Genomic DNA, 56,596 nt, shown 5'->3' on the forward strand with positions numbered 1-56,596 from the left:
GCTGCCTGCATTCCACGGTCAAGCCCTTGTTGCTGCTGAATCGCGCCGCGGCTTTACTGGTCGGGAAGGGTCAGCTCCACCACCGCGCCGCCTGACCCGGCGAGCCTCAGCGTTATTCGATCGCGCGCCGTAACATTCCTTTCCGACGATCTCAGCCGGTCGGGATCTGCGCCATCCTCATGGATGCTGGCGACGAAGCGCGCATCGCCGCGCAGGAACGTCAGTGGCACAGAGAGGGTGCGGCCCGTCTCGTTGGTCATCGCGCCGATATACCAGGTCGATCCCTTGCGCCGGGCCATCACGATATAGTCGCCGATGTCGCCCATCAGGACCCGGGTTTCGTCCCAGCTGGTCGGCATGCGTGCCAGTACGTCAGCCCCCTCGGTCAGGGTCCCGTCCTTGCGCACGTAGGAATCGGGGCTGTCCGCAACCATCGAGAGCGGTGAATCATAGACGACGTACATCGCAATTGCCTGCCCGCGAGTCGTCTGGACGAAGGGCCGCACCGAGCGGCGCTGGGCCGCAAACGCAGCGGGCGGCAGCGCATGAAAGCCGCCCGGAGTATAGTCCATCGGGCCAAGCAGCATCCGCGTGAAGGGCAGCGTGACATTATGCGTCGCGGTGACCCGCGTGCTCCATTTATTATATTCGGCGCCCATCACGCCTTCCTGGGTGAGGAAATTCGTATAGGTCCGCGCCAGCCCATCGGGTGGATAGGCGCCGTGCAGATCCACCATCAGATGATGCGCGGCCGCCTTCGACAGGAGGCGATGGTAGAATCCCACCATCTCCTGGTCGTTCCGATCCATGAAATCGACCTTGATGCCCTTGATGCCCCATGCCTCGTACAGCGCGAGCGCGGGTTCGAGCTGGCGCTCGAGCTGCTTCCAGTGCAGCCAGACCCAGACGCCGACCTTCCGGTCGGCGGCGTAGTGGACGATTTCCGGGATATCCATGGCCGGCACCGGCACGGTCACATCCGCCGGGCGCGGCATCTCCGAACTGCCCTTGTACCAACCCTCGTCGATCAGGATGTAGTCGAGCTTCATCTTCTGGGCGAAATCGACATAGGCCTTGTAGGTGGCTGTGTTCACGCCGGCATCGGGGATGTCGACCGCCCAGCCGTTCCACCAGTCCCAGGCCGACTTGCCCGGCTTGATCCAGCTCGTGTCAGCGACCGCCGACGGGGTTGCGAGCAGCGCGATCAGGCTCGAGGCAATCAGATCGCCGGGGTGGTCGCCGAGCATCACCACGCGCCACGGCGTGACCAGCGGCCCGCCGGCAAGATTGGCGCGCACCGCCGTCTTGAACGTACCGGCATCGGGCGGATTGTCGGCACGCGGCGTCAGGCTGACATTGACGCCCAGGCCCCCGTCGCCCCGGCCCGAAAGATAGGCGCCGGCATAGTCGCGCTTGTCGGCCTCCGCGATAGCGAAGGTCGTCTCGCCGGCCCCGGTCTTGCAGACGAGCGGCGCGTCGTAGAGGTGAAAGTTGCGGATCGCCGAGGCCCTGACCGGATCGAACTCGCCTTCATGGGAATTGTCGTATTTGCCCGAGTTCATCCCCCAGCACTGATAATCCCTGGGGAAATAGAAGCCGGTCGATTCCCAGAAGACGTCGAGCGACTCGAACCCCTTCTGCGCGGGCACGACAAAGCGAAACGCGATCCCGTCGTCATAGGCGCGCAGGACCAGGTCGAACCGGGCGCCGTCGGTCGCTCGGCTGAGGTGAAGCACCAGTTGATTGTAGCGATCGGCGACACGGCTCGCTTTCCCGGCGAGCGGCGCATAGCTGTCATCGACCGAGCTTTTTTCCGACGCCGTGACGAGGAGCGCGCCCGCGCCCAGAGCGCCGTGATCAGTGAAGAGGCCGATTGGAGAGGGGGCAAGGACGGGCTGCCCATCGCGGGTGAGCGTATAGCCGAGGCCGTCCGCCGTCTTCAGCTCGAGGCGCGTCCGCTGGTCCGGAGAGGCAAGTGCCGGCCCGGCCTGAGCGAATGCGGAGCCCGGTATGAGTCCCGCCGCAATGCTCGCGGCGAGGAGGATGGTTGCGCGTTTCATATCATATCCCCTCGTTTCAGCCGCCGGGCCGGATGGTCACCGGCCGACCCGAATAGATGATGTCGTGATGCGGGCCGTCGTCCAGCGGCGCCGCGCCCTTGCCGATGCGCCGCACGCTGAACCGTCGTGATGGCTGCATCCCGCGAAAACCGCCGTCCCGCCGGCCGATCGCCAGGTCGCCGCGCGCATCGTCCCAGTCGAAGCCTGTCCGTGCGGAGCCGCCCTTCTCGCAGGCATAGGTCAGGCCATCGTCCTCGTAGAGGCTGGCGCTGCCGTCGCGGCCCGGGAAAATCAGGAGGTCGAGGTCCTGCCCAAGCGCACCGGCGGTGGACTGCCGCACTGATCCGAGCGGAACGATGCTGCCGGCGCGGACATGCAACGGCATGCGCGCCAGCGGCGCGGGCACCTGATGCCACTCGCCGCCGTTACGACGTTCGCCGGTCCAGAAATCATGCCAGCCGCCCGTCGAGACCGGGAGGTAGGCGCGCCAGTCCGACACGCCCGGCGCGAGGACGGGCGCGACATGGAAGGCCGATCCGAACATGTAGCTGTGCGCCTGGTCGAGCGCGGTCGGGTCGTCGGGGAAATCGAACACGAGTGGCCGCAACAGCGGCATCCCGGCGCGGCTCGCCTCCGCCGCCAGCGAATAGAGATAGGGCAGCAGCCGATAGCGCAGTTCGAGCCAGGAACGCGCGATCGTCTCGACCTCGTCCCCGTAACGCCAGAACTCGGTGTCGGTCATATAGCCATGGACGCGCTGCAGCGGCAGGAAGGTGGCGTATTGGAACCAGCGCAGGAAGCGCTCGTGATAATCCCGGTCAGTATATTGGCCCGGCCCCGGGCGGAAGAATCCGCCGGCGTCCACCGTCCACCATGGATAGCCCGCCGCCGCCATGTTCAGTCCCGCGGGAATCTGGCGTTTCAGCGTCTCCCAGTCATTGCCGATATCGCCTGACCAGGTGGCCGCGCCGTAACGCTGCTGGCCGGGAAAGGCTGACCGGGTGAGGATCATCACGCGTCGGTCGGGGAATGCCCTGCGCTGGCCCTCATAGACGGCGCGCGACACGTGCAGCGGATATTCGATGCGGACCAGCTCGCCTGGGCCGGCGGCAGTCTGCCGCCCGACGAGATCGTCATTTTCCGGCTCGGTCGCGTCCTGCCACCAGGCGTCGATGCCCAGCGAGCCGAGCCGCCGGTTCTGGTTGTCGGCATAGAAAGTGGCGGCCTTGTCGTTGAAGAAGTCCACCCAGTCAGTGCCGGGAATGTAGAAATTGCGGGCGGCGACTTCCTTGCCGAGCTCGGTGTCGCGAGAGACCTTCGACCAGACCGAGAGCATCAGACGCATGTCAAGCGCGTGCAGATCCCTCACCAGCCCGGCTGGATCGGGATTGGTCTTCGTCGAAACGCATCGCGTTCCAGCCATATTTCCCCCAATATTGCCAGTCCTGGACCATCATATCGACAGGGAGGCGCCGCGCCCTGAATTCGCGGGCGGTGGCGAGAATCTCGTCCGACGAATGGAAGCGCTCTCGGCAATGAAGATAGCCAAGCGCCCAGACCGGCATCATCGGGGCCGGGCCGATCAGATCGCGATAGCCGGCCATGATCTCCGCTGCGGTGGGGCCGGCGATCACGACATAGTCGATCGCGTCGGCGACCGGCGAGCGCCAGACCGTGCGGTCCTCGAGCGGGCCGAAGGCAAGCGTCGGCGCATCGTCGGCATTGGCGATCACCCGCACCTGATGCTCGCCGGCCTTCAAGTCGGTCAGAAAACTCGTCGTCGGCGGCAGCCAGAGATTGGCATGATCCTCGAGGACGCGGCCGTCGATTTCGACATGGTGGCGCGAGGCCATCTTCTTCCCGACATCAAGCAGGAAAGCGTAGCGGCCATCCCGTTCGAGCGTGAACCTTGCCTCGAAGCTCGCCTCCTGCCGCGCGACGCGCGCATTGCCGGCGGAGGTGGTGACGTCGGCCGCCGCTCGTTCGCCGGTGGCCGCCTTGCGCAGTGCGATGATGGCGCCGGGCGGGTTGAGCTCGCTCATTCCGCTATTGTGCCACAGCAACCCATAGCCTCGGCTGGAGAGAAGAAAGGGCAGGCTGATCTGGGTGTTCACCTGTGTGAGGCGCCGGGGCAGGCCGCGCAGATCGAGATGGCCGTCCTGGAAGCAACCAGTGCCGAACAGGCGCTCTCCGGCAGGGGATTCAAAACCTTGGGATACCGCGAATACCCGTTCTGATCCCAGCGTCGCCGGCACGAGTGTCCGCGTTCCCGCCGCCTCGCGCAGCAGCAACCGGCCCGCAGCGTCGAAAAAGCTCAGGCACCCGCTTTGTGCAGACCATTCGCAGGTCAGCTTGGGCAGCGACAGTCGGGTCACGCCGTCGCGATCCTCCTGGCGGACCCCGGGGCGTCTCACGATCGGCTTCAGGATGGAACTTTCAGGCGGCCGTAACCGCGCGCGCTCAGTGAATCGGACACGGACCGCACGATCGCTCAGCGCGACGATTTCGATCACGCCGCCGGCCAGCGGAATGACCAGATCCGGCACGATCGCGGCTGCCCCGGCGCCCGAAGATGTCAGCGTCGCCGCGCATATCACCGCCGCGCCGGCCATCAGCGCTTGCCGGCGGCTGAACTGACCGGTTCTTCCGTCCGGATGCGTCATCAGCCTCGTCCTTGTCGGATGAATTGGTGGCCGCGGCGCGCCCGGGCTTTACAGCGCGTGGGCGGCCAGCGCATCAAAGGCGCTTGCGGCGTGGTGGAGATCGAATGGCGCGTTCCGGGCTCAAGGGCACTTATGCGGCGCCGGCGATCGAGAAAGCGTTCGAGATCATCGAGCTGCTCGCCGACCATCCGGAAGGGGCGCTGGTCAGTGAAATGGCGGTGCGCCTCGATCGTTCGGTCGGCGAGCTGTTCCGGATCGTCATCGTGCTTGAACAGCTTGGCTATCTTCGCAAATCGGTCAGGACGGATCGCTACACGGTCACCTATAAACTGCTCGACATGGCCTATCGCGCAACGCCTGCCCAGGATCTGGTCCGGGCGGCGCTGCCGGAAATGCAGGGGCTTGCGCTCGAAGCGGAGCAGTCTTGCCACCTTGTCGTGCCCAATGGCGCACAGGGCCTTGTGATTGCCTGCGAACAGCAACCGGGCGCCCGCGGCTTTTCGGTGCGGGTTGGCGCCCGGGTCGACATCATCAAGAGCTGTTCCGGCCAGGTACTGCTGGCATTTTCGGATCCGCAGCGCGCTGACCAGATCATCGCCGCGGCCGAGGCGGAGCAGGGGGCTCCGGTCGATCGCCCCTGGCTCGACGAGCGGCTGGCCGCCATTCATGCGCGCGGCCATGACAATCGCCAGAGCCCGATCACCCACGGCGTAACCGACATCAGCTTTCCGGTGTTCGGCTTCGATGGCCGGGTGGCCGCTGCGCTGACCATCCCCTTTCTGGAAATCATCGATGGCTCCCAGAAAATAGGCCCCGATGCGGCCCGCGAGATGCTGCGGGCAGCCGTCACGAGGATTTCGGATACGCTGGGCCATCAGGACGAATAGCCTCTGCGCGCCGCACCAGCCGCGCATAGCCGGCGATGACGACGAAGCAGGCAAGCGGCAGGAGCAGCGCGATCGGGACGCCTCCCATGCGCACGGCAATCAGTCCCATCAGCGGCGGGAAGACCGCCCCGCCGATGATCGCCATGATGATGCAGGACGATCCAAGCGGTCTGGTGGAGTCGAGGCCCTCGACGCCCAGGGCGAAGATCGTCGGGAACATGATCGACATGAAAAAGCTGGTCAGCATGAGCGCGCCAAGCGCCGGCCAGCCCGAGCCGGTCGCCGCGACGGCGCAGAGCAGGATATTGGCCGCCGCATAGGCGCCCAGCAGGCGTGCCGGCCGGATTCGCGACATGAGAGCCGTTCCCGTGAACCGACCGATCATGAACAGGACGAGGCTGGTGGACAGCAGGAAGGCGGCATGGCGTTCCGACACCTGGGGGGTCACGTCCTTCACGAAGTCGATGAAGAAGCTCCAGATCCCGACTTGAGCGCCGACATAGAAGAATTGCGCGATGACCGCGCCGATCAGCGGCCGATGGCGGATGAGCCCCGCGACCTGCGCGCGCAGCGGCGCATCCGTTTCCGAGCGCCCCTCGGGCATGCGTGCCAGCGCAGCCGCCGTCGCGACCGCGATCGCCGCGACCGCAAGCAGCATATAGGGCAGTTGCACGGTCCCCGCCTCGCTTGCGCGATAGGCTGCCAGATCGGCCGCGGTCATGCTCCGAAGAGTCGTCGCCGAATGCTCGACGCCGGAAAAGATCAGCAGTCCGCCGATGATCGGCGCCATGAAGCCGCCCAGCCCATTGAACGCCTGGGCAAGGTTCAGCCTCTGCACCGCGGTGGCCGGATCGCCAAAGGCGCCGGTATAGGCGTTCGCCGTCGTTTCCAGGCAGGCGGCACCCGCCGCGATCACGAAGAGCGCGAACAGGAACATGCCGAAATTCAGCATGAGCGAGGCGGGATAGAAAAGCAGCGCGCCGGTCGCGTACAATCCCAGCCCGACCAGGATGCCGGCCTTGTATCCCCAGCGACGCATCAGCAATCCGGCCGGGATGGCGACGACGAAATAGCCGATATAGAAGACGAACTGGATGAAGCCCGCCTGGGCCCGGTTGAGCCCGAGGGATTTCTGGAACTGGCGGATCAGGATGTCGTTGAAATTATTCGCCAGCGCCCAGAGGAAGAACAGGCTCACGACAAGCGCGAAGCCCCATCGATAGGGTGACGCGATGAAGCCCTGGCCAGCCTCACCGGCGCCTGCCGGCGCCGCCTGGTTCACTGTCGCCGCCACTGTTCCTGCTCCCACATAATCGTTTTTTTAGGCGAACATATCGGCCGATACCGCTCCTCCGGCCGCAATCGGATCCTCGGCCTGCAACGCCATCCAGAACGCGTCCGGAATCGGCCTGCGCGCGAGGTCGACGGTCTCCGAGACGCGTGCCGGCCTGCCCGTCCCGACGACAGTCAGGGTCACCGCGGGATGCGCCTTCACGAACTGGAGCGCGGCGGCCGGCAACGGGACGTCGAAGCGCTCACACACCCGCTCTATGGCAGCCACGCGCCGCATCACTTCATCCGGCGCGGCCTCGTAATCATAGCGCGGCACCCCCTTGGCGATGCCGGCCGCAAGCACGCCCGAATTGAAGACCCCGGCCGCGACCACGCCGATTCCCCGACGCCGGCAATCGTCGAAGAACGGGCCCGCGCTCCGGTCGAGCAGGGTATAGCGACCGGCGATCATGAACAGGTCGAAGTCCGCACGGGGCAGGGCCTCGGCGCATATCTCGACCTCGTTCACGCCAAGACCGATCGCCGCGACGATACCCTGGTCGCGCAGGTCGGCCATAGCCCGAAAGCCCCCATCGACCGCATGTCGGAAGTGCCGGTCATGATTGTCGCGGTGAGTCAGGCGGCCAAGGTCGTGCATGTACAGAATGTCGATACGGGCCAGGCCGAGGCGATGAAGGCTCGCCTCGACCGAGCGCATCACGCCGTCATAACTGTAATCGAAGACCGGATCGAACGGCATCGGGGAGCGGAACCCGAACTTCTCCGGCGCCGCTTCGCCCGGCACCAGCAGCCGGCCGACCTTGGTGGACAGGATAAAGTCGTTGCGATTGCGCGTCCGAAGAACATCGCCCAGCCGCCGCTCGCCGAGACCAAGGCCATAGAAAGGCGCCGTGTCGAAATAGCGCACGCCGTCAGCCCAGGCGGCATACACCGTTGCGTGGGCGCGCTCCTCGTCGATCGCGCGGTACAAATTGCCGAGCGATGAGCCGCCGAAGCCGAACGGCCCGCTCCGGGCGAGGCGATCGAGCAAGGCGGCGCGATCATGGGTCATCGCGCGGCCGGGAAAATGGCGATCGCCTTGAGCACATGATCCGCATCGGCGATCAGGCCGGGCAGGCGTTCGGGGATGTCTTCCGCGGCGAAGCTGTGTGTCAGCAGGGCGTCAGTCGGTATCTTGCCGGCCCGCATGGCCGCAATCACCCGTGCGAAGTCGGCGGGGAGCGCGTTGCGGCTGGCGAGCAACGTCGTCTCGCGCTTGTGGAATTCGGGATCGGCCAGCACGAGATTTCCCAGCGCCACGCCAACGAATATGAGGGTGCCGCCATGGCTGACAAAGGCGAGGCTCTGCCCCATCGCGGTGATCGATCCCGTGGCGTCGAAAACGGCGTCGAACATCTCGCCGTCGTTGTGCTCGGCCAGTAGCGGCGCCAAATCGGGTCCGGCTTCGATCGTGTCCTTGAAGCCGAGCCGTTTGCGCGCATAAGCGAGCCGGATTGGGCGCGTATCCACCAGGGTCACCTTCGCCCCTTCGAGCCGCGCGAACAGGGCCACGCCGATGCCGATCGGGCCCGCGCCGACAACAAGCACCCGATCGCGAGCCTTAAGCCCGGCCCGCGCCACGGCGTGAGCGCCGATCGCCAGGAATTCGAGCATCGCCGCCTGGTCGAGGCTGAGGCCGGTGGCATCCACCACCGCCCGTTCGGGAACGGCGAGCAACTCGCACATGCCGCCGTCGGCGTGGACGCCCAGCACCCGAATCTTGACGCAGGCATTGGCCTTGCCCTTGCGGCAGGCGATGCAGGTTCCGCAGGCGAGATAGGGATTGATCGCAACGATCTGGCCGCGACGAAGCGCCGATCTGGCCGGCGCCGCCTCAACCTCGCCGGCAAGCTCATGGCCCATGATCCGCGGGTAGATCAGATAGGGATGGCGGCCCTCGAAGATGTGGTAGTCAGTGCCGCACAGCCCCACCCTTCGTATCCGCACCAGGACTTCGCCCTCGCCCCTTTGGGGCGCAGGCCGTTCGACGATCATGAGGCTGTACGGTTCGGGGCAGATTACAGCCTTCATCGTTGCGTCCCGCTCCCAGGTCGGCTTTTTTGCCGTCTTCCCATATATGCAATTTAATTTTCGCCAATGCAATCTGACTCGGAGCCTGTGACGGGCAAGCCGCCGGAAGCGACCGAGATCGGCCGCGTCCAGCTTTTCATCTCTTCGAAGCGGCTCGGGCGATTGACCCGCACCTCCGCCAGTCACGGCACGTCGAAGGCTTCTCCCGCCTTGACGACATGGACGAGCGCGGCGGCGTCCTGGCCCGTCGGAAGCTTGCCGGCGGCGCTCAGCCTGCCCAGCGCGTCATCCCACCGGAGCAGCGTGCCATCGCCGCCCTTGCGATAGGCGTTGGTGACTCCGTCGTCGTCATAGAGCGTGAGGGTGGTGTCGCGGCCGGGATAGACGCGGATGCTCTTGAGCGGCTGCCGCGTGCCGGTGTTCGGGATCTGGGCGCCGATCGGCACGATCGAGCCGGCGCGGACGAACAGCGGAATCCGGTCGATCGGCGCAGCCGCCGTCACCGTCTGACCGCCGATATGCTTCTCGTTGGTCCAGAAATCATACCAGTCGGCGCCGGCGGGCAGATAGACCTCGCGGCTGGTCGCGCCCTGCTCGGTCACCGGCGCCACCAGGAATGCCGCACCGAGCATATATTCGTCGCCCATGGCGGCGACCTTCGGGTCGTTCGGGAAATCCATGAACAGGCCGCGCATGAACGGCGCGCCGGTCCGGTAGGTCTGGTGGCCGAGCGAATAAAGATAGGGGATCAGGGCGTAGCGAAGCCGCAGGAACTTCGCGAGCACGGGTTCGGCCGCCGCGCCATATTGCCAGATGGCGGTCGCCGGGCGATTGCCATGGATGCGCAGTGTCGGCGTGAAACTATTATAGGCGAACCAGCGCGCGAACAGCTCGGGATAATCGGTATAGTCGGCCCCCATCGCGGTCGCGCCGGCCGGATCGAGCAGGACCGGATGCTGCGCCTTCGGGCCGCTCGGCCACTGCCAGCCCCCAGTGTCGCTGCTCCAATAGGCGATGCCGCTCGCGGTCATGTCGAGTCCGGTCGGCACCTGCCGCTTGAGCGCCTCCCAGGTCGCGTTGACGTCCGACGACCAGAAGATTGCGCCGTTGCGCTGCGCGCCGAGATAGGCGGCGCGCGCCAGAATCAGGTTGCGCTTGTCCGGCCGATCCCGCGCCGAACCCTCGGCGACGCCGCCGGTGTGGAGCAGCGGGAACAGGTTATGATAGCGGTCGCCCGAGCCGAGCGCGTAGAAATAACCGTCGGGGACGAGATCCGGCTCGGTCTCGTCGAGCCAGAACCAGTCGAACCCCTGGCTCGCGATATTGTCGCGGATCCTGTCCCAGAACCATAAGCGAGCCTCGGGCACGGTCACGTCGAGCAGCGCGCCCGCGCGGTCCGAGCGGACGGCGAGGCCGTCGACGACATTGCCGTCCTTGTCATGGAGCAGCCAGCCCTTGGCCGCGAGCATTGAATAGTAACGCGATTCACGCTCGAAACGCGGCCAGACGCTGATGATCGAGTGAAGCCCGCGATCATGGAGCTCCTTGTTCATCCCCGCCGGATCGGGGAACTGGCCGCGGTCGATGTCGAGCTGGCCCATCCGGGTCCAGTAGAACCAGTCGAGCACCATCACGTCGAGCGGAAGCCCGCGGCTGCGATAGCCGTCGGCGACATCCATCAGCTCCTTGCGGCTTTCATAGCGCGCCTTGCTCTGGATCAGCCCGAACGCTGCCTTGGGCGGCAGCGGGGTCTCGCCGGTCAGCGTGCGATAGCCGGCATAGAGCTCGTCGGTGGTCGCGCCCGTGATGACGAAGAAGGAGACGCGCTCGCCGACGCTCGACTGGAACTGGGTGTGGTTGTTGAGGCCCGGCGACACGATGGTGGGGGAGGGGTTGTCCCAGACGATGCCATAGCCCTTGTTGGTGACGAGGAACGGCACGCAGACCTGCTCGCCCGCTGGCGCATCATAATAATGCCGGCAATCGATCGTGCGTCCGCGAAGGTCGAGAATGCCTTCCTGGTTCTGGCCCAGCCCGTAATAATGCGTGTCGGCGCTGTCGGAAAAAGTCGCGCCGACGCGGAATGTCTTCTCGCCATTGACCGTTTGCGGCGCCATTTCCCAACCGGTCATCGCGGTGATCGCGTGGCCGTCAGCGCCGGCGATGGTCAGCGCAACCGGCGGAAGCGAGGGCGCGAAATAGCGCTCCATCTGGCTCGGCGGCTTCGGCCAGGGCTGGGACGCGACGGTCACGGTGAGCCTGGGCGACGCATAGATGTCGCCGGACGCGTCAGCCCGATGAGTCCATCCGCTCGCATCGGCCTTGCCGTTGATCCCGAAGCCGGCGGGCGCACGGACGAGCGCGGGATCGAGCGCGATCGTCACATGCACGATGTTCGGGCCGTAGCTCTCGACCGAAACAAGCGCGCCATTGCGATCGATCGTTCCGAGCCCTTGCGCCGCCGCCGGGAAAGCGGGCCAGAGGGCGGCACCGGTGAGGAGGATGCGAAGCAGGCTCATATGGCTTCCTTGTGATGGCAGGCACGCCGTGAATTGGCGCGGGAGGCGAAGGGATTATGGTCGCCGGGGAGGGAGAGGAAAGCAGGTCGCGGCCATCCAGGGGTGACAGCGTTGTCAGGTTCCACTCCAGTCTGCCCCTATCATTGGTGCGTATGAGCGGTGATTGGCGCATATGAAATCGCGTTGCAAGGGTGATGGCAAGCTTCTCACCGCAACGCCTGCGCATTTCCCGAAAGCGATCGTGCGTTGCGCAAAACATGCGCGGCAGCAGGACGGATGCCGTTCCCCGCAGCCCAAGGGGAGGTGCCGGCCACGCCTATTTCCTGTCTGGAAATCCTTTGGGCGCTCGCATATAGGCCTCCGCTCTGTCGGTCAGCGCCTTATTGCCGATCGGCATGCGGGCGTGGTGAAATTGGTAGACGCGCGGGACTCAAAATCCCGTTCCTTAATCGGAGTGTCGGTTCGAGCCCGACCGCCCGCACCATCCTCTTGGCAGCACTCAACAAGATCGCCGAACGGCGATGGGAACCCCGTCGCGGGGCATGAGCCGAACCCGGCGAACTCCCGTCCTGGCGGAATGCGGCGCATCCGCGCAGCATGGTGGCCATCGGTGCCCTGGACAGGAGGCGGCCAACGTACCCGTCAACGCGCCGCGTCCCGGCTTATAGGCTGTTCATGAACTCAATCGATTCTGCGTTCCTTGCTTACAGGGCCCGAATAAGTCGGAGCCGGTCGTCACCCACTCTCAAGAAACCCAGATGCTCGTAAAAGCGAGCAGCCTGTTCGTCTTTGGCTTCGACGACCATGGCATAGGCCATGATCTCGGATTGCGTCGCACGCAGCAACGCGTCGGCGACGAGCGCGCCGCCCAGCCGTTTGCCTTGGTGCGTGCTCGCGACAGCCAGCCTTCCCAGCAGCACCGCCGGGACCACGGGGTAGCGCGGCAGGCGCTTCGCTTGTTCGGGCGGCAGCTTGTCGAGGACCAGCGAGGTAGCGGCGATTGTGTAGAAGCCCGCGGCTGCTTCCGTCTCGTCAATCGCCACGAAACAGGAAGCGACCCGGCGACGTACATCTTGGGTCGCACGTTCGCGGAAATACCGGTCAAGTGGTTCCGAGCCGCTGGCGAAGGCAGCCCGATCCTGCTTCCCGAGAAGCGTGATGCGATAGGTCATTCGCTCCCGAGGATCAGGTCGCGATGCGCAGCCATTGCCCGCTCGAGCGCGGGCGATGATGCAGGCGGGTTGGCCAGCACATTGGCCACCCGCTCCTGGTCGGCCAGCGACAGCCGAATAATCTGCGCTTCTTCGATGGTGCGTTCGGCCGCATGGCGCGCCGCATCGACTATGAAATCGCTGATGCTGCGCCCCTCGATCTCGGCGGCACGCTTGACGGCCGCCAGAACCTCCGGCGCGATTCTGGCTTCGATCCGGGCGGATCGGCTGGATGGCTGTGGCATAGTAACCTCACTTATTTTTCAAATTGTACGGTGAAACACCGGACATCGCAAGTGAGTTCACGCCAAACTGTCCCAGCTGCCACCACGCGGCGCCTGCCGGTTACTCGCTGAAGCTGGGGCTACCCAAGCTTGCGTCGCCTCTTCGCGAGTTCGCCGGCAGGATGTGGTGAGTCACTCTCAACATCCCGTTCCTTAATCGGTGTGCCGGTTCGAGCCCGACCGTCCGCACCATCCTTTTCGCGGCCTGCGCTCAGGCGCCGCCGCTCTGGTTATATTCCCCCTTGCGCCCCCGCGGGCCCGGCGGCACCTTGGCTGGATCGGGCTTGGGGGTCGGGCTATGTCGAATATCGCGGGCAAGGCTTACGGCATGAACGTGCTGACGCCGATGCGGCCGTCGCTCACCTGGCTGCAGGTCCTGATCTTCATGGCTGCCCGCGCGATGCCGTCGCGACTGTCCGGCCTGCTTGGGCTGAAGCTCATTCATTTCGCGCGGTGGGTGATCATCCGCCGCAACCAATGGCCTGATCCAACCCTGGGCGCGCCTCAGGGTCTGCCGGCACTCGAGAATGATTACATGCTGTTCCTGTCGAACTTCAACGGCACTTGGGATCAGTATATCGATGCCTTTGCCGATGGCATCCCCAGCGGGCTCGACATGTTCTGGTATGCCAGTACCAAATACCCGCACTCGATCCCGATCTCGAGCTTCAAGGCCTATATCGGCACCAACCAGATCCAGACCGCTTACTATTACAACGCGACGCCGGGCGCGGCGCAGCGCGACATCAAGGCGGCGCTGAGAGTGCGCGAGGCAGTGCTCGATCTCGCCGAGATTCACCGTGGCGGCAATGTCGAGGCGTTCGCGGTTGCGTGGCGTGCGGCCACGGCGAAGCTGGCCAACTCGCTCGCATCGCCCGGCTACGCGCCGATTGCGTCGATCGCGACGCGCAGCGCCGATGCGGCACGGCGCGAATTCATTGACGCGCTCGCCGCCAAGCGGGGGAGCTGACATGCCCAATTTCGATGGCGGCCATTATTTCCTGACCGTGCTCGCCCCGGTTCGCACCGATTTCATCCAGGACAAGATCCCCGGCCGCTCGCGCTCGCACCGCGCCCAGCTCGCGCAGAAGCTTGCGCTGACGCCGACCGGCAAGCAGACTGCGGCATCGCCCGATGATGCGTGGCCCTCGCCCTTTTCGCGCAACACGCTCAACCATCTCGCGCGCTTCGTCATCATTGACGGGCCGGCCTTCAACGGCCGCAATTCGGGGGACAGCCTGGTCGCCGCGATCAAGGGGATCGATCCGCTGGTGCCGCAGCCGGTCGACCGGTTCGCGCGGCCCTATCTGCTGTTCGCCGCCGATATCGATGCCAAGAATGGAGATGGCGATGCCGCGCTCCGCGCCTATACCGATGCGCTATGGGCGACGATGCAGGACGATCTCACCATCATCTTCGGACATTGCGTCGGCTTTGACGGCATCACCAGCGCCGATGCCTTTCACGGCTATATCCGCCGCTGCCAGGTCGAGACGACCATGCCGTTCAACGACTATTGGGCGCATGACGAATTGAAGGCCAAGCCGGGCACGCCGAAAAAGGCGAGCGCGTTCAACCTCGTGACCTTCGCGGTGAAGGCGATCGGGTGGGCGGCCTGCGCCTGGGCGGTTGCGCTGCTGCTCGATATCGTCCTGTCGGCGTTTCACCTGCACGGGCGGGTCCAGCATTGGGCAAGCTGGATCGCGCTGCGCTTCGGCATCGGCCTGCTCGCGCTGCTGGTCCTGGTCGCGATCGCGGCGTGGATTGCCTATCGCTATTTCATGAACAAGGGCCTGAAACCCTTCCCGACAGCGCCGGGCAGCGATTTGCCTTCGGTCCTGAAGAGCCTGTTCGTCCAGCAGCATTTCACCCGGCTCGCGATCGAGGCCCAGGGGCTCGATGCAGCGGCGCTCCATGCCCGCTTCGGCGCCTTTCTTCAGGCCGTCCAACCCGCCGACCTGCAGAAGCCGACCCAGCCGCCCGGCGAATTCCACGCTCCCGCGCTGGAGGCGCCGAAATGATCCAGCTCGATCTCGCCGATATCCAGGGCAACATCCACCGGCCCTATGGCCGCTTCGGTTTCCCGTTCACCCGGCATCTGTTCTTCAACATCATGCGCCCCGGTGCCGGCCGCGCCTTCATCCAGGGCGTGCGCCCGCGCGTGACGACCGCCCAGCCCTGGGACAAGGACGAGGGTACCGGCGTGGTGATCAAGCCGGCGATCACCCTCAACATCGCCTTTTCCTATCTCGGCATGCGCGCGCTCGATCTGCCGACCTCGACTCTCCGCCAGCTGCCTGACGAGTTCATTGACGGCATGCATTGCCGCTCGGAAATCCTCGGCGATGTCGGCGGCAGCGCGCCCGAACATTGGGATCCGATCTGGCGCGACGAGCATAAGGAGCGCCACCGCGAGGTCCATATCTGGGTGTCGCTCAGTGTCGGCGCCGACGCAGCGGGCAAGCCGCTGCCGATCCTCGATGAATGGACCGACTGGCTCGAAAAGCTGGCGACTGAGTCGAAGGGCGGGGTCTCGCTGCTCGACGGGCATGGCGATGACGGCAAGAGCCGCTGGCAGGACAGCTGCGCGCTGATGGCGCCGCTTGGTCCGGATGGCGCGATGGTATCGCTGCCCAAGGAGCATTTCGGCTTTACTGACGGCATCAGCGATCCCGTGTTCCGCGGCCAGTTCGAGCCGGCGGCGGAGGCGCTGGCGGCGATCGGCGGCGGCAAGATCGCGCGCGGCGTCTATGATGAGGCGACGAGCTGGTCGGCGCTCGAGACCGGCGAATTCATCCTCGGCCAGGTCGACGAAGGCCAGGAGTTCCCGGTGGCGACGCAGCCCGCCGGCTTTGTCCGCAACGGCACCTTCATGGTCTATCGCAAGCTCCGCCAGGACGTGCCGGCGTTTAAGGCCAATGTGAAGCGCCAGGCCGATCTGTGGAAACAGGTGACCGGCGAGACCGATGACGAAATAGCCAGCGAGACGGTGCGGGCCAAGATGGTCGGGCGCTGGAGCTCGGGCGTACCGCTGATCGCTGCGCCGACCTGGGCCGATCATCAGAAGATCATGCATGATTATGCCGATTGCCTCGAAATCGCGCTGCGAAAACCGCGCGACAGCAAGGAAGCGCAGCGGCTTGCCGAGTATAGCAAGCTGCTCACCGGGTTCCGCTACGGCGATGATCTCGACGGTGGCAAATGCCCGTTCGGCGCGCATATCCGCCGCGCCAATCCGCGCGACATGCTCGATCCGCAGCTCAGCCCGACGGTCGGCTCGACCACGCTCACCAACCGCCGCCGAATCCTGCGGCGCGGCCTGCCCTATCAGGAGGCGGGCGGCGAGGTCGGGGTCATCTTCATGGCGATCTGCACCAGCATCTTCCGCCAGTTCGAGTTCATCCAGCAGCAATGGATGAGCTATGGGCTGGATTTCGAGGCCGGCAACGATACCTGCCCGCTGATCGGCAGCCGCGCGCAATCGACCAAGCATGTCATTCCCGCCGGCCCGGCGAATGCCACGACCTTCATCGCTGCCGACCTGCCCGAATTCGTGACCACCCGGGGCGGCGAATATTTCTTCATCCCGAGCATGAACGCAATCCGCATGCTGGCGATGGGGACGGTCGATCCAACCTGATCGACCCGATCTGATCGAAAGGCCTGCATGAGCACCCAGCCAAAGAGCTTCGCCGATCGCGTCATGTCCGCCGTCGGCGGATGGCTGATGAGCCATATGGAGCTTGTGTTCCGGATCGCCCGGAACCTGGCGCCGATCCTGGTGGTCAGCTTCAAGGGCAGGAAGTTCGCGCTCGTCACCCGGTTCGACGATGTCGCCGAGGTGCTGACTCATCCCAATGTCTTCGACGTGATCTATGCGCCAAAGCTCAACCTGCTGATGGACGGCGGCAATATCTTCCTCGGCATGCGCGACACGCCGGATTCCACCCGCGACCGCAGCTCGATGCGCCTCGCGGCGCCGCGCGCCGAAGCACTGACGCGCATCCGCCCCGAGGTCGAGGCAATGGCCGAAGCCGCCATGGCGAAGGCAGCGCCGGCCGGAAAGGTCGATCTCGCGATGGAGCTGACCCAGGACCTGACGACGCGCTTCTTCAGCGGTTATTTCGGGACGCCGGCCGATGACGTGACGGCGTTTTCGGACCAGGCCCGGCTGCTGTTCCAGTTCATGTTCGCCGACATGGCGAACGATCCCGTGTTCGAGGAAAAGGTGCGCCCGGTCGCGGCTGCGATGCGCGCGCGGGTCGAGAAATGCATTGCCGATCGCAAGGGCGCGCGGGGCCAGCATGACGATGTGCTCGAACGCTGCCTCGAGCTCCAGGACATCGGCACGCCCGGCATGGATGACGACGGCATCCGCAACAACATGATCGGCTTCATCGTCGGCGGGCTGCCGCAGCCGCCGATGATCATTCCGCAATTGTTCGACGTGCTGCTCGACCGGCCGGCCGAGCTGGCCGGTGCGCAGGCGGCGGCGCGGGCCGACGATGATGATCTGGTCTCCCGCTACGTTTTCGAGGCGCTCCGCTATTATCCCCTGACCCCCGGCCTGTTCCGCGATTGCTCGGCTGATTACGAAATCGCCGGCGGCACGATGCGGGCGCGGATCATCCCGGCGGGCACGCGGGTGATGGCGGCGACGCGGTCAGCGATGTTCGACGGGCGGCGCGTCGCCAGCCCGACCAAATTCCGGCTCGACCGGCCTGACTACACCTATATGAATTTCGGCTGGGGCATGCACCAGTGCTTCGGGCTGTACATGAACCAGCAGATGATCCCGGCGATCTGCAAGGCAGTGCTCAAGCGACCCGGATTGCGCCGTGCGGCAGGGCCCGAGGGCAAATTGCGGCTTGAGGGAATCTTCGCGATGAACCTGACGGTTGAGTTCGACCCCTCCTGAACGTCATGCCGGACTTGTTCCGGCATCCACCCTTCCGCGAGACGTACAGGCGTTGCTCACGCGGCTCCGTGGACCTCGGAACAAGTCCGGGGTGACGGCAAGATAAGGTCAGGCCTCGACCATCTCCAGCGCTTCGCTCGCCTCCAGCCACGCGGCCTCCGCCGCCTCGAGCTTCTTCTCGATCTCGCCCCGCCGCTTCATCAGGTCGCTCATCCCGAGCGCGCGCAGCACCGGCTCGGCGCTCGACGGATCGAACATCGCCCGGTCGACCGCGCTGCGCTGCGCGTTGAGCGTCGCGACCAGCTCCTCGGCTTCCTGCGCGCGCTTGCGGATCGCGACACTCTTCTCGCGTGCCTCGGCCGCCGCGCGGCGCTCCTCCTTGCGGTTGGCCTTCGACTTGCCGCCGCCCGCCGCGCCGTCGCTTGAGAGCACGAAGGAAATATAATCCTCCATGCTGCCATTATATTCCTTCGCGGTGCCGGCATCGACCAGCACCAGCCGGTCGGCGGTCAGCTCGATCATGTGGCGGTCATGGCTGACGATCACCACCGCGCCGTCATAGGCGTTGAGCGCCTGGACCAGGGCCTCGCGCGCATCGACGTCGAGATGGTTGGTCGGCTCGTCGAGGATCAGCATGTGCGGCGCGTCGCGGGTGATCAGCGCCAGCGCCAGCCGCGCCCTCTCGCCACCGGAAAGCCGGCCGACCTTGGTCGTCGCCTTGTCGCCCGAGAAACCGAACCGGCCGAGCTGCGCGCGGACCGCGCCGGGCGTCTTGCCCTTCATCATCCGGGTCATATGCTCGAGCGGCGTGTCGTCGGTGTCGAGTTCTTCCACCTGATACTGGGTGAAATAGCCGACCCGCATCTTGCCGCTCGACGTCATCTCGCCGTCCATCGGCGTCAGCTGCGCGGCCAGCAGCCGGGCGAGCGTCGTCTTGCCGTTGCCGTTGCGGCCGAGCAGCGCGATCCGGTCATCGGGGTCGAGCCTCAGGTTCAGCCGCTGCAGGATCGGCTTTTCCGAATAGCCGACGCTCGCCATGTCGAGCGTGATCAGCGGCGGGCGCAGTTCCTCGGGGCTCGGAAAGTCGAACGACAGGCTCGGGTCCTCGGCCATCGCAGCGATCGGTTGCATCTTCGCCAGCATCTTCTGGCGCGACTGGGCCTGTTTCGCGGTCGAGGCGCGCGCGCTGTTGCGGGCGATATAGTCCTGCAGCTTGGCGCGCTGCGCGTCCTGGCTTGCCTTGGCGGCAGCAAGCTGCGCGGCGCGTTCGGCGCGCTGGCGCTCGAAGCTGTCATAGCCGCCGCTGTACATGGTCGTCTTGCCGCCCTCGAGATGGAGGATGGTGTCGACGACATTGTTGAGCAGGTCGCGCTCATGGCTGATCACGACCATCATCGCCGGATAGGCCTTGAGGAAATTCTCGAGCCACAAGGTCGCTTCGAGATCGAGATGGTTCGACGGCTCGTCGAGCAGCAGCAGGTCGGGCTCGGAGAACAAGAGTGCGGCTAGCGCGACGCGCATCTTCCAGCCGCCCGAATAGCTGTCGAGTGGCCGGCCCTGCATTTCCTCGTCGAAACCGAGCCCGACCAGGATGCGCGCCGCGCGCGCCTCGGCGGTATAGGCGTCGATCGCGATCAGCCGGTCGTGCAGCTCGCCGACCCGGTCGGGATCATGGCAGGTCTCGGCTTCGGCCAGCAGGGCGGCACGCTCGGTATCGGCAGCGAGCACCGTCTCGATCGGGGTCGAATTGCCGCTCGGCGCTTCCTGCTTGAGATAGCCGATCCGCGTCTTGCGCGGCATCTCGATCTCGCCGTCATCGGGCTCGAGCTGGCCGATCATCACCTTCATCAGCGTCGACTTGCCGGCGCCGTTGCGGCCGATCAGCCCGACGCGGCTGCGCGCCGGCAGAGTCGCGCTCGCGCGGTCGAGGATCGTGCGCCCGCCGAGCCGCACCGTGATACCATTGATATTCAGCATGGCGGCCGCTTATCATGCAGTGCAGCAAATCCCAAGAGGCATCAGGCGATCGTGTTGACGAGCCCACCCTCGGCACGCAGCGCGGCGCCGTTGGTCGCCGACGAGCGCGGGCTCGCGACATAGGCGACCAGGCTGGCGATCTCCTTCGCCTCGACCATGCGCTGGATGATCGACGAGGCGCGGGCGGTCGCGAAGAACTCGGCTTCGATCTGCGCGATCGGCGCGCTCGGGTCGGTCGCCTGGCTGCGCAGGAAATCCTCGATTCCCTCGGAGCGGGTCGGCCCGGGCATCACTGCGTTGACGGTGACGTTGGTGCCCCGGGTGAGCTGCGCCAGGCCGCGCGAGATCGAGAGCTGCGCCGTCTTGGTGGTCGCATAATGGATCATGTCCTCAGGCACCGCGAGCCCGGATTCGCTCGAAATGAAGATGATCCGTCCCCAGTTCCTGTCGAGCATGGCGGGCAGATAGGCGCGCGAGAGCCGCACACCGCTCATCACATTGACGTCGAACAGATGCGCCCAGTCATCGTCGCTGATGTCGCCGAACGCCTTGCTCTCATAGATGCCGAGATTGTTGATCAGGATGTCGATGTGCGGAAGCGCCGCCGTCACCGCGGCAACGCCCTCCACCGTCGCGACATCGGCAAGCAGACCCGTCACCGGCTTGCCACCGGACGCCTGGATATCGGCGACGGCGTCATCGAGCTTCTTTCGGGTGCGTCCGGTGATGGTCACGGTTGCGCCCTCGAGGGAAAGCGCGCGGGCAATCTCGAGGCCGATGCCGGCGGTGGCACCGGTTACGAGCGCGGTCTTGTCGGTCAGTTCGAGGTCCATGGCGTGTCTCCAGCGTTGCCCGGGAGATTTAGGGCTTGCCCCGCCCGATAACTATTTCCAGAGAGCGATCAGCAGCTATGAATGGAATTCATCAATGCCGCGCATTCCCATGGAACGGTCAGGCGAGATGGAGGTCTTCGTCCGGGTCGTGCAGGAGGGCGGCTTTTCCGCTGCGGCGCGCACGCTCGACCTGACACCGTCGGCCGTCAGCAAGCTGATCGCGCGGCTCGAAGCGCGGCTCGGCGTCCGCCTACTGGTGCGGACCACGCGCGCCCTGAGCCTGACCGACGAGGGCGAAGCCTATCACCGCGCAGCGATGCGCATCCTCCAGGAGATGAACGACGCGGAGCAGCAGGCCGCGGGCGGCGCGGTGCGCGGGCGGTTGCGCGTCAGTGCGTCGGTACCCTTCGGCACGATGTTCGTCGCGCCCGCGGTCAGGCGCTTTGTGGAACGCAATCCTCAGGTCACGGTCGATCTCAGCCTCACTGACGATGTGGTTGACCTGCTGGCACAACGCACCGATGTCGCGATTCGGGTGGGCACGCTGCCGGACTCCGCGCTGGTCGCGCGTAGGCTCGGCCAGAGCCGTCGCGTCATTTGCGCATCGCCCGACTATCTCGCGCACCGCGGCATCCCGCTGCGGCCCGAGGACCTGGCCGATCACGACTGCCTGACCTTCAACTTCCGGCGCGCGCGTTCGACCTGGCCGTTCAGGCGCGATGGCGACACGATCGAGCAGCCGGTGTCGGGCAGCCTTCAGCTCAACAATGGCGAGACCATGCGGCAGATGGCGCTGGCGGGCGCGGGCGTGGCGCGGCTCGGTCTTTTCCACGTTGCCGAGCATATCGCCGCCGGCCGGCTGGTGGCGTTGCTCGAGGCCGACAATCCCGGCGATCTCGAAAATATCAGCGCCATCTATGTCGGTGGCGGGATGGTGCCGCATCGAGTCCGTATGTTCATCGATCACCTCGTCGCCGAATTGAGGGCATCGCCCCTGCTGGGGGCGGGCGTCGCGTGAGGCGTGGGGCCAGGCTCGTGGGGGCCTAGTCCGATTCAACTTTGCGACTGGCCATGCAACGTTCCGTTGATGTGGAGTCGTATCATCACCGTCGCTTTCGCCACGCGGTCGAGCCGCGCTTCGCTGTTATGCGGCGGGTCTTTCCCTGTTATCGCCGAAGCGTTTCCCTGTTCCGCGCATCGGTTTCGCTGTTATCGAATAACAGCGAAAAACGTAACCAAATATCTGATAATAAATGAAATATATCCGGAAGACGGACCGAAAAACCGCGCAGAAAAAAATCCTTTCCCTGTTTTTTCCCTGTTTCGCCGCGATAACAGGGAAAAGCGTGCCATCACGCCCGCTCCGCAATCCGTCGATTGCGCTGGTCGTCACAAGCGCAGCGCGCGGCGCAATCTCCAGGAGCAGGTGGTTGCCCTCTCTGGCGGCCCACCGCGCAGTGGTTGCAGCCCCACGCCCTTCTGCATATATATTGACCAGTCTAATTGACCAATCGAAAGACCTCGATGCGTGAAATACAGTCTTCCGAGGCGAAGGCCCATCTGACTCAGTTGCTTACCGCGGTGGAACGCGGCGAGAGCTTCACGATCACCCGCCACGGGCAGCCCGTCGCGCAGCTCGTCCCGGTCGCTGACCGGCGCAAGGCGGAGGTCGAAAGGGTGATGGAGCAGATTGCCGCTTTTCGTGAGACCATGCCTCGTCTCACCGTGGACGAGCTCCTCGCCGCGCGTCACGAAGGGCATCGCCACTGATGCCGTTCGTCGCGGACGCATCGGTCGCAGCAAGCTGGTTGCTGCCGGACGAGGCCGATCCCAGGGCTGATGCAGCCTATGCACTGTTTCCTGACGATAGCGCTGTGGCCCCCGGCCTTTGGTGGCTGGAGATACGCAATATATTCCTCGTCAGCGAGCGTCGGGGGCGCTTCGATGGCGCCCAGACCGACCGGGCATTGGCGCTGCTCGCGGCCCTGCCGATCAGCCTCGACCATGCCGCGAACGAGGCGACGCTGATGATGCTCGCGCGTCGCCATAAACTGACCGCCTGTGATGCGGCCTATCTCGAGCTGGCGCAGCGTCGCGGCATCTCATTGGCTACCCTCGACGAGACGCTGGCGCGGGCGGCTCGCGCCGAGGGCGTGCGGCTGATCGGCGAAGACGCGTAGGGGCGACCGTCAGCCCCTTGGCAGCGTGATCGTCGCGGCCAACCCGCCTTCGGGCCGGTTCTCCAGCGTGATGTCCCCGCCCGCATTGCGCACGATCGCCCGCGCCAGTGCCAGGCCCAGGCCGATCCCGCCGGTCTCCTTGTTGCGCGAGGTTTCGAGACGGGTGAACGCCTCGAACACATTGCCGAGCTGATCCGGCGGAATGCCCGGCCCCTGATCAGCCACGACGATCGCCACCTCGTTCACGCCCGGCGCGATCCGCACCTCGGCCGATTTGCCGTATTTGACTGCGTTCTCGATCAGGTTGCGCACCGCGCGGCGCATCAGCGAGGGGCGCAGCCGCATGCGGAGCCGCTCGGCTTCCTCGAAACTCACATCATTGTCGAGATCGCGGAAATCCTCGACCACCGCATCGACCAGGGCTGCCAGATCCACCTCGGTCAGGGCTTCGCTCGGGCGGCCGAGCCGGGCGAGCGAGAGGATGTCGTCGAGCGTGCGATTCATCTCCTCGATCGTGTCGGCCATCTTGGTCCGGTCGGCCTCGTCCTCGACTGATTCGATCCGGACGCGGAGCGCAGCCAGCGGGGTGCGCAGATCATGGCCGATCGCGCCGAGCATGCGGTCCTTCTCGTCGAGCATCGCCGTCACGCGCAGGCGGAGCGCGTTGAAGGCGACGATCACGTCGCGCAGGTCATGTGGCCCGCGCTCCTCGACCGGTATGTCGACCTCGCCCGGCACGAAGGTGCGCGCCGCGACCCCCAGGCTGCGCAGCGGCTGCGACAACCGGCGACCGATCCACAGCACCGGCAGCAGCACGATGCCGTACAGGATCAGCGTCTGCCAGATCAGCCGCCAGATCAGATAGGCCTCGGCGCGCGGCCAGGGCGCGCCCAGCACCAGCCAGCCATGGCCGGGCCGCTCGACCGCAATGATGATCTCGCCGCCCATCCGCACCGCGCGATCGGCCGCCCGCGGGTTCCATCGCCTGAGCCGCGGGTCGCCGCGATGCAGGTCGCGAACCTCGGTCTCGATCCGGCCGACCTTGAGCCCGGCCTCGGCCAGCTCGGTGCGCAGCCCCTGCTCGACATCCGCGCGATGCTCGCCCGCCGGGTTGACGGGGGACACGTCCGCCTGGTGCAACCGCCCGGGGCCGCGCTCGATCGGGTGGCCGGCATTGGCACGCTCGATCGCATCGACGATCCGCGCCACCGCGGGTCCGGTCGCCTGCTCGTAGCGGGCGGCACGGCGGTCCTGCAGGAGCATCGCGAAGTTGATCGCCTGCGCGACGAACAGGGCGATTGCGATCAGCAACGCCATCTGCCCGGAGAAATTGCGCGGCCAGAGCCGGATACGACTCACAATCTGGTGACTTCGGCGGCGAGCGTATAGCCGCCGCCCCAAACCGTCTTGATCAGGTCGGGGCTTTTGGGATCAGCCTCGATCTTGCGCCGCAACCGGCTGACCTGATTGTCGATCGCGCGGTCGAACGCAGCTGCCTCGCGCCCCTGGGTAAGGTCGAGCAGCTGGTCGCGGGTCAGCACCTGGCGCGGGCGCGTCACCAGCGCGTGGAGGAGATTATATTCGCCGGTCGAGAGGGGCACCGAGACGCCTTCGCGGTCGACCAGCGCCCGCTCGCCCGATTTGAGCACCCAGCCGGCAAAGGCGAAGGAGCCGCTGTCCGGGGCATGCTGGCGCGTGCCCCCGGCAGCGGCGCGGCGCAGGATCACCTTGACCCTGGTGGCGAGCTCGCGCGGAGAGAAGGGCTTCACGACATAGTCGTCGGCACCCATTTCGAGGCCGACGATCCGGTCGGTCTCCTCGCTGCGCGCGGTGAGCAGGATGACAGGGGTCTCGCTGGTTTCGCGGATGTGGCGGCACAGGCTCAGGCCGTCCTCGCCGGGCATCATGATGTCGAGAATGACGAGATCGATCGCGTAAGCGGTAAGCCGGGTCCGCGCGGCCTCGGCATCGCCGGTCTGCGTCACCCGGAAGCCCTGCTTGGTCAGGTATTGCGCTAGCGGCTCGCGGATCGAACGCTCGTCGTCGACGAGCAGCAAATGTGGCGTTTCTCCCATGGGCTCGGCGTCTAGCATGATCGATCGCTTTTGAAAAAAATGCCGGGCGGGCGAGGGGGATACCCGCCCGGCGTCCGGGCCAGGGGATGGCGGCCCGGTGTCCTGTCAGCGCGTGCCGTCAGCTGCCCGGCGGCGGCGGGGGCGGGGCGTCGTCGGCCCCCGGCATGTCCCGCATCCGCTTGCCCATATGCTGCTTCATATGGTCGTGCGCCGCCTCCATCTCGGCCTTGTCGATAAAGCCGTCATGATTGGCGTCGAGCTTGTCGAAATGCCTGTCCATTTCGGCGCGCATCTCGTCCCGGCTGATCCTGCCGTCATGGTTGGTGTCGAGCCGCTCAAGCATCCTGGCGCCGTGATGGCCCGGGCCGCCCATCGGGCCGGCCGGAGGCGGCGGCATCATCGCCCCGTCCGGGCCACCCGCGCCACCGGGGCCGTGACGACCGCCCATGCCTTCATGCATCCGCTCCATCATTGCCTTCATCTCCTCGCCGGAGATCTGGCCGTCGCCATTGGCGTCGAGCTTCGCGAAATGCGCTGCCGCCTGTGCGGCAAATTCGGCGCGCGAGATCTTGCCGTCATGGTTGGTGTCGGCTGCCATCAGCCCGCCGCCGGGGCCGCGACCGGCCATGCGGCCCATCTCGTCGGCGGTGATCACGCCATCGCCATTCTTGTCCATCCGCGCAAAGCGGGCGTCCGCCTGGGCCATGAATTCAGCGCGCGAGATCATGCCGTCGCCATTGGTGTCGGCGCGCATCATCATGCCGCGGCCATGTCCGCCATGGCCGGGAGCCTGGTCGGCAGGAGCGCTCTGGCCGGCCATCGCCGCGCCGCCGAGCATCGTACCGGCAAGCGCTGCGGCGAAAAACAATTTCTTCATGCTCTGTCCTCTGTCTGATGGCCGCGCCGCATTGCGCGATCGCGACCCGTGCTGTCGGTTTCAGTTGCGCGGGGCGCTCATTTCGTCGGGCGTGACCTGCCCGTCGCCGTTCACGTCGAGCTTCGCGAAGCGCGCTGTCGCCAGCGCGGTGAATTCGGCATGCGAGACCTTGCCGTCATGGTTGGTATCTGCCGCCATCACGCCGCCACCCGGTCCGCGACCCGGCATATCGCTCACTTCGTCAGCGGTAATGAAGCCGTCGCCATTCTTGTCCAGGCGCGCAAAGCGCTGGTCCATCATCGCGGTGAATTCGGCCTGTGAGATCTTGCCGTCGCCATTGGTGTCGGCCCGCATCATCATGCCGCCGCGGCCATTGCCGCCGGGAGCGCCCTGGCCGGCCGGAGCCGCCTGGCCGGCAAGCGCTGCGGCGCCGGTCATCGTGCCGGCAAATGCCGCGGCGAGAAACAACTTCCTCATGCTGAATCCTCATGTCTGTCGGCCGTGGGATATCCCGGCATGAGGCCTTGTCGTCCGCAACTGTCTCGCGCCTATGTCAGCGCGCGAAAAAAGTGTCGCAATTTGTCGCAACGTCTCCCCGCCCGGGGAGAAGGGTCAGGCGAAGATCGCCACGCTCTGCATGCCCTGGGCGATCGGCTGGCCATCGGCATTCCAGATCATCATCGACTGGCTCGAACAGCCGTTTTTCGCATAGTCGGATTGGGCCGAGAGCAGCCACCAGCCGTCGCGCGTCGACGGCGCCGGGGTGAGCAGGTTGACGATCCAGGTCAGCGAGCTGATCGGTGCCTGGCGCTTGCCGAGCAGCTTGAAAGCAGCCGGCGGCAGGCCGTCGGCGACGGCGAGCACCTCGATCATCGGGTCGAGCCCCTCGAATGCTCGCAGCCGCGCCCAGCGCAGCCATTCAGCCTCGCCGGGGGCCGCGTCCTTCAGATCGAGGAAGTTGAAATTGCCGGTGAAGAATTCGTCCGGCCCGGTATAGAGCTTCGCGTCGGGCGCGGGCGGGCGGTGCGGGCTTTGCAGCCGGCCGTCGAGATCGATCTGCGACGGCTGGTCCGACATGAACACAAAGGTCGCGCGAAAGCCCAAACCCGCTTCGGAGGCGATATCGGCCTGGATGAAGGCGGCGTTGCGCCCGCGGCGCAGCTTCGTCGCCGTGACTGAAACCGCGCCGGAAAGCGGTCCGATAAAGGCGATCTGTGCTGATCGCAGTGGCGGCAGATCGGGCTCGCACGCCTGCGCCGCATGAAGCGCGAGCGCGCTGGAAAGGCCACCATAGCTGGTGCGGCCCTGCAGCCAGTCGGCCGGGATCGCTGCGCTGAAGCCGGTCTCGGTCGGCACCGCCGAGGCCAGAATATCGGCGAGCGGCGTCACGCGCCCGTCCCTGCCAGCCGGTCGCGCAGTTCGCGCTTGAGCACCTTGCCGATCGCGCTGCGCGGCAGCTCGTCGATCGCGTGAAGTGCTGCGAGGCGCTGAGTCCTGCCGAGCCGCTCATTGGTCCAGGCAAGGATGTCGGCCACGCTCGCATCAACCCCGGTATGCGGCACATAAAAGCCGACCGGCGTCTCGCCCCATGCCTCGGACGGCATGCCGATCACGCTGCAATCGGCGACCGCGGGATGCTGCGCCAGCACTGCCTCGAGGTCAGTCGGATAGATGTTGAAGCCGCCCGAGATGATCAGGTCCTTCTTGCGGTCGAGCAGGGTGAGGAAACCGTCCTCGTCGAAGCGCCCGACATCGCCGTGGCGGATATAGCGCCGCCCCTCGGCGTCGAACCATTCGGCCGCCGCGCTTGCCTCGCTGCGGCCGTGATAGCCGGTCATCATCGCCGGCGATCGGCCGACGACCTCGCCCATCTCGCCTTGCGGCACCTCGTTGCCGTCCTCGTCGATCAGCCTGATGTCATGATCCTCGACCGGGCGGCCGACAGTGTGCAGCTTGTCGGGGAACTGGTTGGCGACGAGCAGGCAGGTGCCGCCCCCCTCGGTCATGCCGTAATATTCGACCAGCAGCCCGGGCCAGCGTGCCACCACGTCAGCCTTGAGCGCGGGCGAGAAAGGCGCGCTGGTACAGGTCTTGAAGCGGAAGCTCGAGAGATCGAAGCTGTCGAAATCGGGCAGCGCCATGATCCGCTGATACTGGACGGGCACGAGCATCGCATGAGTCGCGCGGTGCGCCTCGGCAAGCTCGAGAAAGCCGCGCGCGTCGAACTTCTTCATCAGCACCGCGGTGCCGCCCCAGCCGAGCGTCGGCAGGAAGCTGACCAGGGTGGTGTTCGAATAGAGCGGCGTCGCGATCATCGTCACTGCGTCGCCGAAGCCGGCCGATGCGTTGCGGTGGATATGCGCCCAGCGCATCGCGTGGCTCTGGACGATCCCCTTGGGCGTGCCGGTGGTGCCCGAGGAATAGATGATGTTGAACCCGTCCTCCGGGGCAATGGTGACGGGGGTGGGCGTTGCGCCTTCGGGCGCAAGCCACGCCTCCAGCGCGGTGAGGAGTACTGTCTTCGCGCCAATTTCCCGCCCCCCGAGCGTCGCCGCCGCGTCTTCGTCGAGAAAGACAATCGGCGCCCCGCAGTCGGCGATCATCGCGACGAGCGATTCGGCCGTCGCGGAAGGCGCGAGCGGGGCGGCGACGCAGCCGGCCCGAAGCGCGCCGAGAAAGACGGCGGCATACTCGATAGAGGAAGCAGCGACGATCGCGACTGCCTGGCCCTGCGCCACCCCATCGCGGTGGAGCGCGGCGGCGATGCGGTCCATCAGCCGGTCGAGGCCGGCATAATCAAGCGCGCCGGCGTCGGAGGCAAGCGCGATCTTGCCGCCGCGCTCGGCGGCATGGGCGCGGATCAGATCGGGGAGGGTCGCGAAGTCGCTCGCGAGCAGGTCGGCAGCAATCATGCCTCGCCCGCTAGGCCAGGGCCGCACGAAATGCCATACGCGACATTCGAAAAATCACGGAAAGGACAGTCATGAAGGATGCGGTAGCGATCGTCACCGGCGGCGGCACCGGCATCGGCGCGTCGGTGGTTCGGCGGCTGGCGACGCGGGGCGTGCGCTGCGTGATCAACTATGCGAGCAGCCGCGACGAGGCCGAGGCGCTGGCGGCGGAGGTCGACGGCGCGATCGCGGTGCGGGCCGATATCGTCGACGATGCCGCATGCCGCACCCTTGCCCAGGCGGCGATCGACGCGTTCGGGCGGATCGACTTCCTCGTCAACAACGCCGGCCGGACCAAATTCGCCCATCACGAGAATCTCGATGCGCTCCAGGCCGAGGATTTCATCGACATTTACCGGCTTAACACCATCGCCCCCTTTCAGATGATCCGCGCCTGCGCGCCGGCGATGCGTGAGGGCGGCATCGGGGCGGTCGTCAATATCGCCTCGGTCGCCGGCGTCTGGGGGCATGGTTCGTCAGTCGCCTATGCCGCCTCGAAAGGGGCACTGATCACGATGACCAAGAGCCTCGCCCGCGTGCTCGCGCCGTCGATCCGGGTGAACGCAGTCGCGCCCGGTTATGTCGGCACCGGCTGGTTCGAGAAGAGGCTCGGCACCGACGGGCTCGCCAAGCTCAACTCGCGGATCGCGGCCGGCGTGCCGATGGAAATGGCGGCCGGGCCTGACGACATCGCGGGCCCGGTCGTGATGCTGCTCGATCCCGATTGCCGGGTGATCACCGGCGAAACGATGGTGCTCGACGCCGGGGCTCATCTCGATATCGGATTGTCGAGGAGACCGGGGCGGGAGAGCTAGACTTCTTGCGCCGAATCCCCGGCCTGCCGGGGAAGCAGGAAGGTGGATCGCCTTGTGCGCCCCCGCCATGGGATCGAGGGGAGGGGGGAACGCTGCGCTACCCGACCGTCCCGGCCGCGCGCGGCACGCGATCGAGCACCTTCCACACGATGATGCCGAGCGCGGTGAAGGCGAAGATCGCCGCCAGCAGGAAAGCGGCTCCGGGAAAGCCGTGATCGACCCCGGTCGCGAGCGCCTGGGTCAGCAGCCAGGGGCTGAGGATCGCGGCGACGCTGTTCATGCTGCCGATCCCGCCCTGCAGCGCGCCCTGACGCGACGCATCGACCATCCGCGACAACAGCCCGTTGACCGCAGGGAAGACGAGGCCTGACATCGCGCTCACCAGGAACAGGGCATAAGCCTGCCAGCTCCGGGTGATGAACGCGTAAGCGAGGAAAGCCATGCCGCCGCTCGCCAGGCCGATCACCAGCGCCCGTCGTTCGCCGACCCGGGCGATGATCCGGCCGGTCAGGCCGCCCTGCACCGCCGCCATCACCAGCCCGACAAAGGTCAGCGACCAGCCGATCGCGCGCGCGTCCCAGCCGAAGCGGGCGGTTGCCCAGAATGCCCAGGTCGCCGGGTAGATCATGTGCGCGAGCTGCCAGATGAACGCAGCGATCAGCAATGGCGCCGCATTGCCCGCCTCGAACAGCGGCCGGAAGGCGCCGATGAAATGCGCGTCGCGCAGGTGGAAGGGACGGCGGTTCTCGGGCGCGAGCGTCTCGGGCATCGCCAGCGCCATCACCGCGGCGTTGCCGAGCGCGAGCACGGCGGCTGCGACAAAGGGCGCGCGCGGTCCGAAATCGGCGATCACGCCGCCGAGCGCCGGGCCGATCACGAAGCCGATCCCGAATGCAGCACCGATATAGCCGAACACGCCGCTGCGCTTCTCGGGTGGCGTCACATCGGCCAGCACTGAGCTCGCCGGCCCATAGACCGCGCCCGCCGCGCCGGCGATGGCGCGGCCGAGGAACAGCCAGGCAAGCGTCGGCGCGAACGCCATCAACGCATAGTCCATGCCGAACGACAGCATTGACGCGATCAGCACGGGGCGGCGCCCGAAGCGATCGCTGAGATTGCCGAGGATCGGCCCGGCGATGAACTGGGTGAGCGAAAAGATGACGAGCAGATAGCCGGCGAAACGCGTGGCGTGCTCGAGATCGGTGTGGCCGAGCGTCGTGATCAGCTTGGGGAACACCGGCATGATGATGCCGAAGCCGATCGTGTCGATCAGCACCGCGGCAAGCGCGATCGGAATGGCGCGGTGTTCGAACTTCATCTGTACCCCCGGGGAATGCATCCCGGTTTAGGGGTTCCGTCGACGCTTGTCGCGCCTCTTTGCATGGCAGCCGATCTGTGCCATCCCTGCGCCATACCCGAAATTCAGATTCGGTTCGCACAGGAGAGCATGCATGGCGACCGCCGCCGATCTCGACCGCCCCGCCGACGCCTTGGAGGAATTCCGCAGCCAGGCGCGCGCCTGGCTCGAGGTCAATTTCCCGCCCGCGCTGAAGGGCAAGGAGAACCCGATGGCGACGGTCGAGGGGCCGACCGAGCCCTCGGCCGACGAGGCAGCGTGGAAAAAGGCGTTCGGCGAAAAGGGCTGGGGCGTGCCCGGCTGGCCCGCGCAATATGGCGGCGGTGGCCTCGATCGTGCTCAGATACGCGTGCTCGGCGAGGAGATGGCGCGGATCGGCGCCTGGAATCCGATCGGCGGCATGGGGGTGATGATGTTCGGCCCGACGCTGCTCGAATATGGCAGCGAAGCGCAGAAGAACGAGCATATCCCGGCGATCGCGAAGGGCGAGGTGCGCTGGTGCCAGGGCTATTCCGAGCCGGGCGCCGGCTCGGATCTCGCATCGCTCCAGATGTTCGCTGAAGACAAGGGCGATCATTATCTCGTCAACGGCCAGAAGACCTGGACCTCGGGCGGCCAATGGGCCGACAAATGCTTCGCGCTTGTCCGCACCGACAAATCGAAAAAGCATGAGGGCATCAGCTTCCTGCTGATCGACATGACCTCGCCCGGCGTCGAGGTGAAGCCGATCAAGATGATCTCGGGCGCGTCGCCTTTCTGCGAGACCTTTTTCACGGACGTGAAGGTTCCCAAGGAGAATCTGGTTGGCCGTGAGGGCGAGGGCTGGACGATCGGCAAGCGGCTGCTCCAGCATGAGCGGCAGAATCTGTCGGGCGGCGGCGGCGCGGTCAGTCGCTTGTTCGCCGGCACCTCGATGAGCGCGCTCGCGAAGCAATATCGCGGCGCGGACGAGCAGGGCCGGATCGACGACAGCGATCTCAGGATGCGGATCGTCCGGCACGAAATGGACAGCCGGGCCTTCGCGCTGACGCTGCGCCGCGCCGCGCTCGAATCCAAGTCGAACCAGGGCCCTTCGGCGGCGACGTCGATCATGAAGAATGTCGGCGCCCGCATCACTCAGGATCGGGCCGAGCTCTCGATCGAGATCATGGGGATGAACGGCCTTGGCTGGGAAGGCGAGGGCTTCACCGAGGCCGAGCTGAGCCAGACCCGCACCTGGCTGTGGGGCAAGGCAGTGTCGATCTATGGCGGATCGAGCGAGATCCAGAACAATGTGATCGCCAAGCGCATCCTCGGGATGCTCGACCACCAATAATCAGGGCAGTCACCCCGGACTTGTTCCGGGTCCACTCTGCGGCGAGGCGCGAGGCTGGAGGCTCCAGCGTACCCAAGCGGAAGAGTGGATGCCGGAACAAGTCCGGCATGACGGAAGAAGAGATTTCAAGGGGCAGAACAATGGCCGTACTCAACGACGAACAGACAATGCTCCGCGACATGGCGCGCGAATGGGCCGACAATGAGTCGCCCGTCAGCGCCTTCCGCAAGATACGCGACGCCGCGCCGGGCGAGGGCTATGACCCCGCCGCCTGGGCCGAGATCGCCCAGATGGGCTGGGCCGGAATCGTGGTGCCTGAAGCCTATGGCGGCAGCGAGTTCGGCTATCTCTCGCTCGGCCTGGTCCTCGAGCAGCTCGGCCGAAACCTCGCCGCATCCCCGCTCGCCTCGACCGCGGCTGCCGCAACGGCGATCGTGCTTGGCGGGTCGGAAGCGCTGAAGGCCGAATGGTTGCCGAAGATCGCCGCCGGCGACATCGTCGCCACCCTCGCGATCGACGAAGGGCCGGTCCACAATCCAGCGAAGCTCGCCACTAGCGTCAGCGGCGGCACGCTGACCGGCACCAAGGAATTCGTGGCTGAAGGTGACAGCGCGGCGCTGTTCGTCGTGTCTGCGACCGACGGCCTGTATCTCGTCCCGGGCGACGCCGGCGTCGCGCGTTCGCCGCGCCATATGGCGGATTCGCGCAGCCACGCTCGGGTCAGCTTCGTGGGCGCGGCGGCCGAGAAGCTCGGCGGTACCGATCTCACTGCCAAGGTGATCGACCGCGCCACCGCGGCGCTCTGCGCCGAGATGCTCGGCATGGCCGAACAGGCCTTCGCGACCACCAATGATTATCTCAAGACCCGCGTCCAGTTCGGCCAGCCGCTCTCGACCTTCCAGGCGCTCCAGCACCGCATGGCGAAGATGTTCACTGAGCTCGAACTGATGCGCTCGGCGGTCGAAGGCGCGCTCGAGGCGATCGACGCCAACCGCTCGGATGTCGATCAGGCAGTCAGCCTCGCCAAGGCGCTTGCCGGTGACACGCTTCACCTCGTCAGCCGCGAGATGATTCAGCTCCATGGCGGCATCGGCATGACCGATGAGCACGACGCCGGCTTCTACATCAAGCGCGCGCAGGTGCTGGAGACGATGTGGGGCAATGCCGCCTTCCACCGCGAACGCTTTGCCCGCCTCAACGGCTATTGAGCTAACCGCATCGTCACGGCAGGCTCATCACAGGACGATGATACGCGTCTGACAGGTAACCCTTTTTCTTCCCCGGCGAAGGCCGGGGCCCAGTTGCTGAACAGGGGAAAGGGACGACGCGGGTCGCCATGAAGGCCTCCCAACTGGACCCCGGCCTTCGCCGGGGAAGAGCAGATTCAACCCCAGCGTGTATCGGGGAAAAGCTGACGGATGGAGTGCCGCGCCGGCTCCACCCCAATAGGGCCGTGTTGCGCGCGCAGGTGACGGGAGCGACGCGACCCCCTATCTCCGGTCAATGCCCAAGCCAAGACACCAACCCGGCCTTCCCACCCGCCAGCAGATCCTCGACTTCATCGCCACCTCCGATGTCCCGGCGGGGAAGCGCGAGATCGCGCGCGCCTTCGGCCTGACCGCGCAGGAGAAGATCGCGCTCAAGGCACTGCTCAAGGACATGGCCGATGAAGGGCTGATCGACAGCGCGCCGGGTCGCGCCTTCCACCAGATGGGCGGCCTGCCCAAGGTTACGGTGCTGCGCATTGCCGATGTCGGCGACGACGGCACGGTATGGGCGGTGCCCGAGCGCTGGGAGGCCGATGCGCCGGCACCCCGCCTGCGCGTGCGCGAACGCAAGCGCGGCGCGCTTGGCGTGGGGGATCGGGTGCTCGCGCGCACCGAGGAGGCCGGCAATGGCTGGATCGCGCACCCGATGAAGCAACTCGCGCGCGGCGAGGAGCTGGTGTTAGGCGTGCTCCATCAGGAAGGCGGCAAGCTCTGGCTCCAGGGTGTCGAGAAGAAGGAACGCCGCGACTTCATGGTCTCCGACGCCGGTGACGCCGGGCCGGGCGATCTCGTGCTGGCGGAGAAGGCCGGCCGGCCGCCGCGCATCACGGTGCGGGTGACCGAGCGGCTCGGCGATCCCTTCGCGCCGCGCAGCTTCTCGCTGATCGCGATCCACAAGCTCGGCATCCCCGATGTCTTCTCGCCCGAGACGCTCGAGGAAGCGGTCCGGATGGCGAAGGCGCCGCTCGGAGAGGGGCGCGAGGATCTGCGGCACTTGCCCATCGTCGCGATCGATCCAGCCGACGCGCGCGACCATGACGACGCGGTCTGGGCCGCGCCGGACGACGACCCCGCCAATGCCGGCGGCTGGAAGGCGATCGTCGCGATCGCCGATGTGAGCTTCTACGTCCGCCCCGGCTCATCGCTCGACAGGGAAGCGCGGCGGCGCGGCAACAGCGTCTATTTCCCCGACCGGGTCGTGCCGATGCTGCCCGAGGAATTGTCGGCCGACATATGCTCACTGAAAGAGGGCGTCGATCGCGCGGCGCTGGCGTGCCATCTTCGGATATCGAAGTCGGGCGAACTGAAGAGCTGGAGGTTTACGCGGGCAGTGGTGCGGATCGCGGCGAACATTGCCTATGAAGATGCCCAGGAGATGATCGACGCGCATGCCTCCTCTCCCGCTCTAGTCCCCCTCCCGCTTGCGGGAGGGGAGCAAGAAAGCGGGAGGGCAGACATCCTCGCCGCCCTCCTCCCCCTCTGGGCCTGCTGGCGCGCGCTCTACAAGGCGCGCGAAAGACGCGCGCCCCTCGATCTCGATCTGCCCGAACGCCGCGTCGTGCTCGACGAGAAGGGGCGGATCCTCTCGGTCGCGCCGCGCGAGCGGCTCGATGCGCACAAGCTGATCGAGGACTACATGATCGCCGCCAATGTCGCCGCGGCCAAGACGCTCGAGGCGAAGAAGGCGCCGGTCATGTACCGCGTCCATGAGCCGCCGAGCCGCGAGAAGCTGGTCGCGCTCAAGGACTATCTCAAGACCTTCGGCGTCGAGTTCGCGCTCGGCCAGGTCGTGCGGCCGCGGACCTTCAACCATATCCTCGACAAGGTCGGCGATGTGGACTTCCGCCCGCAGATCATGGAGCAGGTGCTGCGCACCCAGACCCAGGCCTATTATGCCCCCGCCAATCAGGGCCATTTTGGTCTCGCGCTCGGCAGCTACGGCCACTTCACCTCGCCGATCCGCCGTTACGCCGATCTCATCGTCCACCGTGCGCTGGTCCATGCCTATGATCTCGGCCCCGGTGGGCTGACCGAGGGCGAAGCCGGGTCGATGGAGAAGATCGGCGAAAGCATCTCGATGCTGGAGCGCCGCGCGATGGAGGCCGAGCGCGACACGATCGACCGCTATGTCGCCGCCTTCCTGTCCGAGCGGGTCGGGCAGGTTGTCGACGCGCGGATCACCGGCGTCACCAATTTCGGCTTCTTTGCGACGGTAGAGGGGATTGGCGGCGACGGCCTGATGCCGGTGCGCGACATCGGCGGCGAGTATTTTCGCTATGACGAAGTGGGTCGCCGGCTGGTCGGCGAGCAGAGCGGCACCGTCTTTTCAAGTGGCCAGAAGCTGCAATTGCGGCTCGCCGAGGCCAATCCGGTGTCGGGTGCTCTCCGCTTCGAGATGGTCGACGGCAAGGGTGCGCGTACCGAGCGCGATGTTCGCCCCGCCCGGGTGATCAAGCGGCGCGGGCGGCCGGCGAACATCCGCCATCAGGGGCGCAAGCGATAGGCTTTGCGGCGCGGGCGGGGCGTGTCATGATCGGCGCGCAGATCGGGAGAGTGCAATGGGTGGCGCAACAGCGGGCGTAGCAGCGGCGATGGCGCGGGCACGGCGCCGCGTGATCTCGCATTTCCTGTCGCGGAACGCAGTGTCAGCCGACAAGGCGGTCAGCTTCACCCCCGAACACCGGATGGAGGAGAAGCTCTTCGAACGGCTGCGCGAGAATGGCGTCGTCGTCGCTGCCGCCAATGGCACCTGGTATATCGATGCGCCGAAGCTCGACGCCTATCAGCGCAGCCGGCGCAAGCGCATGCGGATCATGCTTGCCGGCCTGGCGACGGCGCTGGCGGCGGGGGTGGGGATCGGCCTGCTCAGCTGAGGAAGACGCTACCCGGCCCGGAAGGTCAGCCCTGCCTTGGCCTGCAGCCGCTTGATCAGCGTCTCGCCCATCAGGGCGCCGGGCGTCCAGATCCCGCCATCGCCCTTCACATCCTGCACCAGGCACAAGGCGGTCTCGGCGATCATCTTGCTGGTCGATCCATAGCCCGGATCCCGGTCGCCGGTCACGACTGAGTCGACGCGCTTCCCGTCGGGCATCTCGCCGATGAACAGGATGTCGTAATAGCCATTGTCGCGCTCTTCCTTTGACGGCCCCTCGCCCGGCTTGGGCGCTTTGTCGCTGGAGAGCGGATTGATCTTCGCGATCGCCTCGGCCGCTGCCTTGCCGATATCGCCGAGCCCGGCGACGATCATCTCGTCATAGACGAAGTCGGCACCGTACGCCTCGCCGAGCAGGAAGTTGGTGCGGTGGACATTCTTGGTGTTGATCGGCGCCATGATGAAGGGCGCGACCCAGGCCTCGATCGTCCGGTCATATTCGGGGAGCAGGCCAAGCGGCTGGCTCGGGCCGTGAAAGCCGGGGGTCAGCGAGAAGGGGTTGGTGAGCAGGCCGACGATCGAGGGATCGCGCGCGGCCGCGGCGAGCGTCGCCTTGAGGCTCGCTGCGGTGCCGCCCGAGAAACCGCCCTGCATCTTGCGCACCCGGCACTTCACCCGCGGGGCCGGCTTGCCGAACTTGGCCTTCGCCGCGTCCTGCAGCGCAAGCACGCCGAGATCGAACGGGATCGAATCGAACCCGCACGAAAAGACGATCCGCGCACCGGTGCGCTTGGCTGTCTCGTGATGGGCGTCGATCATGTGGCGCATCCAGGCGGGCTCGCCGCACAGATCGACATAGGCGGTGCCGGTCTCGGCGCAGGCCGCGACGAGATCGCTGCCATAGAGCTGATAGGGGCCGACGGTGGTGAGCATCACCGCCGTCCGCTCGCACAGCGCCTTGAGGCTCGCCGGGTCGTCGGAATTGGCGGTGAGCAGGGGAATATCGGCCGGCGCGCCGATCTCGTCGCGCACTTCCTGCAACTTGGAGAGCGACCGGCCCGCCATCGCCCAGCGCGGTACGGCGGTGCCGGCATAGGCCTGGATCAGATACTCGGCGACGAGACGGCCGGTAAAGCCGGTTGCGCCGTACACGATGATATCGAAATCGCGCATCACTCTCTCCTGTCGTCATCCCGAATACGGTCCGGCCGCACCGCTCGATGAGCGATGACGGAGTGTGCGGCACGGTTGATGCCGGAACAAGTCCGGCATGACGAATTGGCCTAAATCCCCGCACCGAGATCGAGGAAATCGCCTGCGCTGAGCTGCACCGCTTCGGGATTGGCCAGCTGCCCGACGAGCCGGTCGACCTGAACCGCTATCTCGGGAACTGCAGTGATCTCCCACCATTGCGGGCACGTCAGCGCCCCCAGCGCAAAAAGCCAGGTCGAGGGCCGGTGGCTGCTGTCGAGCAGCGCGCAATTTTCGGTTTCGAGGCCAAGGCCGAGCGCGTCGGGAATGGCGAGACCCTGGTCGCGCAGATCGGCGATGAGCGGGATGGCGAGCCCGCCCACATCGCGGCGCGGGCCGGTGCAGTTGACGATGCGCGCCGCCGTGAAGCGCCGCTCGCCGCCGGCGCGAGGCGCGAGGGTGACTTCGATCCCATCGACCGTCCGTCGATAGCCGCGTAGGCGCCCGGCCAGGACTTCGAGACGGCCCTTCCCCATCTCCGCCTGCAAGGCATCGGCGATGCGCTGCGCCATGCGGTGCCTGTGGACATCCCAGCGCGTGCGGAGATGGCGGAGGAATTGGCGCTTCTCGCGGATCGACCAGTTGCCCCACACTGCCGGAATGGCGGGGCGCGCCGCATCGAACACGCGCTGCCACGGAACGCCCTGGGCCTCGGCGGCAGCGACCTGCGCGCGGACCAGCCGCATCAGCGCGCGCGGAGAGGCGGGAAGGGCGGCTTCGAGGAAAGCGGGCCAGGCGCCGCCCGCTTCATGGACCTGCGGCAGCAGGCCGCGGCGCGAGGTGGCGAGGATCGGCCCCCGATGGCCGGCCGCGCCGAGCTTCAGCACGATGTCGACCGTCGTCAGCCCGGTGCCGAGCAGGAGCAGGGGATCGTCCGCCGCCACGCCATCGAAGGCGTCGGGCGCCCAGGGGTCGGGCACGAAGGCATTGCTGTCATAGAGCCAGCGATCGGGGCCACCGGGCGCGCCCGGTGCAAGATTGCCGGTCGCGAGCACGATCGTGTCAGCCGCAATCTCGCGCCCGTCACTGAGGCGGACGCCGCGGGCCGGTCGGGCCAGCAGCCCGATCGCCTCGCCGCGCACGACCGTCAGGCCGGGGCCCGGCCCGGTGATGATCGCGTCCTCGAGCCGCTCCTCGAGATAGGCGCCGAACAGGGCGCGTGGCATGAATACGCTCTGCAGGTCGCCGCCGCTTTCCGCGATCGCGGCCGCCAGCTCGTCTTGCGCGGCGGGGTTGGTTGTCAGCCAGTCCGCGAAGCCAGGCGCCAGGCCCACTTCCATCCGGCTGATCGGTACGTTGAGCAGATGCCGTGGCGTGCACGCGCCATAGGCAAGGCCCCGGCCGAGCCGTCGCGTCGCCTCGATCACGATCACGCGGTAATCCGGGCGCGCCGTTGCGAGCTTCAGCCCGAACAAGGTGCCTGAAAGGCCGCCGCCGATGACCGCGACGCTGTGAACCGGTAGCGGGGTGCCCAAGGTCAGGCCGCTTCGCTGAACTGGAGGCTGGCGAGCCGCGCGTACAGGCCGCTCTGGCCGATCAGGCTGGCATGGGTGCCGCTCTCGACGATGCGGCCGTCATTCATGACGATGATTCGTTCGGCCGCGCGGACGGTCGCGAGGCGGTGCGCGATGACGAGGGTCGTGCGATTCTCCATCAGCCGTTCGAGCGCTTCCTGCACCAGCCGTTCGCTCTCGGCATCGAGCGCGCTGGTCGCTTCGTCGAGCAGCAGGATCGGCGAATCGCGGAGCAGCGCGCGGGCGATCGCCATGCGTTGCCGCTGGCCACCCGAAAGGCGCGCGCCGCCTTCGCCCATGAAGGTGTCGAGGCCCTTGGGCAGCTTGTGAAGGAACTCGGCGGCATTGGCAGCTTCGGCGGCCGCCCAGAGCTCATCGTCGCTCGCCTCCCATTTGCCGTACCGGAGATTGTCACGCGCCGAGGCGCCGAAGATCACCGTTTCCTGGGGCACCATCGCGATGCGGCGCCTGACCTCGCCCGGATCGGCCTGCGGCAACGGCACGCCGTCGAGCAGCATGGTGCCGCTGTCGGGATCGTAGAAGCGCTGGATCAGCTGGAAGAGGGTCGTCTTGCCCGCACCGGACGGGCCGACCACCGCTACCGTCTCGCCCGGCCGGACCGAGAGCGAGAAATCGTCGAGCGCCGAGACCTCGGGCCGCGTCGGGTAGCGGAAGGTGACATGATCGAACACGATCGCCCCGAGCGGCGGCACGGGCAGGGGGGTCGGGTTTGCCGGGGCGCGAATGTCGGAGACTTCGGAAAGCAGTTCGGACAGCCGTCCGGCCGCGCCCGCGCCGCGTAGCAGGTCGCCATAAACCTCGGTCAGGCTGCCAAATGCGCCGGCGACGACCGCCCCGGTCAGGACGAATGCGGCAATCGATCCGCCGCTGATCCGCCCGGCCTGAACGTCGACCGCGCCTTCCCACAACACCAGCGTGATCGATCCGAAGATCAGGCCGATCACGATCGCGGTCATGACCGCGCGTAGTGCGATGCGGCGCTTGGCGGCGGCGAAGGTTGCGTCGACCGCTGCCTTGAAACGGGCGCCTTCGCGCTCCTCCTGGCCGAATGCCTGGACGATCTTCATCGCGCCCAGCGTCTCGGTCGCGATCGAGCCGACATCAGCGACGCGGTCCTGCGAGGTGCGCGAATAAGTGCGGACGCGGCGGCCCATCAGAACGATCGGCATGATGATGACAGGAATGCCCAGGATCAGCATGCCGGTGAGCTTGGGCGAGATGGTGAACAGATAGATCAGGCCGCCGACGCCGGTGAAGCTGTTCCGCAGCGCCACCGAGGCAGTCGTGCCGACGACCTGCTCGATCAGCGATGTGTCCGAGGTCAGCCGCGAGGAGATTTCCGAGGGCCGATTCTCCTCGAAGAAGCGTGGGGCGAGGGTCAGGAGGTGCCGCTGCACCGCGGCGCGGATATCGGCGACGACTCGCTCGCCCAGCCAGGAAACGTAATAGAAGCGCACCGCGGTCGCCAAGGCGAGGATGACGACGATGACCAGCATGTCGTGGAACAGGCTGGTGACCGTGTCCGCCGAGCCGTGGCCGAAGCCGGTATCCACGACCTTCCTGAACAGCCAGGGAATCGCAATGGTCGCGACTGAGGTGGTGACCAGCGCGGCAAGCGCGGTCGCTATCTGGCGCGGGTAACGGACCGTATGGTCCCATACCATCTTGAGGTTGCCGAGCGACCGTTGCGATGGCGCAGGAGTGGGTGACGCAGATGCGGGATCGGCCATGCGCAGCGCCTAGCAGGGTGCGCAGGGTCCCTCAACGGGGCACGAGGATGATTGTTTATGTTGCAATGCACACCCAATGTCTTGATAGCGATAAACCGTTTTCCAATATTGGGTATCCCATGCTCTACGACGCCTATGAAATGCAGAAATCCATGCTGGCCGGCGCCAGCGCGATGGCCAATTTCGGCGCGGGGATGCTCAACAATCCGGCGAACCCCTTCGCCTATTTCGGCGGCGGGTCGATCATCAGTTCGGCGCTCGAGGTGTTCGCGCATGCGGCGGCACCGCGCGGCAAGCCTGAATTCGGGCTCGATCGTACGATCATCGACGGCAAGGATGTCGGCGTCACCGAGGAGATCGTGCTGCGCAAGCCGTTCGGCCAGCTCAAGCATTTCGTCCGCGAAGGCGTAACCTCGGGGCCGAAGCTGCTCATCGTCGCGCCGATGTCGGGTCACTACGCAACGCTGTTGCGCGGTACGGTCGAGCGGATGCTCCCGGTCGCGGATGTCTACATCACCGACTGGCGCGACGCGAAGCTCGTCCCGCTGAGCGACGGGACTTTCGATCTCGACGATTATATCGATTATCTCATCGAGTTCATGGAGCTGATTGGCCCCAATGAGAACGAGGGGGGCTCTCATATGCTCGCCGTGTGCCAGCCCTCGGTGCCCTGCTATGCCGCCGCCTGCCTGATGAGCGCCGACAAGAATCCCTGCCGGCCGAAGACGCTGACGATGATGGGCGGCCCGATCGACACCCGCGAGGCGCCGACCGCCGTCAACACGCTGGCGACCGAGCGGCCGCACAGCTGGTTCGTCCAGAATGTCATCGCGACGATCCCGGCGACCTATCCCGGCGCGGGCCGCAAGGTCTATCCGGGCTTTCTGCAGCTGACCGGCTTCATGACGATGAACCTCGGCAGCCACATGCAATCGCATTACGAGATGTTCAAGCACCTGGTGCAGGGCGACGAGGACAGCGCCAACACCACCAAGGATTTCTACGAGGAATATCGGTCGGTCTGCGACATGACCGCCGAATTCTACCTCCAGACGATCGATGTGGTCTTCCAGGCGCACGCGCTGCCGATGGGCACGATGACTCATCGCGGGCGCCTGGTGGATCCGGCTGCGATCACCGATATTGCGATCCTCGCGATCGAGGGCGAGCGCGACGACATTTCCGGCCTGGGCCAGACCAAAGCGGCGCTGACGCTGGCGACCAAGCTGCCCGAATCCAAGAAGAAGTATCTGATGGCGAAGGGTGCCGGCCATTATGGCATCTTCAATGGCAGCAAATGGCGCAACACGATCGCGCCGGTGCTCGAGGAGTGGATGGCGGCGAACGCCTGACCATTTTCACCATGGCGGAACCCCGAGCGGGTGCCGCCGGTTGAGCGCATCATCGGAGAGACAGGATGCGCAGAGTCACGATCGTTCTGGCGATGCTGCTGGCCGGTTTTGCGGTCTCGGCATGTCGCTACGGCCACCCGGGCCATGATAGCGACCGGCATGGCCATCACCATGGCCATGATCGCCCTTATCGCTGATCAATGGGCGGGCAACGAGCCCGCCCTTTCTCAGTTCTGCTGAAGCAGGGCGGCCGCGCCGAGCAGTTCGAGATCGGACCGGTTGACGATCGACACCGGCACGTCGCCCAGTTGCCGCCTGAACGCATCCTTCGCCTCGATCCGATGCCGGAAGCGGGCATCGGCGAGGTGGACCTGAAGGGCGCGCGTGATCGGGCCGGTCAGATAGACTCCTTCCCAGGCGCCGAAGGCGAGGACGAGATCGCCGATAAACGCGCCGAGATAGCCGGCAAACATCCGCACGACGGCAGTGGCGACCGGATCGCGTCCCGCCGCGCGGGTTACCTCCTCGGGCGTCGCCAGGGTTTTGCCGCCGTCGGCGAGGGCGGCATAGGCGGCGACCAGTCCCGGCGCGCTGAGCAGCGATTCCGCGCTGGCGGGCCCACGCACCTTGAGATAGGCGGCGAACTTCTCTTCATCGGGGCCGCTCGGCGAGAAGCTGATATGTCCCGCCTCGGTCTGAACCGGCCCCAGGCGGCCATCGGTGCCGGTGACGAGCGCCGCAACGCCGAGCCCGGTGCCGACGCTTACCACGACATAATTTCCACCCGGCTGGACCAGCCGCGTCGGTTGAGCGCCGATCGGGGTGAATGCGCTCTGGGTGAGCGTGGTGAGCGCAAGCGCGGTCGCGGCACATTCGTTCAGTGCGCGGGGGCGGATGCGAAGGACTGCCTCGACCCCCGACAGCGAGATATACCAGCGGCTGCCGGTGAGATTGATAAGGTCGCCCCGCGCCGCGCCGGCGACCGCCAGCACGCTGGCGATCGTCGAATCGCGCAAGCCCACCTCGTCGAGATAGGCGAGCAAGGCGCTCGTGAAGGTCGCATGTTCAGCCGTGTGGTAGCTGCGCAGGTCGCGCGGTGCGATGCCGGCCGACCCGCCGGTCAGCGCAAACCTTACCGATTGGCGGCCGATATCCGCAACCAATCCAACTTCATCCCCCGACATCCGGTTCTCCTCCCCGCCTTCCTGTAGGGAAGGTCTCCATGGGACCGCTATCATAGCGCTGGGGCATTACCTAGTTGATAACGGCGGGGGATCACGCGGGACGGGTTGGGAGGGTGCCGGTCGATGCCCGCACCCTCCGAGGCATTACAGGACTTCGAACAGCCCGGCGGCGCCCTGGCCACCGCCGATGCACATCGTCACCACCACATATCTCGCGCCGCGGCGCTTGCCTTCGATCAGCGCATGGCCGGTCGCGCGCGCGCCGGTCATGCCATAGGGGTGGCCGATCGAGATCGCGCCGCCCGAGACGTTGAGCAGCTCGTTCGGGATGCCGAGCTTGTCGCGGCAATAGAGCACCTGGACGGCGAACGCCTCGTTCAGCTCCCACAGGCCGATATCGTCCATCTTGAGGTTGAAGCGCTGCAGCAGCTTCGGGATCGCGACGACCGGGCCGATGCCCATTTCGTCGGGCTCGGTGCCGCCAACCGCCATGCCGACATAACGCCCGAGCGGCTGAAGTCCCCGCTTCTCGGCCAGCTTCTCCTCCATCAGCACCGAAGACGAGGAGCCGTCCGACAGCTGGCTGGCGTTGCCGGCGGTGATCGTCATGCCCGGGCCCATCACCGGCGGCAGCGACTTCAGACCCTCCAGCGTGGTGTCGGGGCGATTGCCCTCGTCCTTGGCGAGCGTCACTTCCTTGTAGGTGACCTCCTTGGTCTCCTTGTTGACGATCGCCATGGTTGCGGTAACCGGCACGATCTCCTTGTCGAAATAGCCCGCGGCCTGGGCGGCGGCGGTGCGCTGCTGCGACTGGAGGGCATATTCGTCCATCGCGTCGCGGCTGATATTGTAGCGCTTGGCGACGACCTCGGCGGTGCCGAGCATCGGCATATAGATGTCCTTGTGCATCGCGATCAGCTCGGGGTCGGGCGCGACATTCATCTTGGGCGTCTGGACCAGCGAGATGGATTCGACGCCGCCGCCGATCGTGATGTCCATATTGTCGGTGATGATCTGCTTTGCCGCGATCGAGATCGCCATCAGCCCGGACGAGCATTGCCGGTCGACCGACATGCCGGCGACGCTGACCGGGAGCCCGGCGCGGAGCAACGAGGTGCGCGCGATATTGCCGGCCTGATGGCCCTGCTGGAGCGCGCAGCCGAAAACCACGTCATCGACCTCGGCCGGATCGATCCCGGCGCGCTCGACGGCGGCCCGGATCGAATGGCTGGCCAGCGTCGGCGAGGGCAGGTTGTTGAATGCGCCGCGATAGGCGCGGCCGATCGGGGTGCGGGCGGTGGAAACGATGACGGCTGAACGCATGGGGATAGGTCCTTTCTAAGCTCCCCTCCCGCTTGCGGGAGGGGTTGGGGGTGGGCGCCCGGCCTGAGCAGGCGAAGCAGGTGCGGAGAGCGGGTGCCCACCCCCCGACCCCCTCCCGCAAGCGGGAGGGGGAGAAGAAGAAATCACACGAAAATCTGGCTGATCCATTCGGCGATCATCGCCGGCTTTTCCTCGCCCTCGATCTCGACGGTGAACTCGTTGGTCTGCTGCCACTGGCCGGGGCGCTTCTCGGCGAATTCGAGCAGCTTGAACCGACCGCGGACTCGCTTGCCGGAACGGACCGGCTGCAGGAAGCGAACCTTGTTGCCCCCATAGTTCACGCCCATCTTCACACCCTGGATCTGTGGCGCGTCGGGCACTTTGCTGGCGAGCAACGGCATCAGTGACAGAGTGAGGAAACCGTGCGCGATCGTCCCACCGAACGGCGTCATCTTCGCCATTTCGGGGTTCACATGGATGAACTGATGGTCGCCGGTCGCGTCGGCGAATTTGTCGATCATCTCCTGAGTCACTTCGACCCAGTCGGACACCGTCTCGGTGCCGATCCGGCCTGGCATTTCCTGCACGGTAATTATCGGCATGGTTTCCCTCGATACCGGTTTGGCGCATAGCGCATCCGCCCTCTAGGCGCGCACCGACATTTCACGCAAGCCTCACCCGACCGGAAACCTGAATATGACCGCAGACATAGCGTCCACTGCCCGTAAATCCATGACTGCGCTGCACCGCGCGCCCGAACCCGAGGTTCTAAAGCCGCTACTTGACCGCGCCGCGCTGACCCCCGAGTCGCGCGAACGGGTGATGGGCCATGCACTCGGGTTGCTCGCCGATCTTCGCGCGGCGCAGGGCAGGGGCTGGGTCAACCAGTTCCTGCAGGAATATCGCCTCAACTCCTCGGAAGGCGTGGCATTGCTGTCACTCGCAGAAGCGTTCCTGCGCGTGCCTGATCCCGAGACCGCCGATCTGCTGATCGCCGACAAGCTTGGCGATGCCGATTGGCGCGCGCACACCGGCAAATCCAACTCAACCCTGGTCAACTCCGCCACCTGGGGGCTCGTCCTTGGGCGCGTGCTGGTCGGTGAGGGCGAGCAGCAGGGCGCTCTCCGCAGGCTGATCAGTCGCGCCGGCGAGCCGTTCGTGCGCCAGGCAGTGGGTGCCGCGATGCGGATGATGGGCGAGATCTTCGTGATGGGCCGCACCATCGAGGAAGCGATGAAGCGGATGCGGCGACCCGAGCACAAGGGCTTCACCGCGAGCTTCGACATGCTCGGCGAGGCGGCCCGGACCCAGGCCGATGCCGAGCGCTATTTCCGTGCCTATACCGATGCGATCGACGCAGTCGGCGATGACCCCGCGGCGGGGCATTCGATCTCGGTGAAGCTCTCGGCGCTCCATCCGCGCTACGAGGTGCCGCAATGGGATCGCTGCGTGCCGGAGCTCACCGCGATGCTCGAGGCGCTTGCGATTCAAGCCGCGGGGAAGGGCATTGCGCTCACCGTCGACGCCGAGGAATCCGAGCGGCTCGAGATGAGCCTCGACATCATCGGCGCGGTCGCCGCGCTGCCGAGCCTCAAGGGCTGGGACGGGTTCGGCATGGCGGTGCAGGCTTATGGCAAGCGCGCGCGTCCCGTGGTCGCGTGGGCGAATTCGCTCGACCGGCTGATGAACGTCCGTCTCGTCAAGGGCGCCTATTGGGACAGCGAGATCAAGCGCACCCAGGTCGAGGGGCTGAGCGACTATCCGTTGTTCACCCGCAAGGCAGCGACCGATGTGTCCTATCTCGCAGTCGCGCGCGACATGCTCGACGCGAAGAATATCCGCCCGGCTTTTGCCAGCCACAATGCGCTGACGGTCGCGACGATCATGGAATGGGCTGGCAACAGCCGCGATTTCGAATTCCAGCGGCTGCACGGCATGGGGGACGGGCTCTACGAGCGGCTGGTCGCCGAGAACGGCTATCATACCCGCATCTATGCGCCGGTCGGTGGGCATCGCGATCTGCTTGCCTATCTGGTGCGCCGGTTGCTCGAGAATGGGGCGAATTCGAGCTTCGTGCACCAGTTGGCGGATGAGCGGCTGACCGAAGCTGAAATCCTGGCTGACCCGGTCGCAAAGATCGCAGCAGTGAGCGGCGCTCGGCATCCGAGCATTCCCTTGCCGGAGAATCTGTTCGGGGACCGGAAGAACAGTGCCGGGTTGGATTTGGCAGATCGCGAAGTGTTGCGGGCGACGGCTCGCGCCGTTTCCTCTCCCCTCCCGCTTGCGAGTGGCCTGAGCCGTCGGGGTCGGGATGGCCCCCGGCCATCCCTCAACCATGCCGGGGGCATGGTTGACCCCGACGGCTCAGGCCACTGGGCTGGGGGAGGGCCTGTCAAAACAAGCAGTTCCTCCCTTGCGGACACGCCCTCCCCTAACCCCTCCCGCAAGCGGGAGGGGGATGATGGGGTCGCCGCCGCCATCTCCCGTGCCCACGCGGCTTTCCCTGCCTGGTCAGCGACGCCTGTCCCGGACCGCGCCGCTATCATCGAGCGCCTCGCCGACCTCCTCGAAACCAACCGCGATACCCTCATGGCGATCGCCGTGCAGGAAGCTTTCAAGACGATCCCCGACGCCCTCGGTGAAGTCCGCGAGGCAGTCGATTTCTGCCGCTATTATGCGCAACAGGCACGCGACGGCCTCCAGTCGGTCGAGCTTCCCGGCCCGACCGGTGAGCGCAACATGCTCCATCTCGATGGGCGCGGCGTCTGGGCGACGATCGCGCCGTGGAATTTCCCGCTGGCGATCTTCCTCGGCCAGACGGTCGCGGCCCTGGTCGCCGGCAACAGCGTCGTGGCCAAGCCCGCGCCGCAGACCCCGCGCATCGCCGCGGCGGCGGTCGACCTCGCGCACCAGGCCGGCGTGCCGAAGGACGCGCTGATCCTCGTTCCTGGTGGCCCCGAGATCGGTGCCGCGTTGACCGCCGATCCCCGCATCATGGGCGTCGCCTTCACCGGCTCGACCGCCACCGCGCGCAAGATCGCCCGCTCGCTGCTCGAAGACGAGAGCCGCCCGATCGTCCCGCTGATCGCCGAGACCGGCGGCATCAACGCGATGATCGTCGATTCGACCGCGCTTCCCGAGCAGGTGGTCGCTGATGTCGTCACCTCCGCGTTTCGCTCGGCCGGGCAGCGCTGCTCGGCGCTCCGGCTGCTGCTCGTGCAGGAAGAGATCGCCGCGACGACGATCGAGATGCTGAAGGGTGCGATGGACCTGCTCCGCCTCGGCGATCCGGCCGATCCAGCCACTGATGTCGGGCCGGTGATCGATCAGGCGGCATATGACAGGCTGATGGCCTATCGCGACAGCAAGGCCGGCCAGACGCTCAAGACACTTGCCGTGCCCGCTGACGGCCTGTTCGTCCCGCCGACGCTGATCCGGCTCGACAGAATCGAGGATCTCGATCGCGAATGGTTCGGTCCCGTCCTTCATGTCGCGACCTGGCCGGCGGGCAAGCTGGCCGAGACGATCGCCCGGGTGAACGCCAAAGGCTACGGCCTGACAATGGGGCTGCACAGCCGCATCGCCCGCGCCGCCGAGGTCGCCGAAGCGCAGGCCGCGGTCGGCAATCTCTATGTCAACCGCTCGATGATCGGTGCGGTCGTCGGCTCGCAACCGTTCGGTGGCGAAGGTCTGTCGGGCACCGGCCCCAAGGCGGGCGGCCCGCATTACCTCTACCGCTTCGTGGCGGAGCGCGCGGTGTCGATCGATACGACCAGCGCCGGCGGCAATGCGACATTGCTCTCGCTTGACGAGGGCGGGATTTAAGGGCCTTTTCGGCCTGGCATCGGCTCGGCGGTGCCGGCGGGTGCGCAGGACGAGTCGGGACCGTCAGGTCCGAAGATTTCGCCGGAAATGGCCCAGTTCGAAAGGAGCCTGCACAAACAGACGGGTGACGTCGCGATCCCGGCGCATGCGAGGTCGCATCTTTGGAGGCGACGATGCGGCGCTGGATCGGCAAGGTGTTCGGCCGCAATCGCGATACGCTTGAGGGCGACGGGGGCACCAAGTGACCGCGCAACGCGGTCATGGTGCATGATTGGTCGCAATTTGGTCGATCCGGCGCACCCTGGTCGCATCCCGGTTCATCCAGGACGACGGACGGACAATCGGCTCCGCCAGGCCCGCTTGAGGCGGTGCCGAAACTTCTGGAGCTACACATGATCTTTCACGTTTCGATCGATGCCGATGATCCCCAGCATGTCGCCGAGGTGATCGCTGAGTTGTGGGACGGGCAGGCGACCCCGTTTCCGCCCGTCATCGAGGGCAGCTGGGTCGCACTTGCCGGCGACGACCGCAATACGATCATCGAGGTCTATCCGCGCGGCACCGAGCTGGTGCCGGGGGATGGCGATGCCGACGCCCATGGCATCCCCGGCGCGCCGGATCGCCGGTCGGCGACTCATATCGCGATCGCTACCCGCCTCGATGCGACCAGCGTGTTCGCGATCGCCGAGCGCGAAGGCTGGCTCGCCAAATATCGCAAGCGCGGCGGTGTGTTCGGCGTGATCGAATTCTGGATCGAGGGCAGCCGGATGATCGAAGTGCTGACGCCGGCGATGCAGGGCGAGTATCTGGCTGCGATGACGGTCGAGGGCTGGAACGGCCTCCTCGCGTCGCTGGGGATTGCCCGTCAGGCGCCCGTCATGGCGTGATCATGCCGGCGCGGACTCGTCCGGTTGCCTCGCGACGAACGATCCGCCCGCATAGGTCGCGCCGAAATAGACATCCGCGCTGTGGATCTGGCCGTCGGCGACGGCCAGATATTCCGTGTTGCGGAACTGGGTCCCTTCGTCAGTGGTGACCATATAGGTGATATAGGCGCCGCCCGTGTCGGCCACGATCCGCTCGATCCGGAAATCGGTGAAATGCTCCCCTGGAGGCCAGCAACGCGCGAAGAAGGCGTCGCGATCGATGGCATCGTCATAAGGGCTGGTGAAGGTAAAATCATCGGCGAGCAGCGCTTCGCTGTCCTCCCGCCGCCTGTCGCGATACGCTTCGAAGTGAGCGCGGACGATCGCTTCGATGCTTCCGCGCAATGCGTCCACCGCGGCAAGATCCGGGACGGGCGTTGCGATGAGCGTCGGGTCGTCCGTCAATGGCCGGTATCCTCGTCGACGGCCGATCTGTCGGCGGACGGCTTCAGCTCGACCGTAGTTGTCGGGTCGTCGGCGATCGGCGTGGCGTTTTCGCCGTACAGCGCCGCCTCGGGATAAGGAGGGATCATCCCGCCCCGTGGCGCTGCGGTGAACGCCGTCTGGGTCGGATAGGCGAGGTCGATTCCCTCGGCATTCAAGCGCTTGATGATGCCGAGGCCGATCGCATGGCGCGCATCGAAGAAATCCTGGAACGCCGCCGTCGGTGAATCGAACTCGACATCGAAATTGTAGCTCGAGTCACCAAAGCCGATAAAGCCGGCGCGCACGAATTTCCGCCCGCAACCCTCGACGATTTCCTGCAGCATGCCCGGCAGGCGCTCCATCTGCTCGACCGGGGTCCATTGCGCCAGGCCGAGGGTGAACTGAATCCGCCGATATTCGCGCTGCGAATTGTTGAGGATCTCCTTGTCGAGAAGGTTCCGGTTGGCGATGATCCGCTCTTCGCCGGTGGCGGCGCGGATGCGGGTCGATTTCAGCCCGATCGCCTCCACCGTACCCGACGACTTGTCATAGGTGATCGCGTCGCCACGCCGGAACGGCCGATCGAAGATGATCGCCAGTGCGGCAAACAGGTCGGCAAAAATGCCCTGCGCCGCGAGGCCGATCGCGATGCCGCCGACGCCAAGGCCGGCGACCAGGCCGGTGACATTCACGCCGAGATTGTCGAGCACCACGATCAGCGCGATCGCGAACAGCGCGAAGGTCACCAGCAGCCGGATGATGCCCATCGCGCTGCCGATCGCCTCGCCGCTATATTCTTCCGAATGGGTGCGGAGCTCGATCGAACCGAGAATGATCTCGCGTGCCCAGATCGCGGCCTGGAACACGGCCGCGACGGTGAACAGGAAGTTGATCGTCATGGCCAGTTGCGGGGGCGCGTTGGCAAAGCCGGCCACCAGCTTGGCTGCGATCATGATGATGAAGAAATTGCCGGTCCTGACGATGGCCCGGCCGAAAACCGTGCCCCAGCCGGCCGGGCCGGGGCTCCGGCTGCATAGCCTGGTACCCAGGCCCCGCAGGAAGAAGAGACCGGCAACGATGACGGTCGCGATACCGACGGCGATGAGGATCTCGACCCAGTGCCCCATCAGCCAAGTATAGCTCGACGCGATCAGATCCTGGAACTGGCTGTTGACGTCCCGCACGCGAATCGGCGGGACGATCGGGGCGCTGCTGTTACCCGGCATGAAGTCAGGCGGCCCTTGCCGGCGCCGCGACGACGCCCTTTTCGAGGAAGGCGATCAGGCCTCGTTCGACGCGCGAGAGATGTTGAGTGGCACGGGGCATCGGCATTGATCGTAGCGCGGCCTGCCCGTCCTTGACCAGTGCGATCAGCGCCGGATGGACATAGGATTTGCGCGCGATCGCCGGCGTGTTGCCGAGCGCCTCGGTGACCGGCTCGAGCATCGTCTTCAGGCTGATGTCGTGATCTGCCGACACCAGCGCCTCGAAGGCGAACACGCTCGCGCCCCAGGTGCGGAAATGCTTTGCCGAATAATCCTCGCCCGTCGCATCGCGGATATAGGCGTTGACGTCGGACGACGTGACCGGGTGCGCTTCGCCAACCGCGTCGATCCAGCGGAAGAGATGCTGGCCGGGCAGATCCTGGCATTTCTTGACGAACCGGCTGAGCGACCGGTCGGTGATGGTCAGGATGCGCAGCTTGCCCGATTTGGCCTTGTACTGGAGCTTCAGCGTTCGCCCTTTGAGCACGGCGTGGCGCTTGCGCAACGTGGTCGCGCCGAAGCTATTGTTCGCTTTCACATAGCCTTCATTGCCGATCCGGACATGGCCGAGATCGAGCAGCCGCACGATCGCCGCGACCGCGGTCTCCTTGCCGAGCCCGTTTCGCCCGAGATCCTCCTCCACCCGCGCGCGCAATTTGGGCAGCGCCCGGCCGAACGGGGCGCAGAGCTCATATTTCGCCGATTCCTGCGTCTCGCGGAATTCGGTGTGATAGCGATATTGCTTGCGGCCCTTTTCGTCCCAGCCGATCGCCTGGATATGGCCGTTCGGGTCCGGGCAATACCAGGCGTCGCGATAGGCGGGCGGCAGGCCGACCGCGTTCAGCCGGTCGATCTCGTCGCGGTCAGTGATTCGATTGCCCTCGACATCATAATAGCCCCAGCCATGACGGATCTTCCTCCGGGTGATGCCGGGCTCGCTATCGTCGCAATAGATGATCTTCGCCATGGCTGCCCTTCATTAGGTCTTTAGGGTCTGGGCCCTAAAAATGCGCGGCCTGTCGCTTCGTTCCGGAACGGCGTTCGATGGCAGGGGTTGGAAGCTGCTCAGGTCACAGGAGCTTTGTCATGGCCGATCTTTCCAACGCGCATGTCCTGATCCTCGCGACCAACGGGTTCGAGCAGGACGAACTGTTCAAGCCGCGCCAGGCGCTGCTCGACGCCGGGGTGCGGGTCACGCTCGCCTCGCTCGGGACGGATCCGATCCAGGGCATGAAGCATGATCAGAAGGGCGAAATGATCACGCCTGAGCTGGTCGTCGACGCAGTCGACACCGAGGATTATACCGCCCTGCTGCTGCCCGGCGGCGTCGCCAATCCCGATACGCTCAGGATGAACGATCGTTCGGTCGAGATCGTCGAGGAGTTCGTCGAAGACGGCAAATATGTCGCCGCCATCTGCCATGCACCCTGGCTGCTGATCGAGGCAGACGTCGTCGACGGGGTGAAGATGACGAGCTGGCCATCGGTGCGGACCGATCTCGCCAATGCCGGCGCGATCGTCGTCGACGAGGAGGTGGTGCGCGACGGGCAGTTCATCACCAGCCGCAAGCCGGACGATATCCCCGCCTTCAACAAGGCGTTGATCGAGGCCCTGGCGGAGGAGATGGCGGAGGCCTGAGGCCGGCTTCCCGGCCGCCGGGAAGCCGCAACGCGTTCACCCAGGCCTGGGCCGGGCGCTCAACCATATGATAGAGCGCCACCGAGCTGGCGAGCACCATCGCCAGGAACAGCCCGATCAGGATGGGCGGAATGGCGTGGGCGTCGTCGACAAAGGCGAGCTTGAAGACGACGAACAGCAGGAAATGGCCGAGATAGGTCGCATAGCTGATCTCGCCGAGATAATGCAGCGGCGCGATCTCGAGCGGGTTGCGGCGCCTGTCCGAGGTGAGCGCCAGCGCGAGCAGAAGGGCGGCAAAGGCTGGCGGGATCGCGACCGTCTCGGGCAGGGCGCCGCCGAACCAGCAGGCGAACAACGCAGCGCCCGCCAGTCCGCCGAGAGAAGCGGGCAGGGCGGGGGCGTCGCGCCAGCGCGACCACAGCGCGCAGATCGCGGTGCCGGCGGCGAACTCGATCAGGCAGCGCAGCAGCCCGAACCGGGCGATGTGGGCGCCGAGCGTCGCTGCCCCATGCCCCGCCATCACTGCGTGGAGCAGGAGGAACAAGGCGGTGACCGCGGCGAGGATCGCCGCTGTCGGAACCCTGCGCCAGTCGATCGCGAAGCAGAGCAGCGGAAAGAGGAGATAGGCGCCGAACTCGGTGCTGATCGACCAGCTCGGGTCGTTCCAGGCGAGATGATCGGTAAAGCCCCAGTTCTGGAGCAGCAGTGCATGCAGCGGCAGTTCGGCAAAGGGATAATGATAGGGATCCTGCCGGCCGGTCGCGGCGAGCAGCACCGCAAGCGCCACGGCGCCGGCGAGCATGAACAGGTGCAGCGGCCAGATCCGTGCGAGCCGCTTCTGGAGGAAATGCGGCACCGCCGCCCAGCCCCCGGCGCGGAGCCGCTCGCCCCAGGTCAGCCAGATGACGAAGCCCGAAAGCAGGAAGAAGAAGTCGACCGCGAGATAGCCCCTGGCGAAGATCGCGACCCACTGCGCCGGCAGCCCGGCCACCGACAGGCGGATATGATAGAGGACGACGAACCACGCTGCGATCCCGCGCACGCTGGTCAGCGCGCGAAGCTCGCCTCCCTTCCTCACGATATCGCCTGTTCAGCCGCGGGTTGCCGTGCCCGCTTGATCGGTCGCCACGCCGCCTCGCTGCGCTTGCGCGCGAGATAGGTGTCGAGACCGATCTGGGCGCCGATCAGCATGTAGATGAACGGCTGGAAGGCGATCGCGATGAAGGCGGCGCCGAGCAGATAGACGATATGCGCCGCTTGCAGCGCGCCGGCGAGCGGGCTGATCCAGGCCTGGTCGGGCGGCGCCTTGCGGTAGCGCTGGCGGATCACCTCCATCCGCACGATGCCGATCAGGTTGATCGCGAGCCACAGGATCAGCCCGGGCCAGCCCTGTTCGCCGAGCATCTCGAAATAGGCGCTGTGAAAGGCCCGCGCCTTGTCGATCGTCAGCGTCTTCTCGACCGTCGCATTGCCGGCGGTGCCCTCGACCTTCTCGGTATCGTAGCGGATCTGGTTCTGGCGGTACATTTCGAAGCCGCCGCCGAACGGATGGTCCTTTGCGTATTCCCAGGTCCATTTCCACACGGCGAGCCGGGTCGAGGCGGATTCGTCCGCCTTGTAGGTCTTGATCGTGCTCATCCGGTCAGTGAAGGCCGAAGGCAGCAACGGCACCGCGGCGAGCCCGATCGCGCCGAGCAGGCCGAGATAGAGGAATTTCCGCTTGGTATCGCGCAGCATCAGCACCGCGACCAGGCCGATGCAGAGCAGGCCGGTGCGGGTCGAGGTGCCGACCGGGATCAGCAGGCAGGAAAAGACCAGGGCATAGCAGAAGCCCTTCACCTTCCAGTCGGGCGGAAAGATGGTGCCGTATCTGGTGAACCACAGGATCAGCGGGATGATCGCGATCGCGACGGTCGAGATCGTGCTGCCCTCATAGAGCCCTGAATTATTGTCGACCATCAGGTTGAGCGATCCGTATCCCCCGCCGCCGCTCGCGATCGTCTTGATCCCACCCACGATGATGATCGACGAGGCGGAGAGGATCATGATCAGCAGCAGCGATTCGATGCGCAACCGGGTGCGCAGCGTCAGCGGCAGGAAGGCGGCGAAGGCGAGCGCCTTCCAGACCCAGCCCCATTTATCGAGCGCCTCGACCGGGAAGTCGGCGGTGCGCGTGGTCAGCCAGCAATAGAGCAGGAGGAGCAGGATCAGCAGCTGGCGCGGCGCCACCCTGGTGTCGCGCTTGTTGTCGACCAATGCCCAGGCCGCGACGCACAGCCCGACCGCGATCATCGAGATCGGCACTGAATTGAGCAGATAATAGGTCAGCCGCTGCGGGCTGACGATATCGATATAGACATAGACGAGCACGAACAGGAACGGCTTGCGAAAGCCGCCCAGGAAGAAGGCGCCGAGAAAGGCAATGAAGACGAGATCACGCACCCGGCGTCTCTCCGCTCTTCGGCACGGGGTCGCGCGGGCCGGGTTCCTGGTCGAGATCGGGTCGGCGGAGCAGGATCCATATCGCCAGCAGCATCAGCCCGTGGCTGACGGCGAGCGCGAAATTGTCGATCATGCCCTTCGCCTTTGCTGTCCTGAACGGGGAGGGGAGCAGATACGCGCTGCGGGGTTGAGGCTCCGTTAAGCACTGGCATGGCAAGGAGCCGGCGATGCGCATCCTCCATATCCTGGACCACGGATTGCCGCTGCAAAGCGGCTATACCTTTCGCACCCGGGCGATCCTCAAGAGCCAGATGCGGCGCGGCTGGGAGGTCGCGGCGGTCACCGGCCCCCGCCACGGCGCCTGCGACGCACGGCAGGAAACGGTCGACGGAATCGATTTCTACCGCACCACCGCGCCCCGCCGGATGATCAGCCCGTTCGGCGAACTGCGCGAGATCGGCGCCTTCGCCAGGCGGATCGCCACGGTGGTCGACGAGTTCCAGCCCGATATTCTCCACGCCCATTCGCCGGTGCTCGATGCGATCGCCGCCCTGCGCGTCGCGCGCAGGCGCAAGCTGCCCCTGGTCTATGAGATCCGTGCCTTCTGGGAGGATGCAGCGGTCGGCAACGGCACCGGGCGCGAGGGTTCGCGCCGCTACCGTGCGACTCGCGCGCTCGAGACCTGGGCAGTGAAGAAGGCCGATGCGGTGGCGGTGATCTGCGAGGGCCTGCGCCGTGATCTGGTGATGCGCGGCATCGACCAGGCCAAGATCTTCGTCTCGCCCAATGGGGTCGATCTCGACATGTTCGGCACGCCACTGCCGTTCGACCGCCCCCTTGCCCGCGCGCTCGATCTCGAAGGAGCCGAGGTGATCGGCTTCATCGGCAGCTTCTACGATTATGAAGGGCTCGACGATCTGATCGCGGCGATGCCGATGCTGGTCGCGTCACGGCCGACAGCGCATCTCGTGCTGGTCGGCGGCGGCCCGGCCGAGGCCGCGCTCCAGGCGCAGGCGGCCGCCTCCCCGGTCGCCGACCATATCCGCTTCGTCGGCCGCGTGCCGCACGACGAGGTCGAGCGCTATTACAGCCTGATCGACGTCCTCGCTTATCCCCGCAAGCGGATGCGACTGACTGATCTCGTCACGCCGCTCAAGCCGCTCGAGGCAATGGCGCAGCGCCGCCTCGTCGCCGCCTCGGATGTCGGCGGCCACCGCGAGCTGATCCGCCACGGCGATACCGGCACGCTCTTCCCGCCCGGCGACCCCAAGGCA

General features: G+C 66.1%; 49 protein-coding genes, 1 tRNA gene and 1 pseudogene (1 of these 51 running past the window's edge). 20 read left to right on the plus strand and 31 right to left on the minus strand.

The window, feature by feature from the left end; genetic code table 11:
- Positions 1 to 53: 53 nt before the first annotated feature.
- From ABD050_RS22855 to ABD050_RS22865, 3 genes are read right to left on the minus strand one after another with little or no spacing between them, the layout of a single operon-like run.
- Positions 54 to 2,060 (minus strand): glycoside hydrolase family 97 protein, encoded by a 2,007-nt coding sequence (locus tag ABD050_RS22855; RefSeq protein ID WP_343891829.1) that lies wholly within the window; start codon positions 2,058 to 2,060, stop codon positions 54 to 56.
- A 16-nt stretch (positions 2,061 to 2,076) separates the two neighbouring features.
- A complete protein-coding gene (locus tag ABD050_RS22860) occupies positions 2,077 to 3,429 on the minus strand; it encodes a glycoside hydrolase family 31 protein (RefSeq protein ID WP_343891830.1) in 1,353 nt (450 codons plus the stop codon).
- Positions 3,407 to 4,723, minus strand: a complete 1,317-nt coding sequence (locus tag ABD050_RS22865; RefSeq protein ID WP_343891831.1) for a TIM-barrel domain-containing protein — start codon at positions 4,721 to 4,723, stop codon at positions 3,407 to 3,409. The genes ABD050_RS22860 and ABD050_RS22865 overlap by 23 nt, the downstream gene beginning before the upstream one ends.
- A gap of 104 nt (positions 4,724 to 4,827) precedes the next feature.
- On the opposite strand from ABD050_RS22865, the gene ABD050_RS22870 reads away from it, so the two are divergent.
- Positions 4,828 to 5,610, plus strand: a complete 783-nt coding sequence (locus tag ABD050_RS22870; protein WP_343891832.1) for an IclR family transcriptional regulator — start codon at positions 4,828 to 4,830, stop codon at positions 5,608 to 5,610.
- On the opposite strand, the gene fucP is transcribed toward ABD050_RS22870, so the two are convergent.
- From fucP to ABD050_RS22890, 4 genes are all read right to left on the minus strand, one after another.
- Complete coding sequence (gene fucP / locus ABD050_RS22875; RefSeq protein WP_343891833.1) at positions 5,570 to 6,904, minus strand: L-fucose:H+ symporter permease; 1,335 nt, start codon at positions 6,902 to 6,904, stop codon at positions 5,570 to 5,572. The two genes, ABD050_RS22870 and fucP, sit on opposite strands and share 41 nt — an antisense overlap.
- A gap of 27 nt (positions 6,905 to 6,931) precedes the next feature.
- On the minus strand, positions 6,932 to 7,954 hold the full coding sequence (locus ABD050_RS22880) for an aldo/keto reductase (RefSeq protein WP_343891834.1): 1,023 nt from the start codon (positions 7,952 to 7,954) through the stop codon (positions 6,932 to 6,934).
- Entirely contained in the window at positions 7,951 to 8,973 is a 1,023-nt protein-coding gene (locus tag ABD050_RS22885; RefSeq protein ID WP_343891835.1) for a zinc-binding alcohol dehydrogenase family protein, read from the minus strand. Before ABD050_RS22885 ends, ABD050_RS22880 begins: the two co-directional genes overlap by 4 nt.
- 182 nt (positions 8,974 to 9,155) lie before the next feature.
- Entirely contained in the window at positions 9,156 to 11,492 is a 2,337-nt protein-coding gene (locus ABD050_RS22890) for a glycoside hydrolase family 31 protein (protein WP_343891836.1), read from the minus strand.
- Positions 11,493 to 11,889: 397 nt separating this feature from the next.
- Here ABD050_RS22890 and ABD050_RS22895 point away from each other — a divergent pair.
- Positions 11,890 to 11,976: transfer RNA gene (locus tag ABD050_RS22895), tRNA-Leu, on the plus strand.
- A 220-nt stretch (positions 11,977 to 12,196) separates the two neighbouring features.
- On the opposite strand, the gene ABD050_RS22900 is transcribed toward ABD050_RS22895, so the two are convergent.
- Together ABD050_RS22900 and ABD050_RS22905 are read right to left on the minus strand one after the other, a co-directional pair.
- Entirely contained in the window at positions 12,197 to 12,664 is a 468-nt protein-coding gene (locus tag ABD050_RS22900) for a GNAT family N-acetyltransferase (protein ID WP_343891837.1), read from the minus strand.
- Positions 12,661 to 12,948: a type II toxin-antitoxin system TacA family antitoxin gene (locus tag ABD050_RS22905; protein ID WP_343891838.1), complete on the minus strand. Its 288-nt coding sequence runs from the start codon at positions 12,946 to 12,948 to the stop codon at positions 12,661 to 12,663. The genes ABD050_RS22900 and ABD050_RS22905 overlap by 4 nt, the downstream gene beginning before the upstream one ends.
- Before the next feature lie 337 nt (positions 12,949 to 13,285).
- Here ABD050_RS22905 and ABD050_RS22910 point away from each other — a divergent pair, with 337 nt between their 5' ends.
- The 4 genes from ABD050_RS22910 to ABD050_RS22925 are packed head-to-tail and all read left to right on the plus strand — an operon-like array spanning position 13,286 to position 17,905.
- Positions 13,286 to 13,957 carry a hypothetical protein gene (locus ABD050_RS22910; RefSeq protein WP_343891839.1) on the plus strand — a complete coding sequence of 224 codons (672 nt, stop codon included), beginning with the start codon at positions 13,286 to 13,288 and terminating at the stop codon, positions 13,955 to 13,957.
- 1 nt (position 13,958) lies between these two features.
- Positions 13,959 to 15,008: a hypothetical protein gene (locus ABD050_RS22915; RefSeq protein ID WP_343891840.1), complete on the plus strand. Its 1,050-nt coding sequence runs from the start codon at positions 13,959 to 13,961 to the stop codon at positions 15,006 to 15,008.
- Entirely contained in the window at positions 15,005 to 16,627 is a 1,623-nt protein-coding gene (locus ABD050_RS22920; RefSeq protein WP_343891841.1) for a Dyp-type peroxidase, read from the plus strand. Before ABD050_RS22915 ends, ABD050_RS22920 begins: the two co-directional genes overlap by 4 nt.
- 27 nt (positions 16,628 to 16,654) lie before the next feature.
- Complete coding sequence (locus ABD050_RS22925) at positions 16,655 to 17,905, plus strand: cytochrome P450 (protein ID WP_343891842.1); 1,251 nt, start codon at positions 16,655 to 16,657, stop codon at positions 17,903 to 17,905.
- A 108-nt stretch (positions 17,906 to 18,013) separates the two neighbouring features.
- Here the strand turns inward: ABD050_RS22925 and ABD050_RS22930 are convergent, their stop codons facing one another.
- Positions 18,014 to 19,882, minus strand: a complete 1,869-nt coding sequence (locus ABD050_RS22930) for an ABC-F family ATP-binding cassette domain-containing protein (protein WP_343891843.1) — start codon at positions 19,880 to 19,882, stop codon at positions 18,014 to 18,016.
- A 41-nt stretch (positions 19,883 to 19,923) separates the two neighbouring features.
- The gene (locus ABD050_RS22935; protein WP_343891844.1) at positions 19,924 to 20,715 is read right to left on the minus strand and encodes an SDR family NAD(P)-dependent oxidoreductase; all 792 of its coding nucleotides are present in this window, start codon (positions 20,713 to 20,715) and stop codon (positions 19,924 to 19,926) included.
- 94 nt (positions 20,716 to 20,809) lie between these two features.
- On the opposite strand from ABD050_RS22935, the gene ABD050_RS22940 reads away from it, so the two are divergent.
- From ABD050_RS22940 to ABD050_RS22950, 3 genes are all read left to right on the plus strand, one after another.
- Positions 20,810 to 21,733 carry a LysR family transcriptional regulator gene (locus ABD050_RS22940; protein ID WP_343891845.1) on the plus strand — a complete coding sequence of 308 codons (924 nt, stop codon included), beginning with the start codon at positions 20,810 to 20,812 and terminating at the stop codon, positions 21,731 to 21,733.
- Between the two features lie 506 nt (positions 21,734 to 22,239).
- Entirely contained in the window at positions 22,240 to 22,485 is a 246-nt protein-coding gene (locus tag ABD050_RS22945; RefSeq protein ID WP_343891846.1) for a type II toxin-antitoxin system Phd/YefM family antitoxin, read from the plus strand.
- The gene (locus ABD050_RS22950) at positions 22,485 to 22,895 is read left to right on the plus strand and encodes a type II toxin-antitoxin system VapC family toxin (RefSeq protein WP_343891847.1); all 411 of its coding nucleotides are present in this window, start codon (positions 22,485 to 22,487) and stop codon (positions 22,893 to 22,895) included. The genes ABD050_RS22945 and ABD050_RS22950 overlap by 1 nt, the downstream gene beginning before the upstream one ends.
- A 9-nt stretch (positions 22,896 to 22,904) precedes the next feature.
- On the opposite strand, the gene ABD050_RS22955 is transcribed toward ABD050_RS22950, so the two are convergent.
- The 7 genes and pseudogenes from ABD050_RS22955 to ABD050_RS22980 all read right to left on the minus strand — a co-directional run bounded on the left by ABD050_RS22955 (position 22,905) and on the right by ABD050_RS22980 (position 28,759).
- Positions 22,905 to 24,212 carry a sensor histidine kinase gene (locus ABD050_RS22955; RefSeq protein ID WP_343891946.1) on the minus strand — a complete coding sequence of 436 codons (1,308 nt, stop codon included), beginning with the start codon at positions 24,210 to 24,212 and terminating at the stop codon, positions 22,905 to 22,907.
- A 38-nt stretch (positions 24,213 to 24,250) separates the two neighbouring features.
- A complete protein-coding gene (locus tag ABD050_RS22960; RefSeq protein ID WP_343891848.1) occupies positions 24,251 to 24,970 on the minus strand; it encodes a response regulator in 720 nt (239 codons plus the stop codon).
- A 118-nt stretch (positions 24,971 to 25,088) separates the two neighbouring features.
- Positions 25,089 to 25,847 (minus strand): EF-hand domain-containing protein, encoded by a 759-nt coding sequence (locus ABD050_RS22965; RefSeq protein WP_343891849.1) that lies wholly within the window; start codon positions 25,845 to 25,847, stop codon positions 25,089 to 25,091.
- A 60-nt stretch (positions 25,848 to 25,907) separates the two neighbouring features.
- Complete coding sequence (locus ABD050_RS22970; protein WP_343891850.1) at positions 25,908 to 26,324, minus strand: EF-hand domain-containing protein; 417 nt, start codon at positions 26,322 to 26,324, stop codon at positions 25,908 to 25,910.
- Between the two features lie 135 nt (positions 26,325 to 26,459).
- A complete protein-coding gene (locus ABD050_RS29100; RefSeq protein WP_425542508.1) occupies positions 26,460 to 26,924 on the minus strand; it encodes a thioesterase family protein in 465 nt (154 codons plus the stop codon).
- Positions 26,925 to 26,981: 57 nt separating this feature from the next.
- Positions 26,982 to 27,110, minus strand: a pseudogene (locus ABD050_RS29105) (thioesterase family protein); the annotation flags it as partial.
- A gap of 122 nt (positions 27,111 to 27,232) precedes the next feature.
- Positions 27,233 to 28,759 carry a class I adenylate-forming enzyme family protein gene (locus tag ABD050_RS22980; protein WP_343891852.1) on the minus strand — a complete coding sequence of 509 codons (1,527 nt, stop codon included), beginning with the start codon at positions 28,757 to 28,759 and terminating at the stop codon, positions 27,233 to 27,235.
- 71 nt (positions 28,760 to 28,830) lie between these two features.
- Between ABD050_RS22980 and ABD050_RS22985 the strand changes: the two genes are divergently transcribed.
- Entirely contained in the window at positions 28,831 to 29,613 is a 783-nt protein-coding gene (locus ABD050_RS22985; RefSeq protein WP_343891853.1) for an SDR family NAD(P)-dependent oxidoreductase, read from the plus strand.
- A 97-nt stretch (positions 29,614 to 29,710) separates the two neighbouring features.
- Here ABD050_RS22985 and ABD050_RS22990 read toward each other — a convergent pair whose 3' ends face one another.
- A complete protein-coding gene (locus ABD050_RS22990; RefSeq protein ID WP_343891855.1) occupies positions 29,711 to 30,931 on the minus strand; it encodes an MFS transporter in 1,221 nt (406 codons plus the stop codon).
- A 133-nt stretch (positions 30,932 to 31,064) separates the two neighbouring features.
- Between ABD050_RS22990 and ABD050_RS22995 the strand changes: the two genes are divergently transcribed.
- From ABD050_RS22995 to ABD050_RS23010, 4 genes are all read left to right on the plus strand, one after another.
- A complete protein-coding gene (locus tag ABD050_RS22995) occupies positions 31,065 to 32,285 on the plus strand; it encodes an acyl-CoA dehydrogenase family protein (RefSeq protein WP_343891856.1) in 1,221 nt (406 codons plus the stop codon).
- Positions 32,286 to 32,425: 140 nt separating this feature from the next.
- Positions 32,426 to 33,493: an acyl-CoA dehydrogenase family protein gene (locus tag ABD050_RS23000; protein ID WP_343891857.1), complete on the plus strand. Its 1,068-nt coding sequence runs from the start codon at positions 32,426 to 32,428 to the stop codon at positions 33,491 to 33,493.
- A 295-nt stretch (positions 33,494 to 33,788) separates the two neighbouring features.
- Positions 33,789 to 36,056: a ribonuclease R family protein gene (locus tag ABD050_RS23005; protein ID WP_343891858.1), complete on the plus strand. Its 2,268-nt coding sequence runs from the start codon at positions 33,789 to 33,791 to the stop codon at positions 36,054 to 36,056.
- 55 nt (positions 36,057 to 36,111) lie between these two features.
- Positions 36,112 to 36,426, plus strand: coding sequence for a hypothetical protein (locus tag ABD050_RS23010; RefSeq protein ID WP_343891859.1), 315 nt, complete (start codon positions 36,112 to 36,114; stop codon positions 36,424 to 36,426).
- An 8-nt stretch (positions 36,427 to 36,434) separates the two neighbouring features.
- Here the strand turns inward: ABD050_RS23010 and ABD050_RS23015 are convergent, their stop codons facing one another.
- The 3 genes from ABD050_RS23015 to ABD050_RS23025 form a co-directional block, all read right to left on the minus strand.
- Complete coding sequence (locus tag ABD050_RS23015) at positions 36,435 to 37,598, minus strand: saccharopine dehydrogenase family protein (RefSeq protein ID WP_343891860.1); 1,164 nt, start codon at positions 37,596 to 37,598, stop codon at positions 36,435 to 36,437.
- Positions 37,599 to 37,708: 110 nt separating this feature from the next.
- The gene (locus ABD050_RS23020; RefSeq protein ID WP_343891861.1) at positions 37,709 to 39,151 is read right to left on the minus strand and encodes an FAD/NAD(P)-binding protein; all 1,443 of its coding nucleotides are present in this window, start codon (positions 39,149 to 39,151) and stop codon (positions 37,709 to 37,711) included.
- Positions 39,152 to 39,153: 2 nt separating this feature from the next.
- Positions 39,154 to 40,941: an ABC transporter transmembrane domain-containing protein gene (locus ABD050_RS23025; RefSeq protein ID WP_343891862.1), complete on the minus strand. Its 1,788-nt coding sequence runs from the start codon at positions 40,939 to 40,941 to the stop codon at positions 39,154 to 39,156.
- 119 nt (positions 40,942 to 41,060) lie between these two features.
- Here ABD050_RS23025 and ABD050_RS23030 point away from each other — a divergent pair, with 119 nt between their 5' ends.
- A complete protein-coding gene (locus tag ABD050_RS23030; protein WP_343891863.1) occupies positions 41,061 to 42,293 on the plus strand; it encodes a polyhydroxyalkanoate depolymerase in 1,233 nt (410 codons plus the stop codon).
- Positions 42,294 to 42,358: 65 nt separating this feature from the next.
- Positions 42,359 to 42,490, plus strand: coding sequence for a hypothetical protein (locus ABD050_RS23035; protein ID WP_343891864.1), 132 nt, complete (start codon positions 42,359 to 42,361; stop codon positions 42,488 to 42,490).
- Positions 42,491 to 42,520: 30 nt separating this feature from the next.
- Here the strand turns inward: ABD050_RS23035 and ABD050_RS23040 are convergent, their stop codons facing one another.
- The 3 genes from ABD050_RS23040 to ABD050_RS23050 form a co-directional block, all read right to left on the minus strand.
- Complete coding sequence (locus ABD050_RS23040; RefSeq protein WP_343891865.1) at positions 42,521 to 43,477, minus strand: glucokinase; 957 nt, start codon at positions 43,475 to 43,477, stop codon at positions 42,521 to 42,523.
- 144 nt (positions 43,478 to 43,621) lie between these two features.
- Entirely contained in the window at positions 43,622 to 44,800 is a 1,179-nt protein-coding gene (locus tag ABD050_RS23045; protein WP_343891866.1) for an acetyl-CoA C-acyltransferase, read from the minus strand.
- 143 nt (positions 44,801 to 44,943) lie between these two features.
- Complete coding sequence (locus tag ABD050_RS23050; protein WP_343891867.1) at positions 44,944 to 45,402, minus strand: MaoC family dehydratase; 459 nt, start codon at positions 45,400 to 45,402, stop codon at positions 44,944 to 44,946.
- 94 nt (positions 45,403 to 45,496) lie between these two features.
- Here ABD050_RS23050 and putA point away from each other — a divergent pair, with 94 nt between their 5' ends.
- Both putA and ABD050_RS23060 read left to right on the plus strand, forming a co-directional pair.
- Positions 45,497 to 48,625: a bifunctional proline dehydrogenase/L-glutamate gamma-semialdehyde dehydrogenase PutA gene (gene putA / locus ABD050_RS23055; RefSeq protein WP_343891868.1), complete on the plus strand. Its 3,129-nt coding sequence runs from the start codon at positions 45,497 to 45,499 to the stop codon at positions 48,623 to 48,625.
- A gap of 392 nt (positions 48,626 to 49,017) precedes the next feature.
- Positions 49,018 to 49,512, plus strand: coding sequence for a hypothetical protein (locus tag ABD050_RS23060; protein ID WP_343891869.1), 495 nt, complete (start codon positions 49,018 to 49,020; stop codon positions 49,510 to 49,512).
- Here the strand turns inward: ABD050_RS23060 and ABD050_RS23065 are convergent, their stop codons facing one another.
- The 3 genes from ABD050_RS23065 to ABD050_RS23075 are packed head-to-tail and all read right to left on the minus strand — an operon-like array spanning position 49,513 to position 52,209.
- Positions 49,513 to 49,956 carry a nuclear transport factor 2 family protein gene (locus ABD050_RS23065; RefSeq protein WP_343891870.1) on the minus strand — a complete coding sequence of 148 codons (444 nt, stop codon included), beginning with the start codon at positions 49,954 to 49,956 and terminating at the stop codon, positions 49,513 to 49,515. It lies immediately after the preceding gene.
- Entirely contained in the window at positions 49,953 to 51,203 is a 1,251-nt protein-coding gene (locus ABD050_RS23070; protein ID WP_343891871.1) for a mechanosensitive ion channel family protein, read from the minus strand. The genes ABD050_RS23065 and ABD050_RS23070 overlap by 4 nt, the downstream gene beginning before the upstream one ends.
- A 4-nt stretch (positions 51,204 to 51,207) precedes the next feature.
- Positions 51,208 to 52,209: a DNA topoisomerase IB gene (locus ABD050_RS23075; RefSeq protein ID WP_343891872.1), complete on the minus strand. Its 1,002-nt coding sequence runs from the start codon at positions 52,207 to 52,209 to the stop codon at positions 51,208 to 51,210.
- A gap of 119 nt (positions 52,210 to 52,328) precedes the next feature.
- Here ABD050_RS23075 and ABD050_RS23080 point away from each other — a divergent pair, with 119 nt between their 5' ends.
- The gene (locus ABD050_RS23080; protein WP_343891873.1) at positions 52,329 to 52,880 is read left to right on the plus strand and encodes a type 1 glutamine amidotransferase domain-containing protein; all 552 of its coding nucleotides are present in this window, start codon (positions 52,329 to 52,331) and stop codon (positions 52,878 to 52,880) included.
- Here the strand turns inward: ABD050_RS23080 and ABD050_RS23085 are convergent.
- Genes ABD050_RS23085 through ABD050_RS23095 form a run of 3 tightly spaced genes read right to left on the minus strand, consistent with a single transcriptional unit; the run spans position 52,831 to position 55,455 of the window.
- On the minus strand, positions 52,831 to 53,958 hold the full coding sequence (locus ABD050_RS23085) for an acyltransferase family protein (protein WP_343891874.1): 1,128 nt from the start codon (positions 53,956 to 53,958) through the stop codon (positions 52,831 to 52,833). The two genes, ABD050_RS23080 and ABD050_RS23085, sit on opposite strands and share 50 nt — an antisense overlap.
- A complete protein-coding gene (locus ABD050_RS23090; RefSeq protein ID WP_343891875.1) occupies positions 53,955 to 55,322 on the minus strand; it encodes a putative O-glycosylation ligase, exosortase A system-associated in 1,368 nt (455 codons plus the stop codon). Before ABD050_RS23090 ends, ABD050_RS23085 begins: the two co-directional genes overlap by 4 nt.
- Positions 55,315 to 55,455: a hypothetical protein gene (locus ABD050_RS23095; RefSeq protein WP_343891876.1), complete on the minus strand. Its 141-nt coding sequence runs from the start codon at positions 55,453 to 55,455 to the stop codon at positions 55,315 to 55,317. Before ABD050_RS23095 ends, ABD050_RS23090 begins: the two co-directional genes overlap by 8 nt.
- A gap of 94 nt (positions 55,456 to 55,549) precedes the next feature.
- Between ABD050_RS23095 and ABD050_RS23100 the strand changes: the two genes are divergently transcribed.
- On the plus strand, positions 55,550 to 56,596 hold the 5' portion of the coding sequence (locus tag ABD050_RS23100) for a TIGR04063 family PEP-CTERM/XrtA system glycosyltransferase (protein ID WP_343891877.1). The gene runs 195 nt beyond the window's last position; the window shows 1,047 of its 1,242 coding nt (coding positions 1-1,047); the start codon lies at positions 55,550 to 55,552; its stop codon lies beyond the right edge, outside the window.

Source organism: Sphingomonas oligophenolica (genome assembly GCF_039522915.1).
GTDB classification, from domain to species: Bacteria; Pseudomonadota; Alphaproteobacteria; order Sphingomonadales; family Sphingomonadaceae; genus Sphingomonas; species Sphingomonas oligophenolica.

Bases quoted from the DNA above. Each gene is read 5' to 3' on its own strand.
- putA (WP_343891868.1), top strand. From the start codon at position 45,497: ATGACCGCAGACATAGCGTCCACTGCCCGTAAATCCATGACTGCGCTG.
- ABD050_RS22900 (WP_343891837.1), bottom strand. From the start codon at position 12,664: ATGACCTATCGCATCACGCTTCTCGGGAAGCAGGATCGGGCTGCCTTC.
- ABD050_RS23025 (WP_343891862.1), bottom strand. From the start codon at position 40,941: ATGGCCGATCCCGCATCTGCGTCACCCACTCCTGCGCCATCGCAACGG.
- ABD050_RS23035 (WP_343891864.1), top strand. From the start codon at position 42,359: ATGCGCAGAGTCACGATCGTTCTGGCGATGCTGCTGGCCGGTTTTGCG.
- ABD050_RS22865 (WP_343891831.1), bottom strand. From the start codon at position 4,723: ATGACGCATCCGGACGGAAGAACCGGTCAGTTCAGCCGCCGGCAAGCG.
- ABD050_RS22965 (WP_343891849.1), bottom strand. From the start codon at position 25,847: ATGAAGAAATTGTTTTTCGCCGCAGCGCTTGCCGGTACGATGCTCGGC.
- ABD050_RS23005 (WP_343891858.1), top strand. From the start codon at position 33,789: ATGCCCAAGCCAAGACACCAACCCGGCCTTCCCACCCGCCAGCAGATC.
- ABD050_RS23075 (WP_343891872.1), bottom strand. From the start codon at position 52,209: ATGGCGAAGATCATCTATTGCGACGATAGCGAGCCCGGCATCACCCGG.
- ABD050_RS22925 (WP_343891842.1), top strand. From the start codon at position 16,655: ATGAGCACCCAGCCAAAGAGCTTCGCCGATCGCGTCATGTCCGCCGTC.
- ABD050_RS23080 (WP_343891873.1), top strand. From the start codon at position 52,329: ATGGCCGATCTTTCCAACGCGCATGTCCTGATCCTCGCGACCAACGGG.
- ABD050_RS22920 (WP_343891841.1), top strand. From the start codon at position 15,005: ATGATCCAGCTCGATCTCGCCGATATCCAGGGCAACATCCACCGGCCC.
- ABD050_RS23045 (WP_343891866.1), bottom strand. From the start codon at position 44,800: ATGCGTTCAGCCGTCATCGTTTCCACCGCCCGCACCCCGATCGGCCGC.
- ABD050_RS22855 (WP_343891829.1), bottom strand. From the start codon at position 2,060: ATGAAACGCGCAACCATCCTCCTCGCCGCGAGCATTGCGGCGGGACTC.
- ABD050_RS22990 (WP_343891855.1), bottom strand. From the start codon at position 30,931: ATGAAGTTCGAACACCGCGCCATTCCGATCGCGCTTGCCGCGGTGCTG.
- ABD050_RS23030 (WP_343891863.1), top strand. From the start codon at position 41,061: ATGCTCTACGACGCCTATGAAATGCAGAAATCCATGCTGGCCGGCGCC.
- ABD050_RS23060 (WP_343891869.1), top strand. From the start codon at position 49,018: ATGATCTTTCACGTTTCGATCGATGCCGATGATCCCCAGCATGTCGCC.
- ABD050_RS22945 (WP_343891846.1), top strand. From the start codon at position 22,240: ATGCGTGAAATACAGTCTTCCGAGGCGAAGGCCCATCTGACTCAGTTG.
- ABD050_RS22985 (WP_343891853.1), top strand. From the start codon at position 28,831: ATGAAGGATGCGGTAGCGATCGTCACCGGCGGCGGCACCGGCATCGGC.
- ABD050_RS23015 (WP_343891860.1), bottom strand. From the start codon at position 37,598: ATGCGCGATTTCGATATCATCGTGTACGGCGCAACCGGCTTTACCGGC.
- ABD050_RS22950 (WP_343891847.1), top strand. From the start codon at position 22,485: ATGCCGTTCGTCGCGGACGCATCGGTCGCAGCAAGCTGGTTGCTGCCG.
- ABD050_RS22955 (WP_343891946.1), bottom strand. From the start codon at position 24,212: ATGGCGTTGCTGATCGCAATCGCCCTGTTCGTCGCGCAGGCGATCAAC.
- ABD050_RS23095 (WP_343891876.1), bottom strand. From the start codon at position 55,455: ATGATCGACAATTTCGCGCTCGCCGTCAGCCACGGGCTGATGCTGCTG.
- ABD050_RS22890 (WP_343891836.1), bottom strand. From the start codon at position 11,492: ATGAGCCTGCTTCGCATCCTCCTCACCGGTGCCGCCCTCTGGCCCGCT.
- ABD050_RS22915 (WP_343891840.1), top strand. From the start codon at position 13,959: ATGCCCAATTTCGATGGCGGCCATTATTTCCTGACCGTGCTCGCCCCG.
- ABD050_RS23010 (WP_343891859.1), top strand. From the start codon at position 36,112: ATGGGTGGCGCAACAGCGGGCGTAGCAGCGGCGATGGCGCGGGCACGG.
- ABD050_RS22930 (WP_343891843.1), bottom strand. From the start codon at position 19,882: ATGCTGAATATCAATGGTATCACGGTGCGGCTCGGCGGGCGCACGATC.
- ABD050_RS22940 (WP_343891845.1), top strand. From the start codon at position 20,810: ATGCCGCGCATTCCCATGGAACGGTCAGGCGAGATGGAGGTCTTCGTC.
- ABD050_RS29100 (WP_425542508.1), bottom strand. From the start codon at position 26,924: ATGTCGGACCAGCCGTCGCAGATCGATCTCGACGGCCGGCTGCAAAGC.
- ABD050_RS23040 (WP_343891865.1), bottom strand. From the start codon at position 43,477: ATGTCGGGGGATGAAGTTGGATTGGTTGCGGATATCGGCCGCCAATCG.
- ABD050_RS22935 (WP_343891844.1), bottom strand. From the start codon at position 20,715: ATGGACCTCGAACTGACCGACAAGACCGCGCTCGTAACCGGTGCCACC.
- ABD050_RS22910 (WP_343891839.1), top strand. From the start codon at position 13,286: ATGTCGAATATCGCGGGCAAGGCTTACGGCATGAACGTGCTGACGCCG.
- ABD050_RS22880 (WP_343891834.1), bottom strand. From the start codon at position 7,954: ATGACCCATGATCGCGCCGCCTTGCTCGATCGCCTCGCCCGGAGCGGG.
- ABD050_RS22885 (WP_343891835.1), bottom strand. From the start codon at position 8,973: ATGAAGGCTGTAATCTGCCCCGAACCGTACAGCCTCATGATCGTCGAA.
- ABD050_RS22905 (WP_343891838.1), bottom strand. From the start codon at position 12,948: ATGCCACAGCCATCCAGCCGATCCGCCCGGATCGAAGCCAGAATCGCG.
- ABD050_RS23050 (WP_343891867.1), bottom strand. From the start codon at position 45,402: ATGCCGATAATTACCGTGCAGGAAATGCCAGGCCGGATCGGCACCGAG.
- ABD050_RS23000 (WP_343891857.1), top strand. From the start codon at position 32,426: ATGGCCGTACTCAACGACGAACAGACAATGCTCCGCGACATGGCGCGC.
- ABD050_RS23070 (WP_343891871.1), bottom strand. From the start codon at position 51,203: ATGCCGGGTAACAGCAGCGCCCCGATCGTCCCGCCGATTCGCGTGCGG.
- ABD050_RS22970 (WP_343891850.1), bottom strand. From the start codon at position 26,324: ATGAGGAAGTTGTTTCTCGCCGCGGCATTTGCCGGCACGATGACCGGC.
- ABD050_RS22995 (WP_343891856.1), top strand. From the start codon at position 31,065: ATGGCGACCGCCGCCGATCTCGACCGCCCCGCCGACGCCTTGGAGGAA.
- ABD050_RS22960 (WP_343891848.1), bottom strand. From the start codon at position 24,970: ATGGGAGAAACGCCACATTTGCTGCTCGTCGACGACGAGCGTTCGATC.
- ABD050_RS22870 (WP_343891832.1), top strand. From the start codon at position 4,828: ATGGCGCGTTCCGGGCTCAAGGGCACTTATGCGGCGCCGGCGATCGAG.
- ABD050_RS22980 (WP_343891852.1), bottom strand. From the start codon at position 28,759: ATGATTGCTGCCGACCTGCTCGCGAGCGACTTCGCGACCCTCCCCGAT.